The sequence below is a fragment of the Nocardioides sp. LHD-245 genome (genome assembly GCF_030929495.1).
GTDB lineage: Bacteria > Actinomycetota > Actinomycetes > Propionibacteriales > Nocardioidaceae > Nocardioides.
In genome coordinates this window covers 1-56,506 of the sequence record NZ_JAVFWN010000004.1, presented here as the reverse complement: position 1 = coordinate 56,506, position 56,506 = coordinate 1, and the positions used below count along the sequence as shown (strand labels likewise).

General features: G+C 72.2%; 53 protein-coding genes (1 of these 53 cut by a window edge). 17 read left to right on the top strand and 36 right to left on the bottom strand.

Translation table 11 applies throughout. The features are described 5' to 3' along the window. Both RB608_RS07575 and RB608_RS07570 read left to right on the top strand, forming a co-directional pair. Nucleotides 1–642, top strand: partial view of an acyl-CoA dehydrogenase family protein gene (locus RB608_RS07575; protein ID WP_308087196.1) — the 3' portion only. Its footprint begins 534 nt before the window's first position; 642 of the gene's 1,176 nt are visible here — the last part of the coding sequence; its start codon lies off the left edge, out of view; it ends in the stop codon at nt 640–642. Further along, nucleotides 639–1,667: a phosphotransferase family protein gene (locus tag RB608_RS07570; RefSeq protein WP_308087195.1), complete on the top strand. Its 1,029-nt coding sequence runs from the start codon at nt 639–641 to the stop codon at nt 1,665–1,667. Before RB608_RS07575 ends, RB608_RS07570 begins: the two co-directional genes overlap by 4 nt. A gap of 62 nt (nt 1,668–1,729) precedes the next feature. Here the strand turns inward: RB608_RS07570 and RB608_RS07565 are convergent, their stop codons facing one another. After that, on the bottom strand, nt 1,730–2,386 hold the full coding sequence (locus RB608_RS07565) for a TetR/AcrR family transcriptional regulator (RefSeq protein ID WP_308087194.1): 657 nt from the start codon (nt 2,384–2,386) through the stop codon (nt 1,730–1,732). 53 nt (nt 2,387–2,439) lie between these two features. Beyond that, entirely contained in the window at nt 2,440–3,210 is a 771-nt protein-coding gene (locus tag RB608_RS07560; protein WP_308087193.1) for an SDR family NAD(P)-dependent oxidoreductase, read from the bottom strand. 51 nt (nt 3,211–3,261) lie between these two features. Here RB608_RS07560 and RB608_RS07555 point away from each other — a divergent pair, with 51 nt between their 5' ends. After that, nucleotides 3,262–4,059 carry an enoyl-CoA hydratase/isomerase family protein gene (locus RB608_RS07555; protein WP_308087192.1) on the top strand — a complete coding sequence of 266 codons (798 nt, stop codon included), beginning with the start codon at nt 3,262–3,264 and terminating at the stop codon, nt 4,057–4,059. Here the strand turns inward: RB608_RS07555 and RB608_RS07550 are convergent. Beyond that, complete coding sequence (locus RB608_RS07550; RefSeq protein WP_308087191.1) at nt 3,980–4,954, bottom strand: crotonase/enoyl-CoA hydratase family protein; 975 nt, start codon at nt 4,952–4,954, stop codon at nt 3,980–3,982. The genes RB608_RS07555 and RB608_RS07550 overlap by 80 nt on opposite strands. 58 nt (nt 4,955–5,012) lie before the next feature. On the opposite strand from RB608_RS07550, the gene RB608_RS07545 reads away from it, so the two are divergent. After that, entirely contained in the window at nt 5,013–6,617 is a 1,605-nt protein-coding gene (locus tag RB608_RS07545) for an acyl-CoA synthetase (RefSeq protein WP_308087190.1), read from the top strand. 109 nt (nt 6,618–6,726) lie between these two features. Further along, nucleotides 6,727–7,488 (top strand): FadR/GntR family transcriptional regulator, encoded by a 762-nt coding sequence (locus tag RB608_RS07540; protein WP_257430351.1) that lies wholly within the window; start codon nt 6,727–6,729, stop codon nt 7,486–7,488. Between the two features lie 13 nt (nt 7,489–7,501). Here the strand turns inward: RB608_RS07540 and RB608_RS07535 are convergent, their stop codons facing one another. Beyond that, complete coding sequence (locus RB608_RS07535) at nt 7,502–9,097, bottom strand: tannase/feruloyl esterase family alpha/beta hydrolase (protein ID WP_308087189.1); 1,596 nt, start codon at nt 9,095–9,097, stop codon at nt 7,502–7,504. Nucleotides 9,098–9,229: 132 nt separating this feature from the next. On the opposite strand from RB608_RS07535, the gene RB608_RS07530 reads away from it, so the two are divergent. From RB608_RS07530 to RB608_RS07515, 4 genes are read left to right on the top strand one after another with little or no spacing between them, the layout of a single operon-like run. Next, nucleotides 9,230–10,837: an NAD(P)/FAD-dependent oxidoreductase gene (locus RB608_RS07530; protein ID WP_308087188.1), complete on the top strand. Its 1,608-nt coding sequence runs from the start codon at nt 9,230–9,232 to the stop codon at nt 10,835–10,837. Nucleotides 10,838–10,853: 16 nt separating this feature from the next. After that, nucleotides 10,854–12,056 carry a CaiB/BaiF CoA-transferase family protein gene (locus RB608_RS07525; RefSeq protein ID WP_308087187.1) on the top strand — a complete coding sequence of 401 codons (1,203 nt, stop codon included), beginning with the start codon at nt 10,854–10,856 and terminating at the stop codon, nt 12,054–12,056. Beyond that, complete coding sequence (locus RB608_RS07520) at nt 12,049–13,041, top strand: alpha/beta hydrolase fold domain-containing protein (RefSeq protein WP_308087186.1); 993 nt, start codon at nt 12,049–12,051, stop codon at nt 13,039–13,041. Before RB608_RS07525 ends, RB608_RS07520 begins: the two co-directional genes overlap by 8 nt. Further along, on the top strand, nt 13,038–13,778 hold the full coding sequence (locus tag RB608_RS07515; RefSeq protein ID WP_257430336.1) for a FadR/GntR family transcriptional regulator: 741 nt from the start codon (nt 13,038–13,040) through the stop codon (nt 13,776–13,778). The genes RB608_RS07520 and RB608_RS07515 overlap by 4 nt, the downstream gene beginning before the upstream one ends. Before the next feature lie 17 nt (nt 13,779–13,795). Here RB608_RS07515 and RB608_RS07510 read toward each other — a convergent pair whose 3' ends face one another. Genes RB608_RS07510 through RB608_RS07495 form a run of 4 tightly spaced genes read right to left on the bottom strand, consistent with a single transcriptional unit; the run spans nt 13,796 to nt 17,741 of the window. After that, a complete protein-coding gene (locus tag RB608_RS07510; protein ID WP_308087185.1) occupies nt 13,796–14,596 on the bottom strand; it encodes an amidohydrolase family protein in 801 nt (266 codons plus the stop codon). Nucleotides 14,597–14,642: 46 nt separating this feature from the next. Beyond that, on the bottom strand, nt 14,643–15,392 hold the full coding sequence (locus RB608_RS07505; RefSeq protein ID WP_257430334.1) for an SDR family NAD(P)-dependent oxidoreductase: 750 nt from the start codon (nt 15,390–15,392) through the stop codon (nt 14,643–14,645). After that, nucleotides 15,392–16,519, bottom strand: a complete 1,128-nt coding sequence (locus tag RB608_RS07500) for an acyl-CoA dehydrogenase family protein (RefSeq protein WP_308087184.1) — start codon at nt 16,517–16,519, stop codon at nt 15,392–15,394. The genes RB608_RS07505 and RB608_RS07500 overlap by 1 nt, the downstream gene beginning before the upstream one ends. A 52-nt stretch (nt 16,520–16,571) precedes the next feature. Then, nucleotides 16,572–17,741, bottom strand: a complete 1,170-nt coding sequence (locus RB608_RS07495; RefSeq protein ID WP_308087183.1) for an acyl-CoA dehydrogenase family protein — start codon at nt 17,739–17,741, stop codon at nt 16,572–16,574. A gap of 85 nt (nt 17,742–17,826) precedes the next feature. On the opposite strand from RB608_RS07495, the gene RB608_RS07490 reads away from it, so the two are divergent. The 5 genes from RB608_RS07490 to RB608_RS07470 all read left to right on the top strand — a co-directional run bounded on the left by RB608_RS07490 (nt 17,827) and on the right by RB608_RS07470 (nt 22,976). Continuing rightward, nucleotides 17,827–19,023: a thiolase family protein gene (locus RB608_RS07490; RefSeq protein ID WP_308087182.1), complete on the top strand. Its 1,197-nt coding sequence runs from the start codon at nt 17,827–17,829 to the stop codon at nt 19,021–19,023. 25 nt (nt 19,024–19,048) lie between these two features. Then, nucleotides 19,049–19,807, top strand: coding sequence for an SDR family NAD(P)-dependent oxidoreductase (locus tag RB608_RS07485; protein WP_308087181.1), 759 nt, complete (start codon nt 19,049–19,051; stop codon nt 19,805–19,807). Then, complete coding sequence (locus tag RB608_RS07480; protein WP_257430329.1) at nt 19,804–20,592, top strand: crotonase/enoyl-CoA hydratase family protein; 789 nt, start codon at nt 19,804–19,806, stop codon at nt 20,590–20,592. Before RB608_RS07485 ends, RB608_RS07480 begins: the two co-directional genes overlap by 4 nt. Before the next feature lie 8 nt (nt 20,593–20,600). After that, entirely contained in the window at nt 20,601–21,545 is a 945-nt protein-coding gene (locus RB608_RS07475; protein WP_308087180.1) for a zinc-binding dehydrogenase, read from the top strand. A gap of 138 nt (nt 21,546–21,683) precedes the next feature. Continuing rightward, nucleotides 21,684–22,976 (top strand): DUF222 domain-containing protein, encoded by a 1,293-nt coding sequence (locus RB608_RS07470; RefSeq protein WP_308087179.1) that lies wholly within the window; start codon nt 21,684–21,686, stop codon nt 22,974–22,976. 94 nt (nt 22,977–23,070) lie between these two features. Here the strand turns inward: RB608_RS07470 and RB608_RS07465 are convergent, their stop codons facing one another. The 9 genes from RB608_RS07465 to RB608_RS07425 all read right to left on the bottom strand — a co-directional run bounded on the left by RB608_RS07465 (nt 23,071) and on the right by RB608_RS07425 (nt 33,301). Beyond that, entirely contained in the window at nt 23,071–23,853 is a 783-nt protein-coding gene (locus RB608_RS07465) for an SDR family oxidoreductase (protein ID WP_308087178.1), read from the bottom strand. Beyond that, the gene (locus RB608_RS07460) at nt 23,850–25,889 is read right to left on the bottom strand and encodes an FAD-dependent oxidoreductase (RefSeq protein ID WP_308087177.1); all 2,040 of its coding nucleotides are present in this window, start codon (nt 25,887–25,889) and stop codon (nt 23,850–23,852) included. The genes RB608_RS07465 and RB608_RS07460 overlap by 4 nt, the downstream gene beginning before the upstream one ends. A gap of 7 nt (nt 25,890–25,896) precedes the next feature. Further along, entirely contained in the window at nt 25,897–26,370 is a 474-nt protein-coding gene (locus RB608_RS07455; RefSeq protein WP_257430325.1) for a MaoC family dehydratase, read from the bottom strand. Beyond that, nucleotides 26,370–27,536 (bottom strand): acyl-CoA dehydrogenase family protein, encoded by a 1,167-nt coding sequence (locus tag RB608_RS07450; protein ID WP_308087176.1) that lies wholly within the window; start codon nt 27,534–27,536, stop codon nt 26,370–26,372. Before RB608_RS07450 ends, RB608_RS07455 begins: the two co-directional genes overlap by 1 nt. Then, nucleotides 27,533–28,822 carry a TRAP transporter substrate-binding protein DctP gene (gene dctP, locus RB608_RS07445; RefSeq protein ID WP_308087175.1) on the bottom strand — a complete coding sequence of 430 codons (1,290 nt, stop codon included), beginning with the start codon at nt 28,820–28,822 and terminating at the stop codon, nt 27,533–27,535. The genes RB608_RS07450 and dctP (RB608_RS07445) overlap by 4 nt, the downstream gene beginning before the upstream one ends. A 62-nt stretch (nt 28,823–28,884) precedes the next feature. Continuing rightward, nucleotides 28,885–29,934, bottom strand: a complete 1,050-nt coding sequence (locus RB608_RS07440; protein ID WP_308087174.1) for a zinc-binding dehydrogenase — start codon at nt 29,932–29,934, stop codon at nt 28,885–28,887. Continuing rightward, a complete protein-coding gene (locus tag RB608_RS07435; RefSeq protein ID WP_308087173.1) occupies nt 29,931–30,824 on the bottom strand; it encodes a CoA ester lyase in 894 nt (297 codons plus the stop codon). Before RB608_RS07435 ends, RB608_RS07440 begins: the two co-directional genes overlap by 4 nt. A 3-nt stretch (nt 30,825–30,827) precedes the next feature. Then, nucleotides 30,828–32,495, bottom strand: coding sequence for an AMP-binding protein (locus RB608_RS07430; RefSeq protein ID WP_308087172.1), 1,668 nt, complete (start codon nt 32,493–32,495; stop codon nt 30,828–30,830). Then, nucleotides 32,492–33,301 (bottom strand): enoyl-CoA hydratase-related protein, encoded by an 810-nt coding sequence (locus tag RB608_RS07425; protein WP_308087171.1) that lies wholly within the window; start codon nt 33,299–33,301, stop codon nt 32,492–32,494. Before RB608_RS07425 ends, RB608_RS07430 begins: the two co-directional genes overlap by 4 nt. Before the next feature lie 148 nt (nt 33,302–33,449). On the opposite strand from RB608_RS07425, the gene RB608_RS07420 reads away from it, so the two are divergent. Next, nucleotides 33,450–34,490 (top strand): Zn-dependent alcohol dehydrogenase, encoded by a 1,041-nt coding sequence (locus RB608_RS07420; RefSeq protein ID WP_308087170.1) that lies wholly within the window; start codon nt 33,450–33,452, stop codon nt 34,488–34,490. A gap of 117 nt (nt 34,491–34,607) precedes the next feature. Here RB608_RS07420 and RB608_RS07415 read toward each other — a convergent pair whose 3' ends face one another. The 18 genes from RB608_RS07415 to RB608_RS07330 all read right to left on the bottom strand — a co-directional run bounded on the left by RB608_RS07415 (nt 34,608) and on the right by RB608_RS07330 (nt 53,614). Continuing rightward, on the bottom strand, nt 34,608–35,006 hold the full coding sequence (locus tag RB608_RS07415; RefSeq protein WP_308087169.1) for an OB-fold domain-containing protein: 399 nt from the start codon (nt 35,004–35,006) through the stop codon (nt 34,608–34,610). A gap of 5 nt (nt 35,007–35,011) precedes the next feature. Further along, nucleotides 35,012–36,172 (bottom strand): thiolase family protein, encoded by a 1,161-nt coding sequence (locus RB608_RS07410; protein WP_257430316.1) that lies wholly within the window; start codon nt 36,170–36,172, stop codon nt 35,012–35,014. Then, entirely contained in the window at nt 36,169–36,678 is a 510-nt protein-coding gene (locus tag RB608_RS07405) for a hypothetical protein (protein WP_308087168.1), read from the bottom strand. The genes RB608_RS07410 and RB608_RS07405 overlap by 4 nt, the downstream gene beginning before the upstream one ends. Then, nucleotides 36,675–37,271: a MaoC family dehydratase N-terminal domain-containing protein gene (locus RB608_RS07400; RefSeq protein WP_257430314.1), complete on the bottom strand. Its 597-nt coding sequence runs from the start codon at nt 37,269–37,271 to the stop codon at nt 36,675–36,677. Before RB608_RS07400 ends, RB608_RS07405 begins: the two co-directional genes overlap by 4 nt. Further along, nucleotides 37,268–38,491, bottom strand: a complete 1,224-nt coding sequence (locus RB608_RS07395; protein WP_308087167.1) for a CoA transferase — start codon at nt 38,489–38,491, stop codon at nt 37,268–37,270. The genes RB608_RS07400 and RB608_RS07395 overlap by 4 nt, the downstream gene beginning before the upstream one ends. After that, the gene (locus tag RB608_RS07390) at nt 38,488–39,711 is read right to left on the bottom strand and encodes a CoA transferase (RefSeq protein WP_308087166.1); all 1,224 of its coding nucleotides are present in this window, start codon (nt 39,709–39,711) and stop codon (nt 38,488–38,490) included. Before RB608_RS07390 ends, RB608_RS07395 begins: the two co-directional genes overlap by 4 nt. Then, a complete protein-coding gene (locus RB608_RS07385; RefSeq protein ID WP_257430311.1) occupies nt 39,704–39,919 on the bottom strand; it encodes a ferredoxin in 216 nt (71 codons plus the stop codon). The genes RB608_RS07390 and RB608_RS07385 overlap by 8 nt, the downstream gene beginning before the upstream one ends. Further along, the gene (locus RB608_RS07380; RefSeq protein WP_308087165.1) at nt 39,919–41,124 is read right to left on the bottom strand and encodes a cytochrome P450; all 1,206 of its coding nucleotides are present in this window, start codon (nt 41,122–41,124) and stop codon (nt 39,919–39,921) included. Before RB608_RS07380 ends, RB608_RS07385 begins: the two co-directional genes overlap by 1 nt. 35 nt (nt 41,125–41,159) lie before the next feature. Further along, the gene (locus RB608_RS07375; protein ID WP_257430309.1) at nt 41,160–42,665 is read right to left on the bottom strand and encodes a TRAP transporter large permease; all 1,506 of its coding nucleotides are present in this window, start codon (nt 42,663–42,665) and stop codon (nt 41,160–41,162) included. Then, on the bottom strand, nt 42,662–43,261 hold the full coding sequence (locus RB608_RS07370; RefSeq protein ID WP_257430308.1) for a TRAP transporter small permease: 600 nt from the start codon (nt 43,259–43,261) through the stop codon (nt 42,662–42,664). Before RB608_RS07370 ends, RB608_RS07375 begins: the two co-directional genes overlap by 4 nt. Nucleotides 43,262–43,327: 66 nt before the next feature. Next, entirely contained in the window at nt 43,328–44,470 is a 1,143-nt protein-coding gene (gene dctP / locus RB608_RS07365) for a TRAP transporter substrate-binding protein DctP (RefSeq protein ID WP_308087164.1), read from the bottom strand. 272 nt (nt 44,471–44,742) lie between these two features. Next, a complete protein-coding gene (locus tag RB608_RS07360; protein WP_308087163.1) occupies nt 44,743–45,615 on the bottom strand; it encodes a formylglycine-generating enzyme family protein in 873 nt (290 codons plus the stop codon). Then, nucleotides 45,612–47,954: an arylsulfatase gene (locus RB608_RS07355; protein ID WP_308087162.1), complete on the bottom strand. Its 2,343-nt coding sequence runs from the start codon at nt 47,952–47,954 to the stop codon at nt 45,612–45,614. The genes RB608_RS07360 and RB608_RS07355 overlap by 4 nt, the downstream gene beginning before the upstream one ends. Before the next feature lie 21 nt (nt 47,955–47,975). Further along, nucleotides 47,976–48,323: a DUF202 domain-containing protein gene (locus RB608_RS07350; RefSeq protein ID WP_257430304.1), complete on the bottom strand. Its 348-nt coding sequence runs from the start codon at nt 48,321–48,323 to the stop codon at nt 47,976–47,978. Next, nucleotides 48,320–49,108, bottom strand: coding sequence for an SDR family NAD(P)-dependent oxidoreductase (locus tag RB608_RS07345; protein ID WP_257430303.1), 789 nt, complete (start codon nt 49,106–49,108; stop codon nt 48,320–48,322). The genes RB608_RS07350 and RB608_RS07345 overlap by 4 nt, the downstream gene beginning before the upstream one ends. Before the next feature lie 37 nt (nt 49,109–49,145). Then, complete coding sequence (locus RB608_RS07340; RefSeq protein WP_308087161.1) at nt 49,146–51,284, bottom strand: acetate--CoA ligase family protein; 2,139 nt, start codon at nt 51,282–51,284, stop codon at nt 49,146–49,148. A 3-nt stretch (nt 51,285–51,287) separates the two neighbouring features. Next, a complete protein-coding gene (locus tag RB608_RS07335; protein ID WP_308087160.1) occupies nt 51,288–52,166 on the bottom strand; it encodes an SDR family oxidoreductase in 879 nt (292 codons plus the stop codon). After that, on the bottom strand, nt 52,163–53,614 hold the full coding sequence (locus RB608_RS07330; RefSeq protein WP_308087159.1) for an aldehyde dehydrogenase: 1,452 nt from the start codon (nt 53,612–53,614) through the stop codon (nt 52,163–52,165). The genes RB608_RS07335 and RB608_RS07330 overlap by 4 nt, the downstream gene beginning before the upstream one ends. A 109-nt stretch (nt 53,615–53,723) precedes the next feature. Between RB608_RS07330 and RB608_RS07325 the strand changes: the two genes are divergently transcribed. Together RB608_RS07325 and RB608_RS07320 are read left to right on the top strand one after the other, a co-directional pair. Then, entirely contained in the window at nt 53,724–54,962 is a 1,239-nt protein-coding gene (locus RB608_RS07325) for an FAD-dependent oxidoreductase (RefSeq protein WP_308087158.1), read from the top strand. Beyond that, nucleotides 54,959–55,426: a nuclear transport factor 2 family protein gene (locus RB608_RS07320; RefSeq protein ID WP_308087157.1), complete on the top strand. Its 468-nt coding sequence runs from the start codon at nt 54,959–54,961 to the stop codon at nt 55,424–55,426. Before RB608_RS07325 ends, RB608_RS07320 begins: the two co-directional genes overlap by 4 nt. Nucleotides 55,427–55,546: 120 nt before the next feature. On the opposite strand, the gene RB608_RS07315 is transcribed toward RB608_RS07320, so the two are convergent. After that, nucleotides 55,547–56,359 carry a hypothetical protein gene (locus RB608_RS07315; RefSeq protein ID WP_308087156.1) on the bottom strand — a complete coding sequence of 271 codons (813 nt, stop codon included), beginning with the start codon at nt 56,357–56,359 and terminating at the stop codon, nt 55,547–55,549. Nucleotides 56,360–56,506: the final 147 nt, after the last annotated feature.

The following is a 56,506-nucleotide window of genomic DNA, read 5'->3' as shown; positions in this document are numbered from 1 at the left end:
AGCGGGGAGACCGGCGACGCCGGCGGCGCGACCATGTTCCTGATGCCGGCCGACACCGAGGGCATCAGCGTCACCCGCCACCTCGCCAGCCTCGACACCTCGATGATCGGCGGGCACTGCGAGGTGCTCTTCGAGGACGCCTTCGTCCCCGACGAGGACGTGCTCGGCGAGGTCGGGCAGGGCTTCGCCGGCGCCCAGGTCCGGCTCGGACCGGCCCGGATGACCCACGTGATGCGCTGGCTCGGCGCTGCCCGGCGAGCCCACGAGGTCGCCGTCGCTCACGTCGCCGGCCGAGAGGCCTTCGGTGCCCGGCTCGCCGACCTCGGCATGGTCCAGCAGATGATCGCCGACAACGAGATCGACCTCGCCGCCACCCGTGCCCTGCTGCTGGAAGCCTGCCGGGTGCTCGACGACGGCGGGCGCGCAGCCAAGGAGACCTCGATCGCGAAGACCTTCGCCGGCGAGGCGCTGCACCGCGTGGCCGACCGCTCGGTGCAGCTGTGCGGCGGACTCGGCACCACCCACGAGCTGCCGGTCGCCAAGATCGCCCGCGAGATCCGGCCGTTCCGCATCTACGACGGCCCCTCCGAGGTGCACCGCTGGGCGCTGGCCCGCCGCGCGGTACGCGAGGCGACCCGATGACCGAGCTCACCCGCCGCGAGCTCGACGGCGTCACCGAGGTCATGACCGCCGCCGGTACGACGCCCCGCGGCGACCTGCGCGGCCGGCTCCTCACCGGCGGCCGCTCCAATCTCACCTTCCGGCTCGACGACGACGCCGACGCGTGGGTGATGCGCACTCCGCCTCGGGCGGGACGCACCCCGTCGGCACACGACGTGGCCCGCGAGTTCCGGGCGATCAAGGCCCTGGGCCGGACCGACGTACCGGTGCCGCCCGCAGTCGCACTGCACGAGGACGACGACGTCCTCGGCGCACCGTTCGCGATCTCCGGCTTCGTCGAGGGTCACACCGTGCAGACCCAGGAACAGCTGGACGCCCTCGACGACACCCGGCTCAGCATGGCGATCGAGGCCCTCAACGCGACCCTCGCGGCCCTGCACGCGGTCGACCACGTCGCGATCGGCCTCGAGCGCTTCGGTCGTCCCGATGCCTATGCCGAGCGGCAGCTGCGGCGCTGGCGCGGCCAGTGGGACATCGTCGGTGCCAGCTTCCCCGACGAGGTCGCCACCCTGGCCACCGCACTCGCCACTCGGCTCACCGACCGACTCCCCACCCAGGCTGCGACCGGGATCGTGCACGGTGACTACCGACTCGACAACACCCTGATCCAGTTCGTTGGCAAGGACGACGTCGCGGTCGCGGCCGTCGTGGACTGGGAGCTGTCGACCATCGGCGACCCCGTCGCCGACGTCGCCAACATGTGCGTCTACCGCGACCCGGCCTTCGACCTCGTGATCGGCACACCCTGCGCGTGGACCAGCGACCGGCTGCCGTCGGTCGAGGACCTCGCGGCGTCGTACGAGAAGGCGGGAGGAGTCGCGTTGCGCGACTTCGACGAGCACCTCGCCCTCGCCTACTTCAAGCTGGCCGTGATCGCCGCCGGCATCGACCACCGCCAGCGCGCCGGGGCCGCCCACGGCCCCGGCTTCGACACCGCCGGACAGGCCGTCCCGCTGTTCCTCGAAGGCGGGCTGGCCCGGCTCTGACCCGACCGAGAGGACGAGCATGCACTTCGCCGCGCTGATCGCGAGCAGGTGGGCGGAGGGGGTCAGCGCCTTCTTCGAGAAGCGCGCGCCCCGCTGGAGCCGGTAGCCGTCAGGCTGGTGTCGACGACGGTGCCGCGGGCGAGCTCGCGGTAGCGCACCGACATCTCCTCGGGGCTGAGCTCGCCGCCGAGGCGGTACCAGGACGAGATCGACGAGCCCATCTCGATGATGGCCCGGGCCGCCTCGCGCGGGTAGCCGGTCGCGAACGCGCCGTCCCGGACGCCGTCCTCGATGATCTCGCGGAACAGCGCCTCCTGCTCGTCGCGGTGCGCGACCAGCGCCGCCCGGCCGGCCTCGTCGAGGCTGCGGATCTCGGATGCGCCGATCAGCGCCTCGGCCTGGCGGGTGGTGTGGAAGACGACCCAGGCGTCGACGACCGCCTCCAGGCGCTCGGTCGGCCCGGTCCGCCCCTCGGCCACCGCCTCCGCGACGGCGGTCCGGGTCGCGGCGAGCACGTCGGTGATCGTCCCGAGCATGACGTGCTGCAGGATGTCCTGCTTCGACGGGAAGTGGTGGTAGATGCTGGCGACCGTGACCCCCGCGGTGCGGGCGATGTCGCGCATCGAGGTCCCGTGGTAGCCCAGGGCGGTGAAGTTCTCGACGGCGGCGGCGACCAGCACGTCACGGCTGTTGCGCTGCTGTCCCTTCGGCCGGGCCACGGCACCTCCTGGTCGGTGTGGGTCGAGGGGTCAGTGTGGCATCCCGGCGCGGCTCACCGGTGCGTCTGGCCGTCGTCGACCTTGACGACGGTGCCGGTCACGGCCTCCGAGGCCGGCGAGACGAGATAGAGCAGGGTGCTCTCCAGCTGCTCGGGTACGCCGATCCGGCGCCGGGGGAAGGCCTGCGAGATGTCGCCCATCCGCTCGAGCATCCCGTCCATCATCTCGCTGCCGAACGCCCCCGGGGCGATCGCGTTGACGTTGACGCCGTACCGCGCCCACTCGACCGCGAGGGTCTCGGTCATCCGGTTCACGGCGGCCTTGGTGGTGCAGTAGAGCGCCGCCCCCTCGCCCGCGTAGTGGAAGGCGGACATCGAGGAGATGTTGACGATGCGGCCCGGTCGCTCCGCGGCGATTAGGCGGCGCGCGACGTCGGTGGCCAGCAGCCACGGGCCGCGCAGGTTGGTCGCGAGCACGGCGTCGACCAGCTCCAGCGACATCTTGTGCGCGCGCTGCGCGTCGGGCATCCCCGCGTTGTTGACCAGGATCGTGGGGGTGCCGAGCCCGGCGGCGACCGCGTCGACGGCCGCGGTGATCGCGGCGGCGTCGGTGACGTCGAGCTGCACGGCGAGCGCGCGGCCGCCTGCGCCCTCGACCTCGGCGACGAGGCCGGCGAGCCGGTCCGCACGCCGCGCCGCCACCGCGACCGCGGCTCCGGCGCGGGCGAGCGTCAAGGCGAAGTGCCGCCCCAACCCCGCGCTGGCGCCGGTGACGAGGGCGACCTGCCCGGCGAGGAGGTCGGGGCTGTCGGAAGTCGTGGGCACCGGCCTAGGATAGCAAAACCAAACGATCGCTCGTTTAATTCAGGAGTCGCCGTGCCCACCCTGCTCGTCACCCGCCCCCTCGACGGAGTCGTCCAGCTCACTCTCGACCGGCCGGAGCGCCTCAACGCCCTCGACGCCGAGTTGGTCGGCGCGCTGCACGCCGAGCTGGACCGGATCCGCACCGACCGGACCTGCCGGGTCGTCGTGCTCACCGGCGCCGGGCGGGCCTTCTGCGCCGGACTCGACCTCCAGGGGTACGACGACGGGCGGTCCTCCGACGCCGACCCGATCTCGGTCCTGGACCGGCAGCGCGAGATCGCCGCCCTGACCGAGAAGATCCACCTGCTCCCCCAGCCCGTCGTCGCCGCCGTCAACGGGCCCGCGGCGGGTGGCGGGCTGGCGCTGGTCTGCGCGGCCGACGTACGCATCGCCGCCGAGGAGGCGATCTTCAAGGTCTCCTTCATCACCGCCGGCTACTCCGCCTGCGACATCGGCGTCTCCTGGCTGCTCCCCCGCATCGTCGGCGCCGGCAACGCGCACGAGCTGATGCTGACCGGCCGACGCTTCGACGCCGAGGAGGCGGATCGGATCGGGCTGGTCGTCCGGGTCACCGGCGCCGAGGAGCTGCTCGACGCGGCGCTCGCGACGGCCGGGCAGATCCTCGGCAACGGCCCGGTCCAGGTCGAGCTCACCAAGCAGGGCATGTGGCTCGCGCTCGAGATGCCGAGCCTGCGCGCCGGGATCGAGCTGGAGAACCGGCAGCAGGTCATCACCGCGCTGACGCGGGACCAGAAGGAGGCGACGGCGGCGTTCCTGGAGAAGCGGACTCCGACGTTCGAGCGACGCTGAGCGCGGCGGGGTCGAACTCGGGCGCCGGGAAGGACGCGAACACGTCTGGCACGTCGGCGGGGACCCGGTCCGTGAAGACCGGGTCCCGCTTCTCGAGGAAGGCGGCGATCCCGTCGCGGGCGTCGCGGCTCACGCCGCGCAGGTTGAGCCCGATCGTCTCAGCGGTGTGCGCGACCACCGGGTGCTCGGCCCCGAGCATCCGCCACATCATCCGGCGGGCCAGCGCGGTCGAGACCGGTGCGGTGTTGTCGGCGATCTCGCGGGCGAGGGCGTAGGCGGCGGGGAGCAGCTCGTCCTCGGCGTACACGTCGCGGACCAGGCCCTTGGCCAGCGCCTCGTCGGCGTCGAACACCCGGCCGGTGTAGACCCACTCGAGGGCGGTCTGCATCGGCACCACCCGCGGCAGGAACCAGGTCGAGCAGGACTCGGGCACGAACCCGCGGCGATTGAACACGAACCCGAAGCGGGCCCGCTCCGAGGCCAGCCGGACGTCGCAGGGCAGCGTGATGGTGGCCCCGACGCCGACCGCCGGCCCGTTGACCGCGGCGATCACCGGCTTGTCCAGGTCGAACAGCCGCAGCACCACCCGGCCGCCGCCGTCGCGGCGCATCGGGAGCTCCTCACCGGGCACCTCGAACACCGTGCCCTCGGGCGCGCTCGGCGAGGTGCGCCACCGGGTGAACGCGTCGGAGGACTCGCTCAGGTCCATGCCCGCGCAGAACGCCCCGCCCTCGCCGGTCAGCACCACGACCCGCACCTCGTCGTCGGCGTCGATCGCGTCGAGGGCCTCGATCAGCTCGGCCTCCATCGTGTCGGTGAAGGCGTTGAGCCGGTCGGGTCGCGCGAAGCTCAGCGTGGCGATCCGGTCCTCGACCCGCAGCGTGACGTGCTCCATGACAACTCCCGTCAATCGAACGTTCGTTTAGATGGCCCGAGGATATAGCCTGCCGAGCATGAGCGACAGCGACGTCTCCTCGGCCCGTCAGCACACCCTCGGCGACCTCCCCCGGCGCACCGCCCAGCGTGTCCCCGACAAGCTCGCGCTCGTCGACGGCGACAGGCGGCTGACCTTCGCTGAGCTCGAGGGGTACGTCGAGCGGACCGCGGCGGCGATCGCCGCGGCGGGGCTCGGCAAGGGCGAGCGTCTGGCCCTCCTGGCGCACAACTGCTGGCAGTTCGCGGTACTCGACTTCGCCGCCGCCCGCGCCGGCGTGGTGCTGGTGCCGATCAACTTCATGCTCGGCGCCGACGAGATCGCGTTCATCCTCGACCACAGCGGCGCGACCGGCTTCGTCGTCGAGGACGCACTGGTGCCGACCGCGGAAGCCGCCCTCGCCGCGGCCGCCGACCCACAGGTGCGGGTCCGCCGGGTGATCCGGCCCGCCGGATCCGGCACCGCCCTCAGCACCGCGCCGGACAGTTGGGAGGACCTCACCGGCTGGCTGGAGCACGACGGCGGCGCACCGGTCGTCGTACCGATGGCCGACGATGATCCGGTCCGGATGATGTTCACCTCCGGCACGGAGTCGCGGCCCAAGGGTGCGCTGCTGAGCAGTCGCTCGCTGCTGTGGCAGTACGTCTCCTGCGCGCTGGACGGATCGATGAGCGCCGACGACGTCGAGCTGCACACCCTGCCGCTCTACCACTGCGCACAGCTCGACTGCTTCCTCGGCACCGACGTCTACCTGGGCGCGACCAGCATCATCCTGCCCGGCCCCGACCCGGCGACGGTCCTGCGCGCCATCGCCGAGCACCGCGTCACGAAGTTCTTCGCGCCGCCGACGGTGTGGATCGGGCTGCTGCGGCACCCGGACTTCGACACGACCGACCTGTCCAGCCTGCGCAAGGGCTACTACGGCGCCTCCCCCATGCCGGTCGAGGTGCTGCGCGAGCTCCAACGGCGACTGCCCGACGTCGCGCTGTGGAACTTCTACGGCCAGACCGAGATGGCCCCGCTCGCCACCATCCTCGGCCCGGACGAGCAGCTTCCGTACGCCGGCTCGGCCGGGCGCCCCGCCCTCAACGTCGAGACCCGGATCGTCGACGACGAGGACCGGCCCGTCCCCGCCGGCACGGTCGGCGAGATCGTGCACCGCAGCCCCCACGCGACGCTCGGCTACTACCGGGACCCGGAGAAGACGGCCGAGGCGTTCCGCGGCGGCTGGTTCCACTCCGGCGATCTCGGCTACCTCGACGACACCGGGCACCTCTACGTCGTGGACCGCAAGAAGGACATGATCAAGACCGGTGGCGAGAACGTCGCCAGCCGCGAGGTCGAGGAGGCCATCTACACCCACCCCGACGTCGCCGAGGTCGCCGTCTTCGGCGTCAGCCACCCGCGCTGGGTCGAGGCGGTCGCCGCCGTGGTCGTGCCCCGCGCCGGCGCCGACCTCGCCGCCGAGGACGTGCTCGCCCACGCCCGCGGGAGGCTGGCCGGCTACAAGGCGCCGAAGTACGTCGTCCTCGCCGACGCGCTCCCCAAGAACCCCAGCGGCAAGATCCTCAAGCGTCAGCTCCGGGACGCGCACGCCGACCTGGGGGCGGGCGACGACGGCTGAGCCCGGCGCGCCAGGCGCCGCCGGCACACCCCCTTCGGGCATGCCTCCGTCGGAACCGGCTGGGGAGCGGCCATGATGTCGTCATCATGATGCGCATGGAGGACCTGCAATGAGCACGACGCCCGGAGCCGCGCCCCGACGCACCGCTCGCAAGGACAAGCTCGCCAACAACGTGGCGCAGTCGGTCCTGCGCGACATCAGGCGACGCGGCCTCGGGACGGGCGACCAGCTGCCCAAGGAGGCCGACATGCTGGCCGAGTACAGCGTCGGCCGGGGCACGCTTCGCGAGGCACTGCGCGTGCTGGAGACCTGCGGGCTGATCGCCCTCAAGCCGGGCCCCGGCGGCGGGCCGGTCGTGCAGAGCGTGCACGCCGAGGACTTCGGACGCGTCGCCTCGCTCTTCTTCCAGTTCGCCGAGGTGACCTACCGCGAGGTCAACGAGGCCCGGCTGATCCTGGAGCCGATGGCGGCGCGCCTCGCCGCGGAGCGGCAGAAGGGGTCCGACACGGCCCGGGAGCTCGTCGCACTCGCCGGGTCCGGCCCGGACGCGCCGGACAACGAGACGTACCTCCACATCACCGGGGACTTCCATGCCTCGGTGATCTCCCTGGGCGAGAACACCCTGGTCAGCCTGGTGTGCCAGTCCCTGGCCGAGATCTTCCGCGACCGGGTCCGGTCGGTCCTCTTCCCGAAGAACAAGCAGCACGACGTCCACACCGCCCACGTCGACATCGCGGAGGCGATCCTGGCGGGTGACGGAGCCCGTGCCGAGAGCCTCATGACCGAGCACATGAGCGACTACGTGAAGTACGTCGCCAAGCAGCACCCCGCGCTGCTCGACGAGATCGTGATCTGGCACAGCCGCGGCTGAGCCGGCCCGGCGCTCACGCGCTCGCGCAGGCGAAGGACGACGCGCTGTCCGGGTCGCCCCCGCGGTAGACCTGCACCTGCGGGTAGGGGCACAGGCCGCGGTCCCGGGTCCCTCCGTCCGGTGCCGGCCCGCTGGCCGGCAGTGTCTCGGGCGCCTCGCCGTCCTCGACCCAGCGCACCAGCGCCTCGAACGGGTCCACGGGCTGCGGACCCGCACCGCCACGGCAGTGGTCGACCCCCGGGGCGAGGAAGAGCCGGAGGAATTCGTCCGTGGCGGCACCGGACAGCGTGCGCACCTCCTCGTAGTAGTGGATCGACTGATCGGCGGGGAACAGTCCGTCGGCCAGGCCGTGCCACATCAGCACCTTGCCGCCCGTCTCGGCGAAGGTGTCGAGCGCGGGGTCGGCGGTGGCGAGCAGCTCCAGACGTCCCTGCAGGCGCGCCCGAACGGTCGTCACCAGGTCCCGCGTCGAGACCTGGCGCCAGTCGTAGGAGAGGTCCGCGAACGCGAAGTTCTGCAGGGCGAAGCTCGGCGGGACGCGCACGACTCCGCCGGTCAGGTCGACGCCGGGCGTGTGGCCATACCAGACGGCTCGCCCGTCCGGCTCGTGCGGCCCCCGGAAGATCTCCACCGCGGCGGCCACGTCGGCCTTCTTCACCTTCCCGCACGGGAGCTTGGCGCCGACCACGGAGTCGAGCGCGGCACGGTAGTCGCACCGCTCGGGCCGGCTGATCAGACCGTCGCCGAGTCCGTCGCCGCCGTCGCACGCGGCGAGCACGGCGTCCCGCATCGCGGCGAGCTTGCAGGCCGGGAGGAGCCCGCCCAGCCGCTCGTTCTGCACGACGGCGGGCCAGGACATCGTCATGTTGAGCCGGTCCGCGCCGTAGAGCGCCGGCGCGGCGGCCAGCACACCGTCGAAGAGGTCGGGGAAGCGCTGGGCCATGGCCATGCCCTGCCGTCCGCCGTTCGAGCAGCCGTTCCAGTAGGAGTACGCCGCCGGCTCGCCGTAGTACCTCGCGACGGCCGCCTGCGCCAGTACGGTCGCGTCGCGGACCCCGCGATAGGTCCAGTTCTCGAAGAGCTGCCAGTCGAAGTCCTCCTCGGGTGTCAGGAAGATGTTCGGCTGACGCGCGTCGGGCACGCCGGAGTCGCTCGCGACGACGGCGTAGCCGTCCGCCAGCGCGGGCGCCATGGCACCCGGGCCGTTCGTGGCGCGGGTCCCACCGCCGCCGACGGCCTGGAGGCGGCCGTTCCAGGCGTCGGGCAGCCAGAGCCACACGTGGGCCTGGTCGGGGCCGAACCCGCCCTCGACGCCATGGGTGAGGGTGAGCTGCACCTCGCAGAAGGGCAGGTCCGGAGCTGCCGAGTCCAGGGGTGGCGTCAGCCGCGTCGCACCACTGCTGTTGGCGACGGCGTCGACTCCGGTGACCTCCGCACCGACCACCTCGAGGCCGGAGAGCCGGGCGGCCGCGCAGGACTCCGCGGCCGGGGGCTCGGCCGGGGGCTCGGCCGGGGGCTCGGCGCCGGCCAGCAGCGGCACGGCCGCGAGACCGGTGGCCGCCAGGACGAGAGCGATCGGCCCGAGGGCGAGCCGCGCGGTTCTATTCATAGGGATGGTTACTACCATAATTCTAGATCCGAGGTAACCTCCGTCACAGATCAGGGGCGCCGGCCCGCACCTTGTGACACCACTCACCGCAATGCTAATATTCATGAGCATTGATTAGGGAGAGGACCCACCTTGCGCGCCACACCCCCAGCCGAGCTCGACGTCCTGGTCGTCGGCGCCGGCTTCTCCGGCCTCTACAGCCTCCACCGCCTGCGCACCCTCGGGCGCACGGTGCACGTCATCGAGGCCGACGACGACCTCGGCGGCGTCTGGTACCGCAACCGCTACCCGGGCGCCCGCTGCGACATCGAGAGCGTCGACTACTGCTACTCGTTCGACGACCGCATCGTCCAGGAGTGGACCTGGACCGAGCGCTACCCGGCCCAGCCGGAGATCCTGCGCTACATCAACTTCGTCGCCGACCGGCTCGACCTGCGCCCCGGCATCACCTTCGACACCCGGGTGACCGAGCTGCACTGGGACCAGGACGCCGCCCACTGGCGCGTGGCCACCGACCGCGGTGACACCCTGGTCGCCCGCCACGTGATCATGGCCAGCGGCCAGCTGTCCAAGCCGCAGCTGCCGGCCATCGAGGGCATCGCCGACTTCGCGGGCGTCCTCGCCCACACCGGCGACTGGCCCCGCAGCGGCGTGGAGCTCAGCGGGAAGCGGGTCGGGGTCATCGGGACCGGCTCGTCCGGCGTCCAGACGGTCCCGCAGGTCGCCCGGCAGGCCGCCCACCTCTCGGTGTTCCAGCGCACCGCCCACTACGCCATCCCCGCGCGCAACCACGGCCTCGACCCGGCCTACGTCGCCGACCTGAAGTCGCGCTTCCAGGAGTACCGCGAGATCGCGCGCCACCATCCCGGAGGAACCCACCGCCGCATCGGCACGGAGTCGGCGCACGACGTCGACCCGGCCGCGCTCGAGGAGACCTTCCGCGGCCACTGGGACAAGGGCGGTCCCGACATCCTCGCGGCGTACCGGGACTTCCGGACCGACGAGCGGGCCGCGGAGAAGGCGGGCGACTTCGTCAAGGAGCGCATCCGCGAGATCGTGCACGACCCGGAGACGGCCGAGAGGCTGTGCCCGAAGGGCTATCCCTTCGGCTCGAAGCGGCTGGTCCTGGAGATCGACTACTACACGACCTTCAACCGGGAGAACGTCTCGCTGGTCGACGTCGCCGCCGACCCGATCGTCCGTGTCGAGGGCGACGAGGTCGTCCTCGCCAGCGGCGTGCGGCACGAGCTCGACGTCCTCGTCCTCGCCACCGGCTTCGACGCGCTCACCGGGCCGCTGTTCGCGATCGACATCCGTGGCATCGGCGGCGCCACCCTCCCCGAGGCCTGGGCCGACGGCCCGCGGACCTTCCTCGGCATCGGCACCCACGGCTTCCCGAACCTCTACGTGGTCGCCGGCGCCGGCAGCCCCTCGGTGATTAGCAACGTGCTGATCTCCATCGAGCAGCACGTCGAGTGGATCACCGACTTCATCCAGTACCAGTACAAGAACGGCATCACGACCGCCGAGGTGAGCGTCGAGGCGCAGGACCGCTGGACGCAGGAGGTGTACGACGTCGCGGCGCCCACGCTCTTCATGAAGGGCAACTCGTGGTACCTCGGCGCCAACGTCCCGGGCAAGCCCCGGGTGTTCGCGCTCTACCTCGGCGGCGTCGGGCACTACCGCGACATCTGCGACCAGGTCGCCGCCGACGACTACACCGGGTTCACCCTCAGCTGACCGAAGGACGACGACGATGACGACGACCCACGGGCCCCTCCACGGAGTACGGGTGATCGAGGCCGGCTCCATGTACGCCGCCCCGACCGCCGGCCGGATGCTGCGCGACTTCGGTGCCGAGGTGATCAAGATCGAGGACCCGACGCACGGCGACTTCGCCCGCCAGTGGCAACCGGCCCACGACGGCACCGCGATCGGCTTCGCGCGTCTCAACAGCGGCAAGCGATCGGTCGGGATCGACATGCGCCGCCCGGAGGGTCGCGACCTGCTCCAGCGCCTTGTGGCCGAGGCGGACGTGCTGATCGAGAACTTCCGGCCGGGCCGGATGGAGGCATGGGGCCTGTCGTACGACGCCTTGCGCGCCGTCAACCCGGGCCTCGTCATGACCCGGGTCAGCGGGTTCGGCCAGACCGGGCCGTACCGCGAGCGCCCGGGCTTCGGCACGGTCGCGGAGACCGCGAGCGGCTACGCCTTCCTCAACGGCTGGCCGCACACGCCGCCGACCGCGCCCCCGTTCGGCTTCGCCGACTCCATCGCCGGCATCTCCGCGGCCTACGGGACCGCGATGGCGCTCTTCGACCGGGGCCGCACCGGCGAGGGCAGCGAGGTCGACGTCGCGCTCTACGAGCCACTGATGTTCATCCTCGGCGACGCCGTCCTCAACTACACGGCGTCGGGCGAGATCATGCAGCGCCACGGGAACGCGTCCGGCGCCGCGTCACCGCGCGGGATCTACCAGGCCGGCGACGGCGGCTGGCTCTCGATCGCCGGCTCGAACCAGGCGATCGCGATGCGGCTGTTCGAGGCCATGGACCGCATCGACCTGCAGACGGACGAGCGCTACGCCACCAACGTCGCCCGGATGGCCAACAACGAGTCGCTGCAGCAGATCGTCGTCGAGTGGGTCGGGCAGCGCCCCCGCGACGAGGTGCTCGCCATCCTCGACAAGTACGAGGTGGTGGCCGCCGCCGTCAACGACTCCAGCGACATCGTCGCCGATCCGCACTTCGCCCAGCGCACCCTCACCGCTCTCACCGGCAGCCCCCTCGGTCCGGACGCGCTGGTCCCCGGCCCGATCCTCCACCTGCGCTCCTACGACGGGCCGTCCTACGACGGCGTCCCGGCCGTCGGCGAGCACACCACCCAGGTGCTGACCGATCTCGGCCTGTCGGCCGACGAGCTGGCGGAGCTCCGCGTCGCCGGGGTGGTCGGTGGCTGACCTGGAGCCGGGCCTCGCGGCGCTCCGGGACGCCGCGGCGGGCAACGTGCCCATGGTCGACCTCACCCCCGCCGAGGCCCGCCAGCGTGTCGTCGCGGGCAACCGGCTGTGTGTCGACGGACCGGCAGGTCCGGTGACCGACCTGCCCCCGGGCGACGGTCGCCCGGTCCCGGTCCGCGTCTACGAGCCGCCCGGCACGCCGTCCGGGACCCTCGTCTACGCGCACGGCGGCGGCTGGGTGACCGGCGACCTCGACTACGCCGACGAGCTGTGCCGCTTCGTGGCCCGCGACGCGGGCGTGCGGGTGGTGAGCGTGGACTACCGCCTCGCGCCCGAGCACCCGTTCCCTGCCGCCCTGGACGACCTCGCCGCCGCATGGACGTGGGCGTCGGCGGCGTACGACGGCCCGCTCGGCCTGGGCGGGGACAGCGCGGGCGGCAACCTGGCCGCGGCGCTCGCCCTGCGCGCGACGAGCGCCCCCTCCTTCCTCCTCCTCGTCTACCCCGTCCTCGACCTGCCCGACAGCACGCCGTCGTACCGCACGCGGGCCACCGCGTTCCCCATCGGCGCGGCCGACATGCGCTGGTTCTTCACCCACTACGTCTCCGGGCACGCGCGGCCGGAGCCGACACCTGACCTCGCGCCGCTCCGCGCCGAGCACGTCGGCGACCTGCCGCCGACCCATCTCGTCCTCGCCGGTCACGACCCGCTCCACGACGAGGGTGCCGCCTTCGCCGCCGCGCTCGACGGCGCCGGCGTCGAGGTGACGGTGGACCGGCACGCCGACCTGTGCCACGGCTTCCTGCGGTTCACCGCCGCGTCGGCGGGCGCGCGGACGGCGCGCTCCGAGATCGTCGCGGCCGTGCGGCGGCTCGCCGTCGCGGCAGCGGTTCCGCGACGAGGCTCCCAATCCCTGACTATGATTCAGCCCTACCCGCCGAGCTCCGGCACGCCGGCCACGGCGACCACAGAGGTGAACCCATGACCACGGCTCCGATGCGTCCCCAGAAGACGGCGATGCTGCTCGCGCAGCGCATCGTCGGTGACATCAACCGGCGGGGCAACACCGTCGGCGACCGCCTGCCGCCCGAGCGGATCATGCTCGAGGAGTACGAGGTCGGGCGCGGGACGCTGCGGGAGTCCCTGCGCTTCCTCGAGCTCCAGGGAGTCATCTCGCTCAAGCCGGGACCCGGCGGCGGTCCTGTCGTGCAACACCCGGACTCCACCAGCCTGGCCACCTCGCTGACCCTGCTGCTGCAGTTCGCCAACGCGCCGTTCCGCACCATCGCCGAGGCGCGGGGCGGCCTCGAGCCGATGATGGCCCAGCTCGCGGCCGAGCGGATGTCGGAGGAGCAGCTCGCCGGCCTGAAGCTCAGTGTGGACACGATGCACGCCCATCTCGACGACCAGTCGGTGTTCCTGGAGGAGAACAAGCGCTTCCACGACGTCATCGCCCATGGCTCGGGCAACGCGATGTTCGGCTACCTGGTCGACGCGCTGCTGGGCATCCTCGACGGCTCCGCGATCGGCATCGACTACCCCGAGGTACGCCGGGCAGCGGTCCACAAGGCCCACCTGAGCATCTACGAGGCCATCGCCGAGCGGGATCCGGCCCGGTCCGCGGAGGCGATGGCCGACCACGTCCAGCAGTACCTGAAGTACGCCGAGCGGAAGTTCCCCGACGTGCTCGCCGCCCCCATCGTGTGGGGCAACGGCGCCTGAGCGACCGCGTCCTCGCCCTAGGCCCAGGGCGAGTCGAGCCCCAGCACCCGGGCGAGCGTGCCGCCGAGGACCTTCTTCGTCTCGTCGTCGCTCAGCCCGAGCCCGCCGATCGCGCGGATCTCCTCCGCCGGACTGGTCATCGGCCAGTCGGAGCCGAAGACGATGCGCTCGGCGCCGTGCTTGCGGATCAGGTCGCGGACCCGCTCGGGACGCAGCGTGGCGAGGCTGGGCGGCCAGCTGGTCTCGAGCACGACGTCGGCGCCGGCGAGCATCTCCTCGGCGTGGTCGAGGATCTTGTAGCCGCCGAAGTGGCAGGCCATCAGCCGTAGTCCGGGGAACCGGGCCGCGATGTCGCGGATCATCGCGGGGCTGGACAGCCGGTTGGCCTCGGGCGAGCCGCCCTCGCCGACGTGGGTGATGACGGCGAACTCCTCCCCCATCGCCTCGAAGATCTCCCAGAGCCGTCGGTCGTCGAGGGCGAACCCCTGGAACAGCGGGTGGATCTTCACGGCGCGGATGCCGTGGCGCCTCAGGCTGGCGAGGTTCTCCTCGACCGACAGGCCGACGTGGACGGTCCCGAAGCCGAAGCGGGCGTCGGACGTCAGGCCGGCGACGAACCGGTTCACGGAGTCGACGTGCCGGGCCTCGTTGGCGATGCCCAGGCAGCAGCTGATCTCCACTCCGCTGGCGGCCATGTCGGCGGTCAGTCCGCCGACCGTGCCGTCGCCCCGGGCGCGCAGATCAGGCAGGCGGTTGGCCGACAGGGCGATCTCGGCGATCCGGTCGGGCCAGACGTGGGCGTGGGCGTCGATGATCACGCGGGATGCCTTTCGAGGAGGACGTGCGGGAGCTCAGAACGTGTTCTCAGAGCTTGCCGGACTCGCCACCGTCGACCACGAAGGTCGCTCCGGTGGTGAACGACGACAGCGGGGAGACGAGCAGGCAGGCCAGCGGCACCAGCTCGGACGGGTCCGCCATCCGGCCGGCGGGGATCTTCGCGATCCGCTTGGCGTGCAGCTCCGGCGACTCGGTCACCGCCTTCTGCGCGTCGGTGACGAACGCTCCGGGGGCGATGCAGTTGACCTGCACGTTCTTGGCCGCCCACTCGGCGGCGAGCGCCTCGGTGAAGCGGACCACGGCCCCCTTGGAGGTGGAGTACGGCACGAGGTAGGGCTTGCCCCGCAGTCCGGTCGTGGAGGCGATGTTGACGATGCGGCCGCCGCCCTGCTCGATCATGTGGACTCCGGCCGCCTGCGCGAGGAGCATCGGCGCGACCACGTTGACGGCGAGCGCGTCCGTCCAGACCGCGGGGTCCTGCGTGGCGAACTTGCCGGCCGGGGCGATCCCGGCGTTGTTGACGAGGCCGTCGACCCGGCCGTGCCGCCCGATCACCTCGGGCACGATCGCCCGCACCGAGGACTCGTCACGCATGTCGGCCGCGATGGTCGAGATCCGGCCCTCCCCCTGCGCGGCGACCTCCGCGAGGCTGTCCTCGGAGCGCGCCGTGGCGACGACGTACGCCCCTTCCCTCGCCAGGGCGATCGCCATCGCCGCGCCGAGACCGCGGCTCGCGCCGGTGACGAGGACGACCGTGCCGGTGAGCCGGAGATCCATCAGCGGGCACCCTTCGCCAGGCGCCGGGCCAGCGAGTCGAGCAGCACCTCGGTCGCGCCCTCGTAGACGCGCAGCGGCCGCGCGTTGCGGTAGAGCCGTTCGATCTTCGAACCACGGACCAGGCCGAAGCGACCCATCGTCTGCACCGAACGGTCGACGACGGCCGCGGCCGCCTCGGTGGCATGCACCTTGGCCATCGACGAGTAGTCGAGGTGGCCCAGCGGATCGCTCTTGGCCAGGGCCGCCGCCCGGTAGACGAAGGCGCGCGCGGCCTCGACGTCGGTCCAGGACTGGGCGAGCTTCTGCGCGACGGCACCGAGCTCGATGAGCGGCTTGCCGAACTGCTCACGGGCCAGCGCGTGCGCCTTCGCCTCGTCGAGAGCCGCCTGGGCCAGGCCCACGCCGGACGCGGCCACGGTGACGCGGAAGACGGCGAGGGTCTGGAGCATGAGGGAGAACGCCTTGCCAGGCACGCCCAGGCGGTTGCCGGACGGCACCCGGACGTCGGTGAAGGTGAGCTCGCCGAGGATGTGGGGCGCGATGAGGTCCGCGCCGCGCTCGATGCTCAGGCCGGCGCTGCCGGCGGGCACGAGCACCATCGACCAGCCCTCGCCCTCGCGCACCAGGGTGCAGTAGAAGTCGGCCGCGCCGCCGTTGGTGATGAACGACTTCCTGCCGTTGACGACGAGCTCGTCACCGTCGACCACCATCGTGGTGGAGACCGCGCGCAGGTCCGAGCCGACGTCGGGCTCGGTCAGCGCCAGGCCCGCGATGGCCTCGAGCGAGGCGACCTTCGGCAGCCACTGCGCCCTGAGCTCGTCCGAGCCGCCGACCGACAGCGAGTAGCTGCCGACGCCCTGCATCCCGAACATCGAGTCCAGGTGGGCGGAGGAGTACATCAGCGCCTCGCGGACCACCGCGATGGTGAGCGGGTCGAGCACCTCGCTCACGCCGCCGTACTGCGCCGGGACGACGTGGCGGGCGAGCCCGCTCTCGGCGAGCAGCGCGCGCACCTTCGGGTGCACCTCGACGTACTCGTCCGCCTCGTCGGCGAACGGCTCGACGGCAGCGGCCAGCGCGCGTGCCGCGGCCTGGATCTCCCGGTGCTCCGGGGTCAGGTCGAACATGGGTCCATCCTCCCTGCCGCGTCCGCGGCAGTCACGGGTCGGCCGGTGATCATCAGCGGCGCTGGTCGAACTTGCGGCCGAGCACCTCGGAGACGATCCGGATGCGCTGCATGGTGGGCGTGCCACCGGCGATCGCCCAGCCGTGGGCGTCACGGTGGAGCCGCTCGATGCCGTACTCCTCGGTGTAGCCGTTGCCGCCGTGGATCTGCATGGCGAGGTCGGTGACCCGCTTGGCCATCTCGTTGGCCGTGCACTTGGCGAGCGACACCTTGAGCGCGTCGGGCATGCCCCGCGCGTCCACCGACGCGGCCGCCTGGTCGCGCAGGAGGCGCGCGGCCTCCACCTGCAGCACCATGTCGGCGACCATCACCTGGATGCTCTGGAACTCGATGAGCGGCTTGCCGAACTGCTCGCGCTCCTCGACGTACTTGAGCGTCCGGTCGAGCGCAGCCTGCCCGATCGCCAGGCTCATGGTGGTGTTGCCCATCCGCTCGATGGAGAAGACGCCGAAGAGCCTGCCGAAGCCGCCCGCGGGAACGATGATGTTCGACTCGGGCACCTCGACGTTGTCGAAGTAGAGGTCGGCCGAGGGAATGCCGCGGAAGCCCATCAGGCGCTCACTGGCTCCGAACGAGAAGCCGGGTGCCCCCTTGTCGACGACGACCGCGCCGATGCCCTTGGCCCCGGGTGCGTCGGAGAGGCGGCAGTACACGACGTACTGGTCGGCCTCGCCGCCGTTGGAGATCCAGCGCTTGTTGCCGTTGACCACGACGGTGCCGTTGGTGACCTTCGCGGTCGTGCGCATGTCGGTGGCCGCCGAGCCGGCGTCGGGCTCCGAGATGCCGACGGCCATGGTCCGCTCGCCGGAGATGATCGCCGGGAGCCACCGCCGCTTCTGCTCCTCGGTGCCGAGGTGGTTGACCACCTGGGCGGGGCCGGTGTTGGCCTCGAAGATCTGGAAGGCCGCCGGACGGCACACCTTGGCGAACTCCTCCACCACCACCAGCGCCTGGGCGAGCGGGGCACCGGAGCCGCCGTACTCCTCGGGGTGGGCGATGCCGAGGAACCCGAGCTCGCCCAGCTGCATGCGCTGCTCGCGGGACACGGGCGTGCGGTTGACGTCCATCTCCTCGGCCACCGGCCCGTACACGTCGCGGGCGACCTGAGCGGCGAGCCGCCGGACCTCCGCGTACTCGTCGTTCGGCACGACATCCTCCTTCACGGTTGTAATCATTATCCTAGATTCGTCACCCGGGCGGATGTCAAGGCCTCGTGACACTTGATGAATATCATGATAAGCATTAGGGGTGACTGGACGCTACCTCTCCGACGTCGTCGTCGTCGATGCCGTACGCACGCCCAGCGGTCGGGGCAAGCCCGACGGTGCGCTCGCCGGCCTCCACCCCGTCGACCTCCTCTCCCAGACGATCGAGACCCTGCTCGACCGCTCCCCAGCCCTCGACCCGGCGACCGTGGACGACGTGATCGTCGGCTGCGTGTCCCAGGTCGGCGAGCAGTCCGCCACTCCCGGCCGGATGGCCTGGCTGGGCGCGGGCCTGCCCCCGCACGTCCCGGCGACCACCATCGACCGCAAGTGCGGGTCGAGCCAGCAGGCCGTGCACTTCGCCGCGCAGGCCATCGCGTCCGGCCAGGCCGATGTCATCGTCGCCGGCGGCGTGGAGTCCATGAGCCGGGTCGTCATGGGCTCGGCCCGGATGGGCGCCGACCCGTACGGCGCGCGGGTGGCCGAGCGCTTCGCCCCCGGACTGGTGTCCCAGGGGGTCGCCGCCGAGCTGGTGGCCGCTCGCTGGAAGCTCTCCCGCACCGAGCTCGACGAGTACGCCGTGCGCTCCCACGAGCTGGCAGCGGCGGCGCAGGACTCGGGGGCGTTCGACCGCGAGGTGATCGCAGTCACGACACCGGCGGGTGTCGTGGACCGCGACGAGACGATCCGCCGCGGCACGACCGCCGAGCGGCTGGCCGGGCTGAGGACGGTCTTCGAGACCGCCGAGCTCGGCGCCCGCTTCCCCGAGATCGACTGGTCGGTCACCGCCGGCAACTCCTCGCAGATCACCGACGGGGCGAGCGCCCTGCTCCTCATGTCCGCCCAGCGTGCCGAGCAGCTCGGGCTCGCCCCCCGAGCGCGGATCCACAGCATGGCGGTGGTCGGCGACGACCCGCTGCTCATGCTGACCGGCCCCATCCCCGCCACGCATCGGGTGCTGGAGCGGGCCGGACTCTCGGTCGGCGACCTCGACCACATCGAGCTCAACGAGGCCTTCGCCTCGGTCCCCCTCGCGTGGCAGGCCGAGTTCGACGTCGATCCCGCGCGGGTCAACCCCCGCGGCGGTGCGATCGCGCTGGGTCACGCCCTCGGCGCGTCCGGAGCGCGGCTGATGACCACCCTGCTGCACGCGTTGGAGGACAACGACCAGCGCCTCGGCCTCCAGCTCATGTGCGAGGCCGGCGGCATGGCCAACGCCACCATCCTCGAGCGGCTCTGAGCCCGCCCACCCGAAGGAGAACACTGTGGACCTCACCGGAGCCTCGGTCCTCGTCACCGGCGGCGCGTCCGGCCTCGGCGCCGCGACCGCGCGGCGACTGGCCCGCGCGGGCGCCCATGTCGTCGTCCTCGACCTCAACGAGCAGCTCGGCAAGGAGCTCGCCGAGGAGGTCGGTGGATCGTACGCGGCCGCGGACGTCACCGACGCGCAGCGCGTCGACGCCGCGCTCGACCTGGCCGTCGAGCGGGGCCCCCTGCGGGCGCTGGTGCACTGCGCCGGCAAGGGCGGCACGGTCCGCCTCGTCAACCGGGACGGCTCGGCCGGCGACCTCGACCTCTACCGGCAGCTGATCGACATCAATCTCGTCGGCACCTTCAACGTGCTGCGCCTGGCGGCCGCGCGGATGGCCGCGAACGAGCCGGTCGACGGCGAGCGCGGCGTGTGCGTGCTGACCGCGTCGGTCGCCGCATGGGAGGGCCAGATCGGCCAGATCCCCTACGCCTCGGCGAAGGCCGGCGTCGTGGGGATGACTCTCGTCGCCGCACGGGACCTGGCCACCAAGGGCATCCGGGTGAACACGATCGCGCCCGGCGTCTTCGACACCCCGATCCTGGCCCGCTTCTCGCAGGAGATCCGGGACGGCCTCGGCGCGCAGGTCCCGAACCCCGCCCGGCTCGGCCAGCCCGACGAGTTCGCCCTGCTCGCCGAGCAGATCGTCCAGAACCCCTACCTCAACGGCGAGACGATCCGCCTCGACGGCGCGATCCGGATGAGCCCGCGATGACCACGGAGGAGAGCATCGTGACCGACACCGACCTGCTCGTCGAGGAGCGGGGCCGCGTCCTCGTGCTGACCATGAACCGGCCCGAGTCGAAGAACGCCATGTCCATGGCGATGGCGCACCGGATCGCCGACGCGCTCCAGCTCCTGGACGACCGCGCGGACCTCAGCGTCGCGGTGATCACGGGCGCCGGCGGCACGTTCTGTGCGGGCATGGACCTCAAGGGCTTCGCCCGCGGCGAGCGCCCCGTCGTCGAGGGTCGCGGCTTCGCCGGCATCGTGAGGCGACCGCCGACCAAGCCCGTGATCGCCGCCGTCGAGGGCTACGCGCTCGCCGGAGGCTTCGAGATCGTGCTGTCCTGCGACCTCGTCGTCGCCTCGTCCGCGGCGAGGTTCGGGCTGCCCGAGGTGAAGCGCGGCCTCACCGCCGCGGCCGGCGGCCTGCTGCGCCTGCAGCACCGGATCCCGTACCACCTGGCGATGGAGCTGGTCCTGACCGGGCGCATGTGGCCGGCACCCGACGCTGCCGAGGTCCACCTGGTCAACCGGCTCACCGAGCCCGGGCAGGCGCTGGCCGCCGCGCTCGACCTCGCCGACGAGGTCGCTGCGAACGCGCCCCTCGCCCTCGCCGCCTCCAAGCAGGTGCTGGTCCGGTCGGCCGACTGGCCGCTGACCGAGATGTTCGACCGTCAGGAGGCCTTCGTGAACCCGGTCCGCGAGTCCGCCGACGCCCAGGAGGGCGCACTCGCCTTCGTCGAGAAGCGCGCGCCCCGCTGGACGGGCCGCTGAGCGCGACGATGCGTGCCTGGCAGATGACGGGCACCGGCGAGCCGCTGCGCCTGACCGACCTCCCCGAGCCGGTCGCCGGTCCCGGCGAGGTGCTGGTGGCCGTGCGCGCGGCCGGCCTGTGCCACACCGACGTCGGGATCCTCGACGACGCCACCTGGACCGCCCGGCTCGGTCCGTTCCCGCTGACCCTCGGCCACGAGGTCGCCGGCGTGATCGCCGCCGTCGGGGTCGGGGTCGACGGCTGGGCCGTCGGCGACCGGGTCGCCGTGAACCCCGCCGGCAGCACCCGGCCAGGACTCGGCCGCGACGGCGGCTACGGGCCGTACGTCGTCGCGGACCCGCCCGACCTCGTCCGCGTCCCCGAGGGGCTCTCCTTCGAGCTGGCCGCCGCGGGCACCGACGCCGGCCGGGCGCCGTACCGGGCCGTGGTGGTGCGCGGCGAGGTCGCCGCCGGCGACAAGGTCGGCATCATCGGCCTCGGCGGCCTGGGGCAGGTGGGCGCGCGGATCGCGGTGCTCCGCGGGGCGGAGGTGTACGCCGCCGAGCCCAAGCAGTCGCTGTGGCCGATGGCGCGCGAGCTCGGTGTCACCGAGGTCGCCGCCGACGTCACCGCCTTCGCCGACGTCGGTCTCGACCTGATCGTGGACTTCGCCGGGTTCGGCACCACCACCGCCGCCGCGATCGAGACCGTGCGCGACTTCGGGCGCGTGGTGCAGGTCGGGATGGGTCGCCTGGAGTCGACGATCTCGACCAACGCCCTGATCCTCAAGCAGGTCACCCTGCTCGGCTCCCGTGGCGGGACCGTCGAGGACATCGCCGCGGTGTACGAGATGTTCGCCTCGGGCGACCTCTCCCCCGCCCTCGAGCCGATCGGCTTCGACGACATCCCGGCCGCGCTCGACCGGCTGCGCCGGGGTGACGTCACCGGCCGCCTCGTCGCCCGCTATCCCTGACGCCAACCGTAGGTCGAGCCTGTCGAGACCCCTGTCAGAGTCGAGCCTGTCTCCACAGCTCAGTGTGAGAAGGGCCTTCGTGTCGGAGCCGCTTGAGAGGATCGGCGTACGCCGAAGCCGATCGGGAAGGCCGCTCCGATGTCCCTCATCCAGTCACCGCCTGCTCCGTTGGCGGCTGCGGTGGCGGTGTCGCGGGAGGCCCTGGCCGGCGTGCGGGACATGCAGCCGCTGTACCTCTCGACGGGGGAGAAGGAGCGGTTGCTGACCGAGCTCGCGGGCCTGGAGGCGCAGGTCGTGGAGCTGCGGCTGCGCACGCTGGCGGTCGCCGGTGACGTCGCGGAGAGCCACGGGTCGCGCGATGTGGCGGGCTGGTTCGCCAAAGCCGTGCATGCCGACCCCGCCCGGGTGCGAGCCGAGGAGCGGCTGGCCTCTGTGGTGGCGGATCGGTTCACCGCGACCGCTGCCGCGCTCGCCAAGGGTGGGGTGAACCTGGAGCAGGTGCGGGTCATCACCGCTTGTGTCGATGACCTGCCCGACCGGGTCGGGGTCGCGGTGAAACAGCAGGCGGAGGCGGACCTGATCCGGTTGGCCGCGGACTTCGGTCCCGCCGAGCTGCGCCGGTTGGGGCGGGCGATTCTGCATGTCTCGGCTCCCGAGATCGCCGACGCCGAGGACGCGCGGCGGTTGGCGGAGCAAGAGCGGCATGCGGAGGAGAAGGCCTCGGTGCGGTTCCGCCCCGTCGGCGACGGCACCACCAAGATCCATCTTCGGGTCGCCGATGCGGTCGCCGGTCGGTTCGAGACGTACCTGGACGGGTGGACCAATCCCCGCCACCCCAACCAGCGCGACCAGCACGACGTCGGGAACGACGGTGCGGGGTCGAACCCGGATGTGGTGCGGTTGCCGCGACACCGGCAGTTGGCCGAGGCGTTCCGTCGCCTGTTGGAGCACCTGGACCCGTCGAAGCTGCCCGACCAGGGCGGGGACGCGACGTCGGTGGTCGTGACGATCGGGATCAAGCAGTTGTTGTCGGGGATGGGGGCGGCGACGACCACGAACCCGCTGTCGCCAACGGGCACCACGGACATCTCTGCGGCCGAGGCGCGGCGGTTGGCGTGCACGGGGGGCGTCATCCCCGCCGTCCTGGGCGGGGAGAGCGAGGTCCTGGACCTGGGTCGCAAGCAGCGGTTGTTCAGCACGGCGATCCGCAGGGCGCTGCGGTTGCGTGATCCGGTGTGTCGGGGTGAGGGGTGCACGATCCCGGCTCGGTGGTGCGAGGCCCATCATCTGCAACCGTGGGCGCTGGGTGGGGTGACGAGCCTGGGCAACGGGATCTTGTTGTGCGGGTTTCATCATCACCGGATCCATGACCAGGTCTATGACCATGACACCCTGCCCGACGGCGACATCCGCTTCCACCGAAGAGCCTAGAACGCCGAGTCCGCGTGGTCGTCGAGTAGCGCCGCAGCGCTGAACGAGCGCAGGTGCGGTATCGAGACGCCCGCACGGGGCGCGGGCGGCTGGGCTACTCGGGACGGTTCAGCAGGTTCGCGTTGCCGGCCAGGAAGCCACCGTCGACGCCGTAGCAGGAGCCCGTCACGAAGCCGGCTGCGCTAGAGGCGAGGAAGGCGACCACGGCCGCGACCTCCTCGACCGTGGCAAGCCGGCCGAGGGGGTGGGCCGACTCGAGGTGGGCGATCTCCTCGTCCGTACGGCGAGAGCGCAGCAGCCCGGTGTCCACGAAGCCGGGCGCGACGGCGTTGATCCGGATGCCGTCCCCGGCGTACTCCAGCGCAGCCGATCGGGTCAGTCCGGTCAGTGCGTGCTTGGTGGCCGAGTAGGCGGCCGCGCCGGCGAACCCGACGCCGGCACCGACCGAGGAGACCACCACGATGCTGCCACCGGCACCGGCACCGGCAGCGGCGCCCGCGGTCCCGAGCATCGCCCCCACCTGCTCGCGCAGGCAGCGGAAGGTGCCGTTGAGGTTGACGTCGACGACCCGCTCCCAGCCGGCGTCGTCGTACTCGTGCAACCGAACGGGCGGGCCGCCGATGGCGGCGAGGTTCACGGCGACGTCGAGGCCGTCCAGGATCTCGACGGCACGCCGTACGCCGTCGCGGACGCTGTCGGCGGAGGTGACGTCGATGCCGACCGCTCCGACGGCGCCGGTGCGCTCCGCGACCTGACCGGCAGCGGACTCGTCCAGGTCGGCCAGGACCACCCTCAGCCCGTCGGCGGTGAGGGCCCGCACGCAGGCGGCTCCGATCGCGCCGGCGCCGCCGACGACGAGGGCGGTGCGGGCGCTCATCCGATCCGCTCCACCGGGGACGGTGACCAACGACCGTCGACCACCTCGGGGTGGCCGGCCAGCACCTCGGCGAGCGCGTAGGCCTGGCGGGTCGCGAACGACAGCCGCCGGGGCGCGTACGCGTCGCCGAGCACGTGCAGCTCGGGCACCTTGCCCTGGAGCTGCTGGAACAGGGTGTCGTCGCTGTCCGCGCCACAGGCGAGCACGACGGTGTCGTAGCCGGACAGCCGCTGCGACTCGAACGTGTAGACGTGTCGTACGTCGACGCCGTCGGCGTGGATCGCCCGCACCTCCTCGAGGTGGCGGAACTCCACCTTCTGCTTGTGCAGCCGCGCCAGTACGCCGCCGAGGATGTAGCGACCGAGCTGCTGGCCGGGCTGCTGGGCGCCGTACACCAGGGTGACCTGGCGGCCCTGGCCGGCGAGCAGGTCAGCGACGGTGAGCGGCGGCAGGTGGTCGTCGCGCGCGATGATCAGCACCCGGTCGCCCACGGTGGCGGTGCCGCCCAGCACGTCCGCGGCGTCCACGACGTGCGGCAGGTCGACTCCCGGCAGCACCGGCCGGTGCGGTCGTGCGCCGGTGGCGACCGCGACGACCTCGGCCTCCGCCGCGACCACCGACTCCACGGTGGCCGTCGTCGCCCGACGCACGTCCACCCCGAGCCGGGCCAACCGCGCCTCCTGCCAGGTGAGGTACTCGCCGTACTTGTCGAAGGTGGGCGCGTTGGCGACGGTCGCGAGCTGGCCGCCGAGCCGCTCACCGGCCTCCCAGAGCGCCACCTGGTGTCCGCTCTCCGCGGCCAGCGCGGCAAGCTCGAGGCCCGCCGGTCCGCCACCGATCACCAGCAGCTTGCGCGGCGACGCGGCGACGCCGAGGTCGCCCTCGCCCCACCGGCCCTGCGCCTCGGTCTTGACGTGCGGGTTGACCGCGCACGAGAACGGCAGGCCCTCGGCGTACTGCCGGCTGATGCAGTCGTTGCCGCCCACGCACGGGCGGATCTCGTCCTCGCGGCCCGCACGCGCCTTGGCGAGCAGATCGCGCTCGGCGAGGTAGGCCCGCGCGATGCCGACCACGTCGGCGTGGCCGGCGGCCAGCACCTGCTCGGCCACCGCGACGGTGTTGACCCGGCCGGCGTAGACCACCGGCAGCGAGACCTCCTTGCGGACCCGTCCGGCCAGCTCGGCCCACTGCGCGGCGTCGTAGTGCTGGGACTGGATGTAGCTGGGGTCGCCCCAGGGCGAGCCGACCACCGCGTGCAGGTAGTCGACCAGGCCGGTCGCCTCGAGCAGCTGCGCCACCTCGACACCGCCGCCCTCGTCGTAGCCCTCGGGCATCTCCTCGCGCAGGTTGAACCGGACCCCGACGGTCAGCTCCGAGCCCACCGCCTCGCGGACGGCCCGCAGCGACTCGACCGCGAAGCGGGCCCGGTTCTCCAGGGACCCGCCGTAGCGGTCGGTGCGGTCGTTGGTCAGCGGCGAGAGGAACCACTCGAGCATGTCGTCGTGGTTGAGGTGCAGCTCGATGCCGTCGAGCCCGGCCTCGCGGGCGCGGGTGGCGCTGAACCGGTACTCCTCGACGTACTCGGCGACGTCGGCGGTCGACATCACGTGCGGCCGGGCGTTGGTGAGCGGGGAGCTGAGCACCCGGCCGGGTGACTGCGGCACCCCGCCGATCACGGTGAGCTGGCTGGTGACCACCACCCCGGCCCGGTGCAGCCGGTGGGCCAGCTCCTGGACCCGCTCGACGTAGTTCGGCTGCCGGTAGTTGCCGATGGTCTCCGCGCCGTAGCCGCCCGTGTCGAAGCCGGGGATCACGGGGTTGCGGACCCGGCCGCGTACGCCGTCGATCCAGGACGCGCCGTCCAGCGCCCGCGACTCCCAGTAGGCCATGTGGGTCTCGGCCTCGGCGTCGGTGCCCCACAGGTTCCCGATCCCGGAGCCGTGCGGCGGAACCATGATCCGGTTGCGCAGCCGCATCGTCCCGATGGTGATCGGGGTGAAGACGTGCGGGTACCGGCCCTCGTGCTGCTCCGTCACGAAGCGCTCACTCTCCGAACGCCGTGCCGTCGGCAGGGAGCCGCATCATCAGTCCGGCCCGCTTGCAGGTCATGACGAGCACGTCGTCCTGGTTGTAGCCGCGGTGCTCGAACCACACGATCCCCGAGTCGTCCCGGCTGGCCGACTCCCGCTTGTCGACGACAGTGGTCTCCCCGCGCAGGGTGTCGCCGTGGAAGACGGGCGCGGGGAAGCGCATCTCCTCGTAGCCGAGGTTGCCCAGCGTGGTCCCCATCGTCAGCTCGGGTACGTGGAACGCCCCGATGAGCGCCACGGTGAACAGGCTGTTGACCAGCGGACGGCCGTGGATCGTGGTCTTCGCATGCTCGGCGTCGAGGTGGATCGGAGCGACGTTCATGGTCAACGACGTGAAGAGGACGTTGTCCATCTCGGTCACCGTGCGCCGGAAGGCGTGCCGGTAGACCTTCCCGATCTCGAACTCCTCGAAGTACAGGCCGCGCATCAGTAGCTCCTCGGCAGGCCGAGCACGTGCTCGGCGACGTAGTTGAGCACCATCTCCTGGCTGATCGGGGCGATCCGCATCAGCCGGGCCTCGCGGAAGTACCGCTCGACGTGGAACTCCTTGCTGTAGCCCATGCCGCCGTGCACCTGCAGCGCCACGTCGGCGGCGTAGAAGCCCGCCTCGGCGCACAGCCACTTGGCGTAGTTGGCCTCCGCGCCGCAGGGCCGCTGCCGGTCGACCAGCCAGGTCGCCTTCTGCAGCACCGCGTCGGCGGCCTCGAGCCGGATCTTGGCCTCCGCGAGCTGGAACGACAGGCCCTGGTTCTGACCGATCGGGCGGCCGAAGACCACCCGGTCCTGGGCATACCGCACGCCGCGGCGCAGCGCCGCCTCTCCGATCCCGACCATCGCGTTGGCGGCGACCACCCGCTCGGCGTTGAGGCCGGTGAGGATCACCTCGAAGCCCCGGCCGACCTCGCCGACGACGTCCTCGTCGGCGACGAAGAGGTCGTCGATGAACAGCTCGTTGCTGTCGACGGAGTTGCGGCCCATCTTGGGGATCGGCCGGATCGTCACGCGGTCCCGGTCGACCGGCGCGAAGAAGACCGTCAGCCCGTCGGTCCGACGAGCACACTGGTCCTTGGGCGTGGTCCGCGCCAGGAGCAGCATCCGCTCGGCCTGCTGGGCGTTGGAGATCCAGACCTTCTTGCCCGACACCAGCCACCCGCCGTCGACCTTGCGGGCGAAGGTGGACAGGTTGGTCGTGTCCGTGCCGGCATCGGGCTCGGTGACCGCGAACGAGATCTGCAGGTCGCCCTTCGGCACCCGTGGCAGGAAGCGCTGCTTCAGGTCCTCACTGCCGTGGCGCAGGATCGGCTCGAAGCCGAAGATCCCGATGTGGACCGAGCTGCACCCGCCCATCCCGGCGCCGGACGCGGAGATCTCGCGCTCCACGATCGCGGCCTCGGTGACGCCGAGCCCGCCGCCGCCGTACTCCTCGGGGATGGTCAGGCCCAGCCACCCGGCGTCCGTGACGGCGCGGTAGAAGTCCCAGGGAAACTCGTGCAGCTCGTCCCTGGCGGCCCAGTACTCGTCGGGGAACCTCGCGCACAGGTCGCGCATCCCCTGCCGGATGTCGTCGTGGACCGGGTCGACGTCGAAGTTCACGACGGACGCCGCTCGCCCATGGCGCCGTCCCACAGGGCGTCGAAGTACGGCTGCAGGTCCGGCACTCCCCGCGCGTACCACGCGGGGAAGTCCTCGTAGGACGTGCCGACGCCGTCGATGCCGAGCTCGTCGATCCGGTTCGCCCACTCCTCCTCGGCCTGCGTGGCGACGTCGACCAGTGCCCGGCCGTCGCTGACCGCGTCGCTGCCGGCGACCTCCTCCTCCACGGTGGAGTGGACGGCGGCCAGCCGGGCCACGGCATCGTCGTCGAAGGCAGCCAGCTCGCCGCCGGCGTCGAGGACCGCCTGGACGGCCGCGGCGGTGTTCTCCCAGGCACCCTCGAAGTTGGCCTGCAGGAGCACGTCGAGCCGGTCGAACATGAGCTGCTGGGCCGCCAGCGGCAGCTCGTTCCAGCGGGCCAGGCTGATCGCGATCGTGCCGGCCGGCGAGTTGAACCCCTCGTCCTCGGCGTAGGCCACATGCGGCGCCGCCGGGATGAACCCGCCCAGCGCGGCACCCGTGACCGTGCTGAAGGCGCAGTCGATGACACCACGCTGCAGGCCCTCGAACATCTCGGCGTAGCTGATCGACGTCGGCGCGAGGCCCAGCGCATCGGCCTCCCGGTTCTGCACCTTGCTCTGGCTCGCGATGCCGCGACCGTCGAGCGCATCGGCGGAGGCGCCGGGGTCGGTGCAGTAGGGCATGTAGGCGCCCGATCCGAAGGCCGGCAGCAGCAGCTTCATGCCGTGCTCCTCGTACTCGCGGTCGACGTCGTCGGCCGCAGCGGCGATGTCGAGCATGATCCCGTGCCACTGGAGCATCCAGTCCACGGGAGTCTGTCGACCCAGGTGGCTGAGGTCGCCCAGCACGTTGGCGGCCGGCAGCTCGTCCGGGATGAGGGCGGGCATGACCGATCCGACGTCCAGCCGGCCGTCCGCGAGGGCGAGGTGCACCTCGTCGGGCGGCGCCATGCCGTTGGAGTAGGTGAGGTCGAAGGAGATCTTGCCGCCCGACCACTCCTCGACGACGGAGGCGTAGTCCTCGAAGCGCCGTCCGGTCGCCGAGCCCTTGGGACCGGTGGACTGCATGGCCAGGGTCACCGGCTCCATGTCGGCGAGTGCCTCGACGTACGCCGCCCGGTCGGCGCCGTACTCGATGCTCTCACCGCCCGCGTTGGTCTCCTCGGTCGCCGACGATCCCGAGCAGGCCGCCAGGGCGAGCACCGCCGTCGTGAGAGCGGCCAGGACGACGCCGCGGCGCCGCCCTCTCGTCAGACCTGTGGACATGGGCGGCACCTTTCCTAGCGCTGATGATCGATATAATCCTTATCAGTGATTTCGGTCACCGGTCAAGCAATTCCGGCGCCGGGGACCGCGACCGCGCGCCCCAGCACCGCGCCGGCGGCGAGGCGCGCGTAGGCCGTCTCGACCTCGTCCAGCGCGACCTCCTCGACCTCGACGCGGACCTCGCCGGCGGCCGCCAGCTCCAGCAGCCGGGCCAGCTCGGGCCGCGTGCCCCAGTACGGCAGGTCCGTGCGGACGCCGAGCGGCAGCGCGTGCATGCCGACCTCGAGACGGCCACTGCCCACACCGACGACGGAGATCACGCCGTTGACGCCGACCAGGTCCGCCGCCTGGGCCAGGCTCGGTCCGGAGCCGACCAGGTCGAGCACCACGTCGGCACCGCGTCCGGAGGTGAGCTCGCGCACGGCGCCGGGGAGGTCCGCGTCGGCCGGCAGCGCGTGGTCCGCCCCGAGCCGCTCGGCCAGTCGGCGCTTGGCGGGCAGCCGGTCGACCGCGATCACGGACGCGCCGGCGCGTCGGGCGAGCTGGACCGCGACATGGCCCAGCCCGCCGATCCCCAGGACCACGACGGTGACCTCGTCGGGCGGCAGGCCGACCGCGGTGAGGGCACGGCCGAGGGCGTGCAGGGCGGTCAGGCCGGCATCGGTCAGCGCCGCGCCCTGCGCGGGCGGGACGCCCGTCGCGAGGAGGAGATGGTCCAGGTCGACGGCGACGAGCTCGGCCAGGGCTCCGTCCGCCCCGAGTCCCGGCGGCAGCCGCGAGCCGGGCGCACGGCAGTAGTTCTCCGCGCCCGTCGCGCAGGCGGCGCAGCGACCGCAGCCGCGGGGACCGTAGCCCACCACGGCACTGCCGATCGCGATGTCCCCGCCGTCGGTCACGCCGGCGCCGAGGGCGACCACCGTGCCCGCGAGCTCGTGGCCGAGCACGACGGGCAGGGCGAATCGCTGCTCGTCGGCCGACCTGCTCGCCAGGGTCAGGTCGGAGTGGCACAGCCCTGCGGCCGTCGTACGGACCACGACCTGCCCCGGCGCGGGGCGGGGGTCAGGTACGTCCGTGAGCCGCCAGCCGTCCCGGTCCAGGACGAACGCCCTCATCGGGCAGGCGTCCCCCCGCGCACCAGCCGGGCGTGCTCGAGCCAGTCACGGGCCTTGTCGGCGTGCGCGAGGTCCACATGCTGGCCGCGGAAGCGGATCGCACCCTCGCCCCGCGCGACCGCCGCGTCGACGGTGGCGACGAGGTCCTCGTAGTAGGCGACCTCCTCGTCCGAGGGCGTGAACACCTCGTTGATCACCGGCACGTGGCTGGGGTGGATCGCGATCATCCCGCGGAAGCCCAGCTGGAAGCCGTAGTCGGCGAAGCGGTGCAGGCCGTCGAGGTCGGCGAGGTCCTCCCACAGGGCGGTCAGGGGGTGCAGACCGTACTGTCGGCAGGCGAGCAGGATCCGGCTGCGCAGGTACAACGTCTCCGAGCCCTCGGGGGACTGGCGGAAGCCGACGGCGCGGGCGATGTCGGCGTGCTCGGAGGTCGGTCCGATCATCGCGCCGACCCGTGGCGAGGCCGCGGCGATCTCGAAGCAGTTGGTGATCGCGTCGACCATCTCGACCGGCACGATCATCTCCAGGCCCTCGGCGCCGTTGCGCGCCTCGAACCAGTCGATGAGCGTCTCCCAGCGCAGCACGTCGGTCGCGTCCTTGATCTTCGGGGCGAAGATCCCGTCGAGCTCCGGACACACGACGGCCTCCAGGTCGGCGCCGGCGAGCCGGGTGGCGAGGGCGTTGGGTCGCACGAACAGGCCGACCTCCGGCCGCTCGGCGCGCAGCTTCGGCAGGGTCTCGCGCACCGTCGCACGGGCCTCGTGCTTGAGGTCGTGGGGCACCGAGTCCTCGAGGTCGAGGACCACGCAGTCCGCGCCCGAGGCCAGTGCCTTCACAGCCCACTCCGGCTTGTGCGCGGGGACGAAGAGGACGGTTCGGTAGGGGTGCACGGCTCAGCCCTCCCGGTCGTGGGTGTCCGGGGTGACGCCGAGGGCGCGCAGCTTCGCCTTCTGGACCCGCTGCGAGGGCGTCTTCGGCAGCTCGTCGACGAAGCGGAGGAAGCGGGGCACGGCGAAGGACGGGATCCGGACGTCGCAGTGGGCCCACAGCTCCTCGGCGGTGGGCGGCGACGCGTCGCCGCCGGTGATGACGTAGGCCATCACCTCGTCCTCCCCGGCCTCGCTGGAGGCCGGCACCGCGATCACCGCGCATTCGACGACCGCGGGATGCGCGAGGATCGACGTCTCGATCTCGTAGGAGCTGATGTTCTCGCCCCTGCGGCGCAGGGCGTCCTTGAACCGGTCCACGAAGTAGAACCAGCCGTTCTCGTCTCGGCGCAGCGCGTCCCCCGTGTGGAACCACAGGTTGCGCCACGCCTCGACGGTCTTGTCCGGCATGTTGAAGTAGCCCATCGAGCAGATGAACGGCACCTTCGGTCGCACGACCAGCTCGCCGATCTCCCCGATGGCGACCTCCTCGTCGGTGTCCGGGTCCACCAGCCGGACGTCGAACCACTCGTCCGCCGCGAGACCGGCGGCCCCGGCGGGGCGGTCCTCGCCGTACGGCGAGATGATCGGCGCGGAGGTCTCCGTCAGGCCGAAGACCTCCACGAAGGCCTCGATGCCGTAGCGCTCCCTCATCGGACCCACCAGCGTGGCGGCGGTCGGCGCGGCGAACACCACACGCAGCGGGTTGTCGGCGTCGTCCTCGCGCCGGTCCTGCTTCCAGATGAAGTCCATCATCACGCCGATGAAGTTGGTGACGGTGACCCGGCTCTCGCGGAGCTGGTCGACCCAGCGGCTCGCGGAGAACCGACTGCGGGTGACGAAGCGGGCGCCCGCCACGAGTGTCGGGTAGGCCGCCATGAACTGGGCGTTGCCGTGGAAGAGCGGCGTGACCGACATCCAGGCGTCGTCGGCGGTGAGCCGGACCAGCGAGACGCACTCGTCGGCGAAGAAGTACATCTGCGCGTGCGGCATCGCCACGCCCTTGCTGGGCCCGGTGGTCCCCGAGGTGAAGAGCACCGAGGCCAGGTCCTGCGGGCGTACGTCGGGCAGCGCGATCGCGCCGTCGACGACTCCGGGCGCGCCGGCGTCCTCGTCGAGCTCCTCGAACGGCGCAGCGTCCCAGCCGGCCGCGCGCAGTGTCTCGAGCGCCTCGTCGCGGGCGCCGGTGTCGATGACCCAGAACTTGCGGATGGACTTGGCCGCCTCGGCGATAGCGACGAAGCGGGCGGCGTAGACGTCGTCGACGACGGCGAGCGTGGCTTCGACGGTGCTCACCTGGTGGGCGAGGAAGTCGTGCTCGTAGGCGGTGTTGACCGGCACCTCCACCAACCCGGCCACCGCGGTGCCGACCCAGGTCCGGACGAACTGCGAGGAGTTCTGCGCGACCAGGACCACCCGGTCGCCCGGCTCGGCGCCCGCGGCGAGGAGGCTCCGGCCCACGCGCTCGGCGGCCGCCAGCGTCTCGGCGAAGGTCCAGGTGCGCCCCTCCTCGGGACAGTCGAGCCAGACCGCATCGGGGCGCTCGGCGGCATGATGACGCAGCACGGTCGGCAGCGCCCACTGGGCGCGGTCGGCGAAGGTGGGCTGGAGGTCGCGGTAGTGACGGATGCTCACTGGTCGTCCTTCTCGGTCGGCTTCTGCTGGGCGCGCCGCGCGGCGCGGAAGTCGGGCTTGCGCTTCTCGAGGAAGGCGTTGGCGCCCTCGAGCATGTCCTCGCTGCCGATGGCCTGGATGAGCATCCCGAGCCCGGCGCTCATGTTGTCCTTGGAGGCGTTCCACCACTGGTTGGAGCTGATCTTGGCGATCTCGAGATAGCGCGGGCTCAGCCGCTCGATCTCACCGAGCCACCGATCCACGGCCCCGGCCAGGGCGCCGTCGGGCACGACCTCGTTGATCAGGCCCATCGTCAGCGCCTGCTGGGCGGAGTAGCGACGGCAGAGCATCGCCATCTCCTTGGCGCGCTTCTCGCCGATCTGCACGGCCATCAGGTTCGTGGCGCCGAGCACCGGCGCGGAGCCGACGCGGGGCCCGGTCTGACCGAACGTCGAGCGCTCGGTGGCGATCGCGAAGTCGCAGGCGACGACGAGCTCGTTGCCGCCGCCGGCCGCGGCTCCGTCCACCGCGGCGATCACCGGGCGCGGGCAGGACCGGATCGCGTCGACCAGCCGCAGCGAGCCGGTGAAGAGCGAGCGCAGCTGCTCGGGATCGGGCTCCCCGAGCTGGTCGAGGGCGCCCCCGGCGCAGAAGGCTCCGCCGGCACCGGTGAGCACGACCGCGTCGTACGCCGCGGCGTCCTCGAAGGCCGCGATCATCGTCCGCGCCATGTCGAGGTCGTAGGCGTTGAGCCGGTCGGGACGGTTGATGGTGATCCACCGGACGTTGCCGTGGGGTCCTCTGGTCTCGACGTCGATCGCGGCCACGCGTCTGTCCTCCCTCGGGGTCAATCGGGGTCAATCCGGGTCAATCCATGGTTTTGATGATCAGCAATCTACGGTAACGTCCATCACAGAGGCAAGAGAGAGGACGCTCGGCGTGAGGGCTGCGGTACTACACGGGTTCGATCAGCAGGTGGCGCTCGAGGACGTGCACGTCGAAGCGCCCCTCGCCGCGGAGGTGCGCATCCGCACGGCAGCGACGGGCATCTGCCACTCCGACCGCCACGGCCAGACCGGAGGCAACCCGGCGCTGGGCCTGCCCGCCGTGCTCGGGCACGAGGCGGCCGGCATCGTCGTCGAGGTCGGCCGCGACGTCTCCGGGATCGCACCCGGCGACCACGTCGTCGTGGCGCCGGCCGGGTCGTGCGGCACCTGCCCCTGGTGCAGCCAGGGACATCCCCAGCACTGCACCGACCTGCGCCGGACCCGCGCCGACGGATCACCCCGTCTCACCCTGGACGGCCGGGCCGTCACCCAGTTCGTCGGGATCGGCAGCTTCGCCGAGGAGATGCTCGTCCAGGCGTCCAGCGTCGCGAAGGTCCCGGCGGACATGCCCCTCGACAAGGCCGCCCTCCTCGGGTGCGCCGTGATCACGGGCCTGGGCGCCGTACGGCACAGCGCCGCCGTCCGGGTCGGCGACACCGTCGCCGTCATCGGCTGCGGCGGCGTCGGGCTCAGCGCGGTGCAGGGCGCCGTGCTCGCCGGCGCGTCCCGGATCGTCGCTGTCGACCGCATGCCGGAGAAGCTCGACCTCGCGCTCCGGATGGGCGCCACGGACGTGGTCGACGCGGCCACGACCGACCCGGTCGCCGCCGTCCTCGACCTCACCGGTGGCGTCGACCACGCGCTGGAGATGGTCGGTCTCCCCGCCACCATCGCCCAGGCCTTCGCCATGCTGCGCACCCGCGGCACGGCCACGGTGGTCGGCCTCGCCCGGCCGGGCGACGCCGTCTCCATCCCGGCGTCGGATTTGCTCGCCGAGAAGCGGCTGCAGGGCTCGCGGCTCGGCGGCACCCGGCTGCGGGTCGACGTACCGCTCTACGCGCAGCTGTACCTCTCCGGCCGGCTCGACCTCGACGCGCTACAGGGCGCCACCGTCTCGATCGACGGCCTCGCGGCCGCGCTGGACGGGATCGACGGCGCCACCGCCGCCCGGACCGTCGTCACCTTCTGACGGCCCCGTACGCCGCTGTAACTATCTGCTATCGCCACTGGCGTACCGGTAGACCGGTGCGGTGGAGGCAATAACAGATAGTTGCAGCCGGGGCGCGACGACAGCCGCGGCACGGCCTCAGCCCACGAACCGACCCACCGGCAGGTGCTCGCTGCCCTCGGGCTGGACGAACCGCACTTCGACAGCAGCGCCGACCGCGAGCGCGGCGACATCGGCGTCGGGGAGCAGCAGGGTCAGCCACGGACCCTCCTCGGTCTCGACGATGCCGATGACGGTGTCCTGGGCGGGCTGGTCGTCGCGCGGACGCCCGGGCTTGATCGTCCAGCTGACCAGGTGGCCGCGACCGGATGCCTCGCGCCACTCCAGATCGGCGGCCTGGGAGACCGAGCACACCATCGCGCTCGGCTCCGACCACGCGCCGCTGCTCGGTGAGAAGCGCAGCAGCAGCCGGCCCTCGGCCGAGGCCTCGAAGAAGGGGGCGGAGAAGTCGTCGCGGACGACGGGTGCCAGGGACATCGCGATCACCTCGTCTTCGGGTGGGGACTGAGGACCAGTGTGGAGTGGAAGTCGAGGACGCCGCCGTTGCCGCTGACCATCACCAGGTCGTGCTGCGGCACCTGCCGCTCGCCGCCCTGGCCACGTGCCTGGATGACGGCCTCGGACAGCGGGGTCATCCCCCACATGTAGAACGACGACAGCTCGCCACCGCCCGTGTTGGTCGGGTGCGACCCGCCGGGGGCGATCGCGCCGCTGGCGACGAAGTCGCCGCCCTCGCCCTTCGCGCAGAAGCCGTAGTCCTCCAACGTGATGAGCGTCGTGTAGGTGAAGCAGTCGTAGAGCTCGCGCACGTCGATCTCGTCGACACCGACGCCGGCCATCTTCAGCGCGTCCGCGCCCGACCGGGCGGCGCCGGTGACGAGACCGAACTCGCTGTCGCGTCGGTTCACGTAGCCCGGATGCCCCTGTCCCCAGCCCCACACGTGCACGGGCGGCTGCCGCAGGGTCGCGGCCCGTTCGGCGCTGGTCACGATCACCGCGACCGCGCCGTTGCTCACCAGGCAGCAGTCCAGCAGGCGCAGCGGGTCGGCGATCATCCGCGAGGACTGGTGGTCCTCGAGTGTCATCGGCTCGCGCATCTGCGCCGCGGGGTTCATCGCCGCCCACTGCCGGGCCGCGACCGCGACCGCGCCGAGCTGCTCGCTGGTGGTGCCGTACCTCTCCATGTGCCGGCGGGCGGCGACGGCATAGCGCTCCGGGGCAGCCTTGAGGCCGGCGGCGAACGGCAGCGAGCCGACGCCCTCCATCGCCCGAGCCTGACCGGGGTACGCCGCGCCGGCGCGCTTGCCCTCCTTCAGCGGCGCGTCGGCATACACGCAGGCGACGACCTCGGCCATGCCGGCGTCGATCGCCATGGCGGCGTACTGCACCATCTGGCCGGCCGAGGAGCCGAAGCCCTGGATCGTCGCCAGCAGACGGGTGTCGCGCATCTGCAGGGTCGACTGCAGGCGCAGGTCGGTGTCGTTCTTGACGCCCGGGTTGACGTACAGGCCGTCGATGTCGGCCAGGGTCAGGCCGGCGTCCTCGGCGGCACGGCTGATCGCCTCGACGGCGAACTGGGTGGCGGTGCGGCCGTAGATCTTGCCCATCTCGGTCATGCCGAGTCCGGCGATGGCGGCGGTCACGGGGTCTCCTGTCCGGTGGTGCTGGTGGTGGTGGTGGTGGCCGTGCCGCTCTCGGCAGCGCGGCGCGGCAGCTCGACCTCGACCACGCCGGGGCCCACGCTCACGCCCGCGCCGTTCTCGCAGCGGATCGCGATCTCCACGATGCCCGTCTCGCCCTCGAGGCGGGTGGCGGCGACCTCCGCGATGACCCGCAGGGTGTCGCCGACGTAGTTGAAGCTGCGCATCCGGAAGCCGCGGATGCCGCGGATCCGGCCGGCCAGGCCCATCCAGTCGCGCACGCTGCGCTCCCAGGAGCTCATCAGGAAGGAGGTGTTGGCGTACATCTCCTCGGCTCCGGTCGAGCGGGCGTACTCGGTGTTGTGGTGGATCGAGTTGAAGTCGCGGTTGCTGCCGGCCGCCATGACCAGGCGGTAGACGGTGAGGGGCAGCTCGACGACGGGCAGCTGCTCGCCGACGGCGACGTCCTCGAAGCGGCGGCCCTCCAGCAGCGGGGTCTCGGCACTCACGACGCGTCCTCCTCCTTGGCGTGCGGAACATAGGCGTAGGTGCCGATCCGGATCCGGCCGACGACCTCGAGCTCCGCGGTGACGATCTCGCTCCCCCAGGTCAGGAACGCGCCGCGGCCGACCGCGGTCTCCTTGGGCTTGCAGCTGAGCAGGGTCCTCCCCCGGCGGCCCAGCCGCTCCCCCGCCACGACGTCGCGCAGGAAGTCGACCTCGATGTCGGTTCCGAAGAAGCCGGTGGTACGCGGCCCCAGGGTCATGTCCGCGTTGTTGATCGCACTGTGCACGGGCTGGGCGTCGCGCTCGCTGCTGGCGAAGAGCACCTGCCCCGGCGTCCAGGCCGCGGGAATGGTCCACGCGATGACGCCGGTGGCCGGCATCGTGACGTCGGCGTACCCTGCCGCGCGGGCGAGCTCCGGGTCGGTGTGCAGCGCGCAGTCGAGCTCGAGCGGCTCGAGGTAGCGGCGGATCCCGCCGCGCTCCACGGCGTCGCCACCCCAGGTGACCGCGCCCTCGGCGAAGTCCTTCCCGATCGCGTCGATCACCGGCTGCCACGCGGCCTGCCAGTCCTGTCCGGTGTCCGCTGTCGCGGTCATCGCAGGATCCCTCCTTCGGTGAGTACGGCGACCCGCTCGGCGTCGTAGCCGAGGATCTCCGTGAGGACCATCTCGTTGTGCTGACCGAGCGTGGGCGCGGCGCCGCGCGGACGCCCGGGCGTGTCGGACAGCGCGTAGCGCGGGCCCTCGACCCAGGTGGTGCCGTGGCGCGGGTGCGGCAGCTCGACCAGGTGCCCGCGGTGCGCGAGCTGGCTGTCGGCCGGATAGTCGTCGCTGGTGACCGCGAGGTGCGCCGGGACGCCGGCGGACTGGAGCACGCGCTCGACCTCGGTCGCGGCGAGCCCGCTGGTCCAGGCGGCCACCGCGGACTCGATCTCGTCCTGCGCCGCCCGACGCCCCTCGACCGTCGCCAGGTCGGCGCGGTCGGCCAGATCGGGCCGGCTCATCGCCTTGGCCAGGGCGCGCCACTCGGCGGTGTCCCTCGCCACGACCGCCACGAACCGGTCCTTGCCGGCGACCTGCCGACACCCGAAGACACCGTGGGGGGTGTACTGCTGGTCACGGTTGCCCTGGCGCTCGGCGATCGTGCCGTCGTACCCGAACTGCGCCACCTGCGGCGAGAGGAAGTAGATGCCGGCCTCGACCTGCGAGACATCGATGTAGGCGCCCTCGCCGGTGCGGCGGCGGTTCTCCAGCGCGGCCAGCAGCGTCACGAGGGCGAGGCGCGGACCGACGTAGTCGGTGTAGGGGCCGAAGGTGCCCATCGGCAGGCGGTCCTCGTAGCCGACCAGGTGCTGGAACCCGCTCAGCGACGAGCCGACGTTGCCGAAGCCGGCGAGCGTCGACCAGGGACCGTGCTGCCCGGCGATCGAGGTGCTGAGCATGACGAGGTCCGGCTTGCCGGCGCACAGGGTCTCGTAGTCGAGGCCCCACTTCCGGAGCTGGCCGGGCGAGAAGGACTCGACCACGACATCGGCCCACGCCACCAGGTCACGCACGACCTGCTGGCCCTCCTCGGACTTGAGGTCGAGGGTCAGGCCCAGCTTGCCGGCGTTGCAATTGCCGAAGAGCGCGGAGCCCTCCTTGTCCTGCACGCCGCCGTGGAAGGGCTGCATGAGGCGCGCGGTCTCGACCCGGACGCTCGACTCGACCCGCACGACGGTGGCGCCGAAGTCGGCGAGGGTGCGGCCGATGAGCGGTCCGGCGACGACCCACGACAGGTCGAGGACCTTCAGCCCGGCAAGCGCGTCGGTGCTCATCGCAGCCACTCCTTCAGGACGACGTCGGTGTGCTCGCCGACCAGCGGCGCGCGACCGCGGACCCGCGGACCCTCGGGGCCGCGTACCTGCGCCATCCGGCCGGGCAGCTTGACGTCGGTCGAGCCGACGTCGACGTGCCCCCAGAAGCCGCGCTCCTCCAGGTGCGGGCTCGCGGCGATGTCGGCCATGTCGAAGATGGCCATGCACAGCAGCCGCCGGCGGATGGCGGCGTCGAGGACCTCCGCCTTGGTCCTGGTCAGAAGGAACGCCCGCACCGCGGCGCGCGCCACGTCGAGGTCGTCGTGGCTGAGCTCACCGGAGACCAGCCGGTCCGGCACGACGCGCCAGTCCCACGACGCGACGGGCTCCTCGACCGCCCCCTCGTCCCGCAGCCAGGCGAACAGGTTGTTGGTGAACGTGCCGGCGGCGGGACCCATCGAGAGGTGGAGCTCGACCATGCCGTCGCGGCAGTGCCACTTCTTCAGGCTGTTGGGGGTCGCCGCGCCGCTGCCGCTCTGGTCGGTGCGTCCGCCGGTGCGCTTGCCGGGCGTGGTCTGCCACTCGGGGTGGTCGTCGCCGACGGCGGTGGCGAGGACCCGGGCGAGGGTGGCGACACCGACGGCCTCCTGCGCGGAGACGTCGACGACCTGGCCGCGGCCGGTCGCGCCGCGGGCGAGGACGGCGATCATGGTGCCGGCCGCCGCGTCCGCGGCCGCGTGCAGGAAGGCCTGCGGGACGCTGATCCGCAGCGGCGGGAGGTCGCCGTCGCGATGCGGGGCAAGCGGGCCTCCGGCCGCCCAGACCACGAGGTCCGTGTCGGCGTACGACGCCTTGGGACCGTCCCAGCCGAACGCGCTGACCACCGTGTAGACGAGCCCCGGCCGGTCGGCGCGCAGCGTCGCCGGGTCGAGGCCGAGCGCCTCCAGGCGCGGGCGCGGCCAGGAGGTGACGACGATGTCGGCGGCGTCCGCGAGGAGCCGGAGCCGGGCCACCTCCTGGGGGTCGTCGAGGTCGAACGCGGCCCCGCGCTTGCCGGCGGCGAACGCCTCCCAGTACATCGAGCTCGGGGCGGCGCCCTCGGCGACCGGCGGTGCCTGGCGGGCCGTGGACCCGCCCGCCGGCTCGACCTGGACCACGTCGGCGCCCAGGTCGGCGAGCAGCCGCCCGCAGAGCAGGCCGCGTTCGTCGGTCAGGTCCAGGACGCGGAGGTGCTCAAGCATCGGCCGGCGCGGTCTCCGTGACCGCGATCGCGCCCTCGGGACAGGCGTCCGCGGCGTCCTGTGCCTGGCCGACGAGGTCCGCCGGGAGCTCCCAGCAGCGACCGCGCTCGGCCACGAAGCCCTCGTCGTCGTCGGAGAGCAGGTCCTCGGCGACGGCGTAGCACCGGCCGTGGCCCATGCACTTGCCCGCGTCGATCGCGATGAACATCAGGCCTCCACGTCCCACTCGAGCGGCAGCGAGGACATACTGAGCTGGACGCCGCGCTCGGTCAGCTCGGTGCCCGCCTTGATCCGGTACTCCGGGATCCGCCGGTGCCACTCCTCCAGCACGACCTTCAGCTCCAGGCGGGCCAGGTGCATGCCGAGACACCGGTGCGGGCCACCGCCGAAGGCGAGGTGCTGGTTGGCATTGTGGCGCGCGATGTCGAACTCGTCGGGGTTCTCGAACTTGCGCGGGTCGCGGTTGGCCTGCGCGATGCCGAGCCAGACGACGTCGCCCTTCTCGACCTCGAGGCCGTTGAAGTCCTGCGGCTCCTGCACCTCGCGGCCGGCCTGGAAGACCAGCGGGTAGAGGCGGAGGAACTCCTCGACGGCCTTGGGGATGAGCGCCGGGTCGTCGATCAGCGCCTGCCTGTCCGCGGGGTTCTGGGCGAGGTGGGCGTAGATGTAGCCGAGGGCGCTGCGGGTGGTGTCCAGGCCCGCGAGCATCAGCGTGAGGCAGATCGTGAGGATCTCGTCCTGGGTGAGCGCCTCGTCGTCGATACGGGCCTGGACGAGCCGGGTGACCATGTCCTCCTTGGGGTCGCGCGGGTGGGCGCGCCGCTCGTTGACCGCCTCGTCGAAGTACTTCATGATGCTCGTCTTCGCGGCCTCCGCCCGGCCCGGGTCACCGGCCAGGAGCGCGCCGAAGTAGTCGTCGGACCACTCGAGGAACTGCTCGCCGTCGCTGACCGGCAGGCCGAGCAGCGCCAGGAACATGTCGGTCGGATAGCGGATCGCGAACTCCTTGACGAAGTCGCAGCTGCCCGCGTCCTCGATCTCCTCGATCAGCTCGATGCACCGCTGCTTGGCCATCGGCTCCATCCGCCGCACGGCGGCGGGTGCGAAGAACTGGTTGAGGATCCGGCGCAGCTTGACGTGCGGCTGCCCGTTGAGGTCCTGCGGCAGCAGCGGCTCGCCGAGGCCCGGCCGCAGCGCGCTGCGCACCGCTGTCGTCCAGGTCTCGTGCTGCTGGAAGCCCTCCTGGACGTCGTCGTAGCGCTGCAGCATGAGGAAGCCGCGGTCGGTGGTGTCGTTGAAGAGGAAGCGCGCCTTCTCCCGGTCCTCGTCCAGCATCCTGTAGTGCTCGAGGATCGGAGCGGACCCGGTGAAGTCGGTGTGCGCGACCGGGCACCCGCGGTGCGTCTGCGTCATGGGGTGGTGCGTCCTTTCGGGGCTGGCGGGATCGATCAGCTGTCGGAGGCCATGCTGGGCAGCCAGGTGCTGATCTCGGGGAAGAAGATCAAGATGACGGTCACCAGGATCGCCATCGGCATGAACCACCAGCAGGCGTTGAACACGTCGTTGAGGCGGATGTTCTGCCCCTGGTTGACCTCGGGCTCCTTCGTGATCTGGTGGATGATGAAGGCGAGGATGCCGACCGGGGGCGTGACCACCGCCAGCTCGCCCATGAGGACGGCGAAGGCGCCGTACCAGAGCAGCGAGATGTCCAGGGAGATGAGCGTCGGCATCAGGATCGGGATGGTGAGGACCATCATCGGCAACGGCTCCATGAAGGTGCCCAGCACGATATAGACGACCATCATCAGCAGCAGGAAGGTCACCCGGTTGAGGTCCATCGACTCGACCAGCTCGGCGAACCCGGTGCTGATCCCGGTCAGGGTGAACATCCGGGAGAGCATCTCCACACCGATCAGCATGAAGAAGATGCCACCCACGCTGCTGACCGTCGCGACGGAGGCGTCGGCGATGGCGCGGAACGGGCCGTCGCCCCTCTTCCAGATGAAGGTGATCAGCAGCGAGACCAGCGCGGCGCAGGCACCCGCCTCGGTGGCGGTGAAGGTGCCGGAGAACATGCCCCAGACGATCACCACGATCAGGATGGGGACCGGCCAGATCTTGGCGAGACTGCCGAAGCGGTCGCCCCAGGTGACCGGGTCCTGGCCGGCCGCCTCCTCGGCGACCGTGGGCGCCCAGCGCTTCGCGAAGATCACGATCATCACCGTGAACAGGATCGCGACCAGGATGCCCGGGCCGATGCCGGCCAGCAGCTGGGGACCGATCGGCACCTCGGCGATGCCGGCGTAGATCACCAGCATGATGCTCGGCGGGATGAGCTGGCCGGGCAGCCCGGCGACGATCACCGCGCCGATGGCCAGCCTCTTGTCGTAGCCGGCCTTGAGCATCTCGGGGATGCCGATGCGCGCCAGCGCATAGGCGGTGCCGACCGAGGAGCCGCTCACCGAGGCCAGTCCGGCGCCGGCGATGTTGGTGCCGACCGCCAGGCCGCCGGGCATCCACCCGAGCCACTTGCGGCCCGCGGAGTAGAGACTCTCGGTGAGTCCGGCCTTCCAGAGCAGCAGGCCCATCAGGATGAACATCGGGACGACGCTCAGGCTCCATTCCGCCACCTGGCTGTAGGGCAGCGTGGTGAGCGCGCTCTCGACCAGCAGCTCACCTCGTAGGGCGTACATGCCGATCAGGGCGGGGACGATCATCGCCAGCGCGACGGGGAGCCGGATGAAGATCATGCAGAGCATCAGCACGATCGCGGCGATGCCGATGGCCTCGGGAACCAGCGGCAGCAGCATCGCGGTGGTCGACCCGATGATCAGGGCCACGGTGACGGCGAAGAAGATCCACGAGCGTGCGGAGTCACGTGGTTTCGAGCCCTGCGGGTCCGCGGGGTCCGCGGGCGGTGCCGCGGCGGGGTCGACGGCGATGTCGGCGCTCATCGGGCAGCCTCCTTCTCGTTGCGGTGCTTCTCGTGCTCCTGCGCCTCCATCTCGTCCAGCTCGTCGAGCAGCAGGACGTCGTCGGGATCGGTGACGACGTGCTGGTCGTCGCCCTTCACGATCGCCCGGACGGCGGCGTAGAGGAACTGGACGAACAAGATGCCGAAGCAGAGCGGGACCAGGAAGTACGGCGGCCACGCCACCAGGTTGCTGACCCCGGCCGTCTTGCCGATGTCCTTGGCGTGGACCGCCTCGCCCCAGCCGAACCAGGCGAAGCCCAGGCACACGACGGCGGCGAGGACGGACAGCACGGCGAGCACGTAGCGCTTGGTCGCCTCGGGGAACCGCTCGTAGATCAGGTCGGCCGCGATGTGCTGCCCCCGCGCCTGGGCGGCGATGAAGCCGAGGAAGGCGATGATCGGCAGGTACCAGTACTGGGTGATCTCGAGCGTGTTGGGGAGCGGATCGTTCGCGAAGGTCCGCATCAGCGCGTTCGCGGTGACGTGGACCATCATCGCGAAGGTCACCACCACGGCCGGGACCTCGATCAGCAGTGCGGGCCGGAAGTGTCCCTTGCGCTGGGTTGCGTTGCTCATCTGTCTCTCTCCGTCGGAAGGAGTCGTCCGGTGGCCCGGGCTCGGGACCCGGGCCACCGGTCGGGCTCAGGAGGGCCGGTGCTCCGAGAGGATCTCCATGACCGCGGCCGTGTACTCCGTGAGGTCGATCGAGTCCTTGTTCTGCGCGAACCAGGCGCCGAACTCGGCGTAGCCCACGTCCTCGAAGCCGTACTCCGCGACGGTGGCGTTCCACTCGTCGTTCGCGTCCTGCATCGCCTGGACGAAGGCCGCGCCGTCCGCGACGGCCTCGGTCTTGGCGAGGTTGGCGAGCAGCTCCTCGTTCTTCTCCTGGAGCTTCGCCCGCGCATCCTCGTCGAACGCCTGGATGCCGCCCTTGAACTTCGCTACGTCGTCGGCCATCTGGGCGTTGTTGACGAAGATCTTGTCGTCGACATTGCTGCCGACGAAGATGTCGAGACGGTCCCAGAGCAGCTGCTGGGCGACCAGCGGGAGGCCGTCCCACGTCGTCTTGCTGAACGCCAGCGCTCCCGGCGCCAGGCCGAATCCGGCCTGCGGGTCGATGGTCACGAAGGGCGCCGCCTCGAGGAAGCCGCCGAGGACCGCGACCGTGGGGCTGGCGACCGTGCAGTCGACGACCCCGCGCTGGAGGCTCTCGTAGAGCTCGGTGTAGGGGATCGAGGAGGGCGAGCCGCCGAGGGCCTCGACCTGCGCGGACTGTGCCTGGCCGCCGGAGCCGACGGACGTGCCCTTGATGTCGCCGAGGCTGGTGCGTGCCTGGGAGCAGAACAGGGCGTTGGCCCCGGAGTTGTAGATCGGCACCATCGGCACCATGCCGTGGTCGTCGAACTCCTGCATGATCTCGTCGGTCTCGAACGCCACCTGGTTCGGCCAGGCGTTCGAGGCCAGGACGCCGTCGATGGCGCTCTGGTCGGAGATGAAGCCCGCCTCGATCAGCGCCGCGTTGGCGGGGTACTCGCTGGGGTCGTAGATCGGGAGCACCGAGGCGATGTCGAGCCGTCCGTCGGTCAGCGCGTCGTCGGCCTCACCGGGCTCGGCCACCGCGTTCGAGTAGGAGACGTCGAACTTGATCTTGCCGCCCGACCACTCCTCGACGGCCTCGAAGTACCGCTCCATCGGCAGACCGGTCACCGAGCCCTTGGGCGCCGGTGTCTGGGTCAGCAGGGTGATCTCGGAGACGTCGTCGAACGCGTCCTGGTACTCCTCCATGCTGGCACCGGCGTCGATGCCCTCTCCGCCCTCTCCGCCTGACGAGCCCGAGCTGCTCGATTCGGCACATCCAGCGAGGGCGGTCGCGCCCACCACAGCCAGGGCGGTCAGCACGCTGACCCGCTGAGACTTACGCAATCCAGCCATTGGCCTGAATCTCCATCCTGCGATTCTGATGATCACTCGGTGACCACGGTCATGGTGCGTGACCTCCATCACGCGCCATGAATATCATTAGCCTAGATTGCCGCCACGTCAATAGATGATGCGCATCAATTCCCGCTAGCTGCCGGATCCGCTGGCGAGAACACGCAGCGGAAGCCCACGTTGGCGCTCGCGGAGTCCGGGGTGAGCGGGATCCGAGCCGCCGGCCGGTAGCGCCGGCAGTAGTTGTCCGCGCACAGGAACGAGCCGCCCTTGAGCACCCGCGGCGGGTCGGGGGGAGCCCACGGGTCGCGACTCGCCGCGCAGCACCCGGCCGCGGGCTCGACGTACGCCGTCGTCGTCCACTCCCAGACCTGGCCCACCACGTCCACCAGGCCGAAGCCGTTCGCCGGGTGCGAGCCCACCGGCCGGGTCCCCCAGCCGCCCGGCCCCACGACCGGGAAGTCGCCGTCCCACACGACGGCCGGGACGCGACCGCCCGGCCGGGGCGAGTCGCCCCACGGGTAGGCGGTGCTCGCCCCACCCCGGGCGGCGTACTCCCATTCGGCCTCCGTCGGCAGTCGACCGCCCGCCCAGGCGGCGAACGCCTCGGCGTCGGCGAGATCCACGTGCGCGACCGGGTGATCAGCGCGGGCAGCGACGTCGCTTCCCGGCCCCTCGGGGGCGCGCCACGACGCACCCGGGACCAGGCGCCACCAGGACGGATCGGCGAGGTCGACCACACCCTCGGGGACGACGAACACGGCGGCGCCCAGGCGCTCGGCGCGCGTCACGTGGCCGGTGTCCGCCACGAACCGGGCGAAGCGCGCGTTCGTCACCGGACCCCGGTCGACCGCGAACGGGCCCACCTCGACCTGGCGGACGGGGCCCTCCTCGTCGTAGAAGGCGGTCGAGCCCATCGCGAACCGTCCGCCCGGCAGCGCGATCCGCCGGGGAGCCCCCGGGTCCGGAGGCTCGCCCGGGCTCGCCGCGCCGCTCACTGGGTGTTCAGGGCGAGTCGGCGGGCCTCGGCCAACCGGGCCGCCAGCCCCTCGGCGACGTCCGGGTCGGGGTGATAGGTGGCGGCTCGCAGGTCGCCGGAGTACGGGAAGGACCGACGGCGGCGGTAGAGCTCCCACGAGACCGGGGAACGCCGGCAGATGCCGACGTCGATCCCCTCGAACGGCAAGAAGCCCCCGAAGCGCCGCAGTCCCGGCGCCTCCAGCACGCTGCCGTCACCGAGCCTGACGACGGCGTCCCACCGGCCGCCGTTCGTCGTCACCGCGAGCTCCAGCCCACGGAGGCCGTCGGTCAGCGGCACCGGGCCGAGGCGCCGAGGCGTGCCGAAGTCGTTGTGCTCGAACCAGAGGCCGCCCTCCTCGACGAACAGCAGGTAGCCCGCGGCCTGGCTGCCGTGCGCGAGGAGCACGCCCTCGTCGCCCTGCCGGTAGGTCCACTCCAGCTCGACCCGCCATCGCGCACCCTGGACCAGTGCGCCGGCCCGGTGCCGTTCGAGGGTGGGCGTGCCCGCGGCGATCCGGACCGGACGGGGGGTGGGCGCCGGAGGGCGCTGCAGGAACTTCACTCCCGAGCCCTCGTCCAGCGGATAGACCTGGTTCGCGCGGGCCGCCCGGTCGAAGTCGGCCACCAGCTCGGCGACCTTCTCCGGGTGCCGCTCGGCGAGGTCGTCGGCCTGCACCGGGTCCGACTCGTGGAAGAGCTGCCAGCTCTCCTCGTCGAAGGGCGTGAGCGGTCGGCGTACCGTGGCCGCCTCCCAGCCGTCCTTGTAGTAGGACCGGTTGCCCACGCACTCGGTGTACTGCTCGCGATGGGTGGCGGCCGCGGCCGCGTCGGCCAGTGTCGGCGCGAAGCTGCTGCCCGCCACGGCGGCTCCCGGGACCGCCGTCGGCGAGAGCGGCACCTCCAGTCCGAGCAGGTCGACCAGGGTGGGCAGCACGTCGGTGATGTGGGTGTACTGGCGGCGGACCACCGCTCCCCCCTCCGGGAGGCGTGCCGGCCAGGAGAAGACGAACGGCGACTGCTGGCCGCCCCGCAGCGTGCTGAACTTGTAGAGCCGGAAGGGAGTGTTCGAGGCCATCGCCCACCCACGAGGGTAGTGCGGCCACGTCGTCGGACCACCCAGGTCGTCGAGGATCTCCGGCAGCCGCTCGTCGATCTCGCACACCTCGGGGTTCTGCATGTAGCCGAAGTACGACGCGGTGCCGGTGTCCGGCGAGGTGGCCCAGCTCGGGACCGGTCGCGGCTGGTCGCTCAACCGGGCCGCGCCGTTGTCGCTGCTGAACATGATGATGGTGTTCTCGAGCTCGCCGAGCTCGGCGAGCACGTCGCGCAGCCGGCCGACACCGCGGTCGATCGCCTCCACCATGGCGGCGTAGACCTCCATCTGGCGGGCATGCACCCGGCGCTCGGTGGCCGAGAGCGCGTCCCACGGTCCGACGTCCAGGCCCTCCTCGCCGTTGCGCGCGGGCAGCGTCGTGCCTTCCGGCATGATGCCGAGCTCGATCTGGCGGGCCAGGCGCCGCTCCCGCACGACGTCCCAGCCCTCGTCGTACCGGCCCCGGTGCCGGGCGATGTCCTCGGCCCGCGCCTGCATCGGAGCGTGCACGCCGCCGTGGGAGAGGTAGAGGAAGAACGGCTTGTCCGGGTCGGCCGTGCGCACCTCACGGATCATCCGCACGGCGCGGTCGGTGAGGTCGTCGGTGAGGTAGTAGTCGTCGGGGTACTCGTCGACCTGGACGACCGAGTTGCCCTCGATCAGCCGGTGCGGGTGGTGGAAGTCGGTGAGCGCCTCGAGGAACCCGTAGTACTGGTCGAATCCGCGCTGCAGCGGCCAGTTGTGCCGGCTGCCCGCCTCCGAGAAGTCCTCGTCCTTGCACAGGTGCCACTTGCCGACCATCAAGGTGGCGTAGCCGTTGGCCCGGAAGATCTCCGGCAGCACCGGTTGGTCGAGCGGCAGCTCCGAGCGATAGCCGGGGAAGCCGGGATCGACGTGCGTGGGGAAGGCGATGCCGGCCGCATGCGCGTTGAGCCCCGTCATCAGCGCCGCCCGCGTCGGCGAGCACAGGGGGGTGACCCGGAAGTTCGCGTAGCGCACGCCGTCGGCCGCCGTGGCGTCCAGGTGCGGCGTGGGGATCTCCGAGCCGAAGCAGCCGATGTCGGAGAAGCCGAGGTCGTCGGCGAGGACGACGATCACGTTCGGCCGGCCCGCCGGGCGCGCGGGACGCTCGGGCCACCACGGGGTCGACTCCGCCATCGTCGTACGCACCTCGCCCCCGAAGTCGCGGTAGGGCTCGAAGGGCCGGGCTGTGGGGTCACTCATCTGCACGCTCCTGATGCGTTGTCAGGCGGTCACTGCCAGGACGACCGCGCACGCGGCGACGACCACGAGCACCGCCGCCACCGGCCACGGGGCCGAGGTCGGGATGGGGCGGCCCGCCTGGAGGGCGGCCTCCACCGCACGCCAGCGGCGCGCGCCCCAGAGTGCGGCCGCCCCCGCGGCGACGGCCAGGACGACGGCCAGGACCACCCGGAGACGGTGGTCGCCGTCGTCGACCAGCTGGGTGACCGCGACCGAGGCGGCCGCGGCGCCGAGCGCGGTCCGGGTCCAGGCGAGGAACGTCCGCTCGTTGGCAAGTGTCACCCGGTAGTCGACGCTCCCGTCGTCGGGTGCCGTCCGCCCGGTGCTCACCGCAGGCCGCGCCAGGCCAGGGTGCCGCCGTCGACGGGCAGCGTCACGCCGGTCAGGAAGGACGCGGCGTCCGAGGCGAGGAAGCAGACCACCTGGGCCACCTCGTTCGGGCGGCCGAAGCGCGGGATCAGGTGCGCGCCGGTCATGAGCCGCTCCTGGGCCACCGGGTCCGCGGCGGAGGCGATCTTCTCCATCGCCATCGGCGTCTCGATCGATCCCGGCGCGAACGCGTTGCAGCGCACCTCGGGCGACAGCGAGATCGCCGTGGACCTGGTCAGCTGCACGACCGCCCCCTTGCTGGCGGTGTACGCCGGCGACGCGTAGCCGGTGAGGCCGGCCACCGAGGCGGCGTTGACGATCGAGGGGCCGCGCCCGGAGGACCGCAGTGCGGGGGACGCCGCCTGGGTCGCGACGAAGACCGCCTTGACGTTGATCGCCATGACCTTGTCCCACACGTCCTCCGGCAGCAGGTCGACGCTCGCCCGGTCCGGCGCGAAGGCGGAGTCGATCACGCCGGCGTTGTTGACCAGGGTGTCCAGCCCGCCGCCGCCACGGACGGCCGCGTCGACCATCGCGCGCACGTCGGCCATGTCGGTCAGGTCGACGCGGACGACCTGGCCCGCGCCCCCCGCCTCCTCGACCAGCGCCAGCGTCTCCTCGGCGCCCTCAGCCGCGATGTCGGCGACGGTCACGTACGCCGCGCCCTGGCGCGCCGCCTCGATCGCGATCTCGCGCCCCATCCCCTGGGCGGCACCGGTGACCAGCACCCTCTTGTCGTCGAGCATCGGTCTGACTCCTGTTCTCGGTGTTGCCGGGTGGTGATCAGTGTCCGTCCGGCTCCGCGCCGGCCCAGGTCACGAGGGCGTCGAGGGCCTCGACGGCGCTGCCCTCGACCCGCAGCGGGTTGACCTCGATGCCGTCGAAGGCGGCGCCGTGCACGGCCTCGAGAGCCTCGGCGAGCCGGCCGATCCCGGCCACAGCGGACGCGACGGCAGCCCGGTCCGCGGCCGGGCGGCCGCGGACGCCGTCGAGCAGGGCGGAGCCGCGCAGCCCCTGCAGCATCCGCAGCACGGCGGCCTCGTCGACCGGCAGCGGGGCCAGCGCGACGTCGTCGAGGACCTCCACGAGCACGCCGCCGAGACCGACGGCCAGGAGCAGTCCCCACTCGGGATCGCGGGTCACGCCGACGAGCAGCTCGGTGGCCGGCGTGCGCATCGGCGAGATGAGCACCCCGTCGAGGCGCGCATCGGGCCGAGCGGCCGCGCAGGTGGCCACCAGGTCGTCGTACGTCGTCGCGGCGTGGGCGGGCTCGACGCCGAGCCGGACGCCGCCGATGTCGCTCTTGTGGCCGATGTCGGCGGAGACGATCTTCATCGCCAGCGGCGACCCGGAGTCCGCCGCCGCCTTCGCGGCCTCGTCGGCGGAGTGCACGTGCCACGACGGGACGGCAGGCACGCCGGCCGCGAGCAGCAGGTCCCGCGCGGCGGCCTCGGACAGCGGCTCGCCGGGCGTCAGCGCGGCGACCTCGGGCAGCGCCAGGGTCGTCGGCCGCGGCCGGGGGCGCCGTCGGCGCTCGGACCAGCGCGCGATGCGGCCGACGCCGTCGACGGCCAGGCGCAGTCCCGGCACGACGTGCCCGACGCCGCCCCGGCGCAGGATCTCGCGCACCTGGGGGCCGACGGGCTGGCTGGTCTGGGTGACGTAGAGGACCGGGACGGCCGCGCCCGCGGCGCCCGTGCCGATCGCGTCGACGAACCTCTGGCCGTAGAACGGGCGGCCGTCCTCGCGCCACGGGAGGCTGTTGACCGCGAGCACCGCGCCGACGGAGGGGTCGGTGCCGACGGCGGTGACGGACGCCGTCCACAGGGTGGGGTCGATGATCGCCGCTCCGGTGATGTCGAGCGGGTTGTGGGCGTGACCGAAGTCGGGCATCCGCTCCCGCAGCGCGGCGGTCGTCGCGGTGGAGAGCTCGGGCAGCTCGGCACCGACGGCCTCGGCCAGGTCGGCGACGATGTCGCAGGCGCCGCCGGAGATGGAGACGACACCGATGCCGGGGCGGACGAGCGGACCGGTGTGGGCGGCGATCCCGGCGGTGACCAGCATCTCCTCGATGGTGTCCACGCGGATCACCCCGAGATCCGCGAGCATCGCGTCGACCACCCGGTCGTCGCCGACGAGGGCACCGGTGTGGGACGCGGCGGAGCGCGCCGCGAGCTCGCTGCGGCCGGCCTTGAGCACGACGACGGCCTTGCCCGCGGCGGCCGCGCGGCGCGCGGCGTCCGCGAAGATCGCGGGCTGCTTGATGCTCTCCATGAAGATCGCCACGGCACGAACGGCGTCGTCGTCGACGAGTGCGTCGACGAGGTGGCCGACGCTCACCATCGCCTCGTTCCCCACGGTGAGCACGTGCGAGAGGCCGACGCCGGCCATCGCGGCGAACTCCTTCATCGCACCGCAGCTGGCGCCGCTCTGGGAGATCAGCGCGACCGGGCCCGGCTCGGTCGGCGGGTCGGAGAGTGCCATGGCGGGAATGCCCGCGCCGACGTTGACCAGGCCGAGCACGTTGGGACCGAGGACCGCGATGCCGAGCTCGCCGGCGAGTGCGACCAGTGCCTCCTGGCGGGCGAGGCCCTCCGGACCGGTCTCCGACCACCCGGAGCTGAGCACGATCGCGGCCTTGGCACCGGCCGCCGCGGCGTCCCGCAGTGCGTCGGGGGCGGCGGCCGCCGGGACCATGACATGGACCAGGTCGATCGGCCGGCCCACGGCGGCGCAGGTCGGGTACGTCGTCCGCCCGTGCACCTCGGCGCGCCGCGGGTTGACCAGGAAGGTGCTCTCCCCATGACCCGCGGCGACCAGGTTGCCGTGCAGCAGCGTGGAGAAGGTCGACTTGTCACTGGCCCCGATCAGCGCGAAGGAGCGCGGTGTCAGCAGGGCGTCGACGGACTCTCGGGTGACCACGCGTCACGCCTCCTCGGGGCCGGGGTCGCCCACCCGGCGACCGCCCTCACGGCGTCCGGCCTGGTCGGCGTACGTCGCGGCGGCCATCGACGAGGGGCCGCCGGCGCCGGTCATCCCGGCGTCGACGGGCAGCACGACGCCGGTGACGAAGGCAGCGTCGTCGCTGGCGAGATAGACGACACCGGCGGCGACGTCGGAGGGCCGCAGCGGCCGGCTCATGTAGCGGGAGCGGTCGAGAGCGGCCTCCGCGCCGGCCAGGTCGTCGGCTCCGCCCGCAACCAGGTCCGCCGTCATCTGGGTCACGACCGCGCCGGGGATGACGACGTTCGCGCGGATCCCGAACGGGCGCAGCTCGGCGGCGACCGAGTGGGACAGGCCGATGACGCCCGCCTTGACGGCGCTGTAGACGTGCGCGCCGACGCCACCCATCACCGCGGCCGGGCTGGACGTGGAGATGATGACCCCGGAGCCCTGGGGCTTCATGACGCGCGCGGCATGCTTCATGCCGAGCAGGACGCCGCGCAGGTTCACCGCGATGGTGAGGTCGGCGTCCTCGGTGCGGGTGCGGTCGATGGGTCCGACGGCGCCGATGATCCCGGCGTTGTTGAACATGACGTCGAGGCGCCCGAAGTGCGCCACCGCCGCGTCGACCACGTCGCTGACCGAGCCCTCGTCGGTGACGTCGGTGCGGCGGAAGAGAGCACGCTCCCCCAGCTCGGCGGCGAGGGCCGCGCCCGCCTCGGCCTGCAGATCGGCGATCACGACGCAGGCACCCTCGGCGTGGAAGGCCCGCACGGTGCCGGCACCGATCCCGCTGGCACCACCGGTGACGACCGCGACCTTGTCGGCGAGGCGTCCGGTCGGGGCCGCCTCGCCGCTCACAGTCCGACCGCGATCGACTTGGTCTCGAGGAAGGCCGCGAAGCCCTCGGGGCCCATCTCACGGCCGATGCCCGACTGCTTGTAGCCGCCGAACGGCGAGCCGTAGGCCTGGGGACGACCGTTGATGCTCACCATGCCGGTGCGCACCCCCCGGGCGACGCCGATCGCCCGCTCGTCGTCCGCGCTCCACACCGAGCCGGACAGGCCGTAGACGGAGTCGTTCGCGATCCGGACGGCATCGTCCTCGTCGTCGTACGCGATGACGGCGACCACGGGTCCGAAGATCTCCTCCTGCGCCACGCGCATCCCGTTGTCGACCCCGGCGAGCAGCGTCGGCGGGACGAACCAGCCGTCGGCGAGCTCGGGCGGCAGGACCAGGCTCTCGCCCCCGGTGACGACGCGGGCGCCCTCCTGCCGGCCGATGGTGATGTAGCCGGCGACGCGGTCGCGCTGGCGCTCGCTGACCATTGGCCCGATCTTGGTGTCGGACGCCATCGGGTCGCCGACCACCTGGGCCCGCATCGCGTCGGCGAGCGCGTCGACGAACTCCGTCTCGCGGGAGCGGGGCACGAGCACCCGGGTCTGCGCGATGCACGCCTGGCCGTTGACCATCATCGCCATCGGCAGCAGCGCGGGGACCACGACCGACGGGTCCGCGTCGTCGAGGACGATCGCGGCGGACTTGCCGCCGAGCTCCAGGGTGACCCGGGCGACGCGGGCGGCCGCCGCGGCCATGATCTTCTTGCCGGCCAGGCTGCTGCCGGTGAAGGCGATCTTGTCGACCTCGGGGTGCTCGACGAGGTGCTCCCCGGCCTCGCGGTCGCCGGGGATGATGCTGAGCACGCCCTCGGGCAGTCCCGCCTCGAGCAGGGCGTCCGCGAAGGCGTACGCCGTGAGGGGGGTCTCCGGCGGAGGCTTGAGGATCACCGAGCAGCCGGCGGCGAGGGCGGGGGCGAGCTTGAGCGACGGGGTGCTGAGCGGGCCGTTCCAGGGGGTGATGGCGGCGACCACGCCGACCGGCTCCTGGGTGACGAGGCTGGCGTTGCGGCCGTCGGACCGGACCTCGTCGTAGGCGAAGTCACGCGCCAGGTCGGCGTAGTAGCGGGTGTGCCGGATCGGGTTGGGCACGTGCGCCATCTCGCTGAACCACAGCGGGCAGCCCAGCTCGGAGGTGATGCTGACGGCGAGCTCGGGGGCGCGCTTCTCGAGGTGGTCGGCGGCCCGGTGCAGGACCTCGGCGCGCTCGGCGGGCGAGCTTCGCGACCACACGCCGGAGTCGAACGAGGCGCGGGCCGCGGCGACGGCTGCGTCGACGTCCCCCGTGGAGGCGAGTGCGGCACGGCCGACGAGCGCTCGCGTCGCCGGGTTGCGGACCTCGATCACCTCGCCACCCCGTGGCTGTCGCCAGGTGCCTCCGATGAACAGCTCGGGCCGATCGGTCAACGACATGAGATGGGTCCTCCCTCCGGCGACGGGTCGCCTCGCGGGTGTCTATTGCTGATAATGAAACATACCGTATGGTGCCACGTGACGCCAGCCACAGATGAGGAGTCGATCCATGGAACCAGCCCGTGTCGTGATCGTCGGAGCCGGGCTCGCCGGACTCCGCACCGCGGAGCGCCTGCGCCGGGGAGGGTACGACGGCACCCTCGTCCTGGCCGGCGCCGAGCGGCACCTCCCCTACGACCGGCCACCGCTGTCCAAGGCGCTGCTGAGCGCGACCGACGACCCGGCGGCGCCGCCCGTGCTCCGCACCGCGGAGCGGCTCGCCGAGCTCGACCTCGACCTGCGGCTCGGCATCCGGGCCACCGCGCTCGACACCGGCACCCGCACACTCACGCTCTCCGACGGCGCCACCCTGGCCGCCGACCACGTCGTCCTCGCGACCGGCCTGGTCGCCCGCACCGTCCCGGCCTGGACCGGACTCGCCGGCGTCCACACACTGCGCACCTTCGACGACTGCCTCGCGATCCGGCGCGCCGCCGGCGGCGCCACGCACGCCACCGTCGTCGGCGCCGGCGTGCTCGGCAGCGAGATCGCCGCGGGCCTGCGCGGCCGCGGGCTCGCCGTCGACCTCGTCGACCCGCTCCCCCAGCCGCTGTGCCGCGTGGTCGGCGAGGAGGTCGGCGCCGTCGTCGCCGGCCTGCACCGCAGCCACGGCGTCGGCCTCCACCTCGGACGCGCGGTCGCCGAGCTCACGACCGCCGACGGCCACGTCCGCGGCGTGCGCCTCGACGACGGCAGCCACTGGGCCACCGACCTCGTCGTCGCCGCCGTCGGCGGCGCTCCCGACACCGGCTGGCTCGCCGGCTCGGGCCTCGCGCTCGACGACGGCGTGGCCGTCGACGCGCACGGCGCCGCCTCCCACCCCGGCATCTGGGCGGTGGGCGACCTCGCCTCGGTGGCCGACCCACGCGGCACCGACCGGCTCCGGATCGAGCACTGGACCGCCGCCGGCGACCTCGCCGCCACCGTCGCCGGCAACGTCCTCGCCGCCCTGCGCGACGAGGACCCGAAGGCGCACACCGAGCTCCCCTACATGTGGAGCGACCAGTACGACACCAAGCTCCAGTGCCTCGGCCTGCCCCGCGCCGGCGACGAGGTCGTCCTGCTCACCGGCTCCCTCGACGACGGCGTCTTCCTCGCCGCACACGTCGCGGACGGCCGGGTCCGCGCGGTCTCCGGCGCGGGGATCCCGGCGGGACTGATGCGCTGCCGGACGGCGGTCGCGGACGGCGTACCGCTCGCGGAGCTGGTCGCCCTGGCACCCTGGGACCGGAAGAAGGTGACCGCATGACCACGACGGATCTCGCCGCACTCGCCGCACTGGCCGACCGGGTGGCCCGGCTCGAGGAGGCCGAGCTCGCCCGCAACCTGCTGCACGCCTACGCGGAGGTGCTGGACGACCCGACGCCGGAGGCGGTGGCCGCCCTGTTCACCGACGACGGCGTGCTCAGCGTTCCCGCGGGGGACTTCACCGGCCACACCGAGGTCGCGGGCTTCTACCGCGACCGGTTGGCCGGGGCGTCCGAGAAGCGGCACTTCATCATGAACGTGCGGACCCGGCCCCAGGGCCCCGGCCTGGTCGAGGTCGCGTCGTACTTCGTGTTCACGGCGCGCGAGCCCGACGCGAGCGGCCTCGGCTGGGGCACCTACCTCGACCTCGTCGCGGTCTCCGACGGCGTCGCTCGGTTCCGGCACAAGACCATCACCCCGCACCTCGCCACCGACCTGACCGCCGGCTGGCCGGCGGCTCGCTGAGGGGCCAGCCCGCTGTAACTACCTGTTCGTGTCACTGGCGTACCGGTCTACGGGTCAGGTAGTGGCAACGACAGATAGTTACAACCCAGCGAGCCCGAGGACGTCTCAGCAGGCCCCCCGTCAGGCAGTCTTGCGATCCCCGTGGACCCGGCGAATCTCCTCAGCCTCCCGCAGCAGTTCCGGGTTCGTCTCCCGACCATAGACGCGGTCGGCCTCGGCTTGCGCACGCCGCACTCGTTCAACCGTCGCCACCCGGCGCTCGTTCCAGTGATCCGCCCACACCACCGGTGAGACCACCAGACCTCGGTCCCGGATCGCGCGCTCGCGGAGTTTTGCCTCCCACGCCGCATTCTCGACATCATCGGCCACCCCGCCGCGGTCGCGATGGCGCAGCTTGACCCGCCCGTCCGCCTCCACGGCGTGGTTGCCGACCACCATGTCGCACCACACGATCCCTCGATCGGTCCGGACCGGGAACTGGGTCTCCGGTCGTCGTCCGACCGCCTCAATGACGAGCTCGCGGGTGACGCTCTCCAACGCCGTCTCTGCTCCAGGATCAGCCAGTTCGATGCAGGTCGCGACATGGGTGCGCCCAGGCCAGTTCTCCATGATCGCGGCGGCCGCCTCGAGATCGGCGCGCCTCCCCCCGGTACGCAGCACGGCGTCGCACACGACCAGGCCACTGCGCACGCCGTGCGTACGCGCCATGCCGACGCCGGTGCGCGCGTGGTTCAGCGCACGCAGCCCGTCCTTCTCGATGACCTGGGCGGCGCCGAAGCGCGCAAGGTGGCGCCCCACCCCGTCCCTGGTCCAGGCGTTGGTCCACCCTGGCCGCGTGATGTGGACGAGCGGATCCGTCAGGGCCAGAACCGGCAGCCCGAGAAGGTGGCACGCCGAGTCGTGACTGAGGACCCACCCACGCTGGATGTTCAAGGTGGCCGCGCGGGCAATGAGGAGCGGGGACAGAGCCCCGCGGGGTGGTGGGCTTTGAGGTGATCCTCGGTGCCTACACGTCGCTGCTCTCGATGGCGGCGACGGGGTCAGTATCGCTGGTGTCGTAGAGCTTGGCCATGGACCCTT

Excerpts from the sequence above, each read along its gene's own strand:
- RB608_RS07570 (WP_308087195.1), top strand. The coding sequence starts at position 639 with ATGACCGAGCTCACCCGCCGCGAGCTCGACGGCGTCACCGAGGTCATG.
- RB608_RS07550 (WP_308087191.1), bottom strand. The coding sequence starts at position 4,954 with ATGGAGCACGTCACGCTGCGGGTCGAGGACCGGATCGCCACGCTGAGC.
- RB608_RS07545 (WP_308087190.1), top strand. The coding sequence starts at position 5,013 with ATGAGCGACAGCGACGTCTCCTCGGCCCGTCAGCACACCCTCGGCGAC.
- RB608_RS07540 (WP_257430351.1), top strand. The coding sequence starts at position 6,727 with ATGAGCACGACGCCCGGAGCCGCGCCCCGACGCACCGCTCGCAAGGAC.
- RB608_RS07535 (WP_308087189.1), bottom strand. The coding sequence starts at position 9,097 with ATGAATAGAACCGCGCGGCTCGCCCTCGGGCCGATCGCTCTCGTCCTG.
- RB608_RS07525 (WP_308087187.1), top strand. The coding sequence starts at position 10,854 with ATGACGACGACCCACGGGCCCCTCCACGGAGTACGGGTGATCGAGGCC.
- RB608_RS07515 (WP_257430336.1), top strand. The coding sequence starts at position 13,038 with ATGACCACGGCTCCGATGCGTCCCCAGAAGACGGCGATGCTGCTCGCG.
- RB608_RS07505 (WP_257430334.1), bottom strand. The coding sequence starts at position 15,392 with ATGGATCTCCGGCTCACCGGCACGGTCGTCCTCGTCACCGGCGCGAGC.
- RB608_RS07500 (WP_308087184.1), bottom strand. The coding sequence starts at position 16,519 with ATGTTCGACCTGACCCCGGAGCACCGGGAGATCCAGGCCGCGGCACGC.
- RB608_RS07480 (WP_257430329.1), top strand. The coding sequence starts at position 19,804 with ATGACCACGGAGGAGAGCATCGTGACCGACACCGACCTGCTCGTCGAG.
- RB608_RS07475 (WP_308087180.1), top strand. The coding sequence starts at position 20,601 with ATGCGTGCCTGGCAGATGACGGGCACCGGCGAGCCGCTGCGCCTGACC.
- RB608_RS07470 (WP_308087179.1), top strand. The coding sequence starts at position 21,684 with ATGTCCCTCATCCAGTCACCGCCTGCTCCGTTGGCGGCTGCGGTGGCG.
- RB608_RS07465 (WP_308087178.1), bottom strand. The coding sequence starts at position 23,853 with ATGAGCGCCCGCACCGCCCTCGTCGTCGGCGGCGCCGGCGCGATCGGA.
- RB608_RS07455 (WP_257430325.1), bottom strand. The coding sequence starts at position 26,370 with ATGCGCGGCCTGTACTTCGAGGAGTTCGAGATCGGGAAGGTCTACCGG.
- dctP (WP_308087175.1), bottom strand. The coding sequence starts at position 28,822 with ATGTCCACAGGTCTGACGAGAGGGCGGCGCCGCGGCGTCGTCCTGGCC.
- RB608_RS07440 (WP_308087174.1), bottom strand. The coding sequence starts at position 29,934 with ATGAGGGCGTTCGTCCTGGACCGGGACGGCTGGCGGCTCACGGACGTA.
- RB608_RS07415 (WP_308087169.1), bottom strand. The coding sequence starts at position 35,006 with ATGTCCCTGGCACCCGTCGTCCGCGACGACTTCTCCGCCCCCTTCTTC.
- RB608_RS07400 (WP_257430314.1), bottom strand. The coding sequence starts at position 37,271 with ATGACCGCGACAGCGGACACCGGACAGGACTGGCAGGCCGCGTGGCAG.
- RB608_RS07395 (WP_308087167.1), bottom strand. The coding sequence starts at position 38,491 with ATGAGCACCGACGCGCTTGCCGGGCTGAAGGTCCTCGACCTGTCGTGG.
- RB608_RS07390 (WP_308087166.1), bottom strand. The coding sequence starts at position 39,711 with ATGCTTGAGCACCTCCGCGTCCTGGACCTGACCGACGAACGCGGCCTG.
- RB608_RS07385 (WP_257430311.1), bottom strand. The coding sequence starts at position 39,919 with ATGTTCATCGCGATCGACGCGGGCAAGTGCATGGGCCACGGCCGGTGC.
- RB608_RS07380 (WP_308087165.1), bottom strand. The coding sequence starts at position 41,124 with ATGACGCAGACGCACCGCGGGTGCCCGGTCGCGCACACCGACTTCACC.
- RB608_RS07375 (WP_257430309.1), bottom strand. The coding sequence starts at position 42,665 with ATGAGCGCCGACATCGCCGTCGACCCCGCCGCGGCACCGCCCGCGGAC.
- RB608_RS07370 (WP_257430308.1), bottom strand. The coding sequence starts at position 43,261 with ATGAGCAACGCAACCCAGCGCAAGGGACACTTCCGGCCCGCACTGCTG.
- dctP (WP_308087164.1), bottom strand. The coding sequence starts at position 44,470 with ATGGAGGAGTACCAGGACGCGTTCGACGACGTCTCCGAGATCACCCTG.
- RB608_RS07355 (WP_308087162.1), bottom strand. The coding sequence starts at position 47,954 with ATGAGTGACCCCACAGCCCGGCCCTTCGAGCCCTACCGCGACTTCGGG.
- RB608_RS07345 (WP_257430303.1), bottom strand. The coding sequence starts at position 49,108 with ATGCTCGACGACAAGAGGGTGCTGGTCACCGGTGCCGCCCAGGGGATG.
- RB608_RS07330 (WP_308087159.1), bottom strand. The coding sequence starts at position 53,614 with ATGTCGTTGACCGATCGGCCCGAGCTGTTCATCGGAGGCACCTGGCGA.
- RB608_RS07325 (WP_308087158.1), top strand. The coding sequence starts at position 53,724 with ATGGAACCAGCCCGTGTCGTGATCGTCGGAGCCGGGCTCGCCGGACTC.
- RB608_RS07320 (WP_308087157.1), top strand. The coding sequence starts at position 54,959 with ATGACCACGACGGATCTCGCCGCACTCGCCGCACTGGCCGACCGGGTG.